This is a genomic window from Rhodoferax sp. P1_F3, from assembly GCF_056405715.1.
In genome coordinates this window covers 113036-166619 of sequence record NZ_JBFUBO010000009.1, presented here as the reverse complement: position 1 = coordinate 166619, position 53584 = coordinate 113036, and the positions used below count along the sequence as shown (strand labels likewise).

At 62.1% G+C, this 53584-nt stretch carries 59 protein-coding genes and 1 tRNA gene (2 of these 60 cut by a window edge); 19 read left to right on the top strand and 41 right to left on the bottom strand.

Annotation, left to right across the window (positions count from 1 at the left end; all coding sequences use genetic code 11):
• On the bottom strand, window positions 1-233 hold the 5' portion of the coding sequence (locus AC1DZ5_RS15960) for a hypothetical protein (RefSeq protein WP_477890769.1). It extends 97 nt beyond the left edge of the window; 233 of the gene's 330 nt are visible here — the first part of the coding sequence; it begins with the start codon at window positions 231-233; the stop codon falls past the left edge of the window.
• A 419-nt stretch (window positions 234-652) separates the two neighbouring features.
• Between AC1DZ5_RS15960 and fusA the strand changes: the two genes are divergently transcribed.
• Window positions 653-2659, top strand: coding sequence for an elongation factor G (gene fusA / locus AC1DZ5_RS15955; RefSeq protein WP_477890767.1), 2007 nt, complete (start codon window positions 653-655; stop codon window positions 2657-2659).
• A 50-nt stretch (window positions 2660-2709) separates the two neighbouring features.
• Here fusA and AC1DZ5_RS15950 read toward each other — a convergent pair whose 3' ends face one another.
• Window positions 2710-3609 carry a LysR family transcriptional regulator ArgP gene (locus AC1DZ5_RS15950; RefSeq protein WP_477890765.1) on the bottom strand — a complete coding sequence of 300 codons (900 nt, stop codon included), beginning with the start codon at window positions 3607-3609 and terminating at the stop codon, window positions 2710-2712.
• A 72-nt stretch (window positions 3610-3681) separates the two neighbouring features.
• Between AC1DZ5_RS15950 and AC1DZ5_RS15945 the strand changes: the two genes are divergently transcribed.
• The 3 genes from AC1DZ5_RS15945 to AC1DZ5_RS15935 all read left to right on the top strand — a co-directional run bounded on the left by AC1DZ5_RS15945 (window position 3682) and on the right by AC1DZ5_RS15935 (window position 6499).
• On the top strand, window positions 3682-4332 hold the full coding sequence (locus AC1DZ5_RS15945; protein WP_477890763.1) for a LysE/ArgO family amino acid transporter: 651 nt from the start codon (window positions 3682-3684) through the stop codon (window positions 4330-4332).
• Window positions 4333-4467: 135 nt separating this feature from the next.
• Window positions 4468-5409 (top strand): RNA polymerase sigma factor RpoH, encoded by a 942-nt coding sequence (rpoH, locus tag AC1DZ5_RS15940; RefSeq protein WP_477890761.1) that lies wholly within the window; start codon window positions 4468-4470, stop codon window positions 5407-5409.
• Window positions 5410-5506: 97 nt separating this feature from the next.
• Window positions 5507-6499 (top strand): Bug family tripartite tricarboxylate transporter substrate binding protein, encoded by a 993-nt coding sequence (locus AC1DZ5_RS15935; protein WP_477890759.1) that lies wholly within the window; start codon window positions 5507-5509, stop codon window positions 6497-6499.
• A gap of 32 nt (window positions 6500-6531) precedes the next feature.
• Here AC1DZ5_RS15935 and AC1DZ5_RS15930 read toward each other — a convergent pair whose 3' ends face one another.
• From AC1DZ5_RS15930 to AC1DZ5_RS15905, 6 genes are all read right to left on the bottom strand, one after another.
• The gene (locus tag AC1DZ5_RS15930) at window positions 6532-7263 is read right to left on the bottom strand and encodes a Crp/Fnr family transcriptional regulator (RefSeq protein ID WP_477890757.1); all 732 of its coding nucleotides are present in this window, start codon (window positions 7261-7263) and stop codon (window positions 6532-6534) included.
• Between the two features lie 111 nt (window positions 7264-7374).
• Window positions 7375-7986, bottom strand: coding sequence for an SCO family protein (locus AC1DZ5_RS15925; RefSeq protein WP_477890755.1), 612 nt, complete (start codon window positions 7984-7986; stop codon window positions 7375-7377).
• A gap of 7 nt (window positions 7987-7993) precedes the next feature.
• Window positions 7994-8890 (bottom strand): heme o synthase, encoded by an 897-nt coding sequence (gene cyoE / locus AC1DZ5_RS15920; RefSeq protein ID WP_477890753.1) that lies wholly within the window; start codon window positions 8888-8890, stop codon window positions 7994-7996.
• On the bottom strand, window positions 8887-10005 hold the full coding sequence (locus AC1DZ5_RS15915; protein ID WP_477890751.1) for a COX15/CtaA family protein: 1119 nt from the start codon (window positions 10003-10005) through the stop codon (window positions 8887-8889). The genes cyoE and AC1DZ5_RS15915 overlap by 4 nt, the downstream gene beginning before the upstream one ends.
• A 17-nt stretch (window positions 10006-10022) precedes the next feature.
• Window positions 10023-10712: a hypothetical protein gene (locus tag AC1DZ5_RS15910; RefSeq protein ID WP_477890749.1), complete on the bottom strand. Its 690-nt coding sequence runs from the start codon at window positions 10710-10712 to the stop codon at window positions 10023-10025.
• Entirely contained in the window at window positions 10705-11445 is a 741-nt protein-coding gene (locus AC1DZ5_RS15905) for an SURF1 family protein (protein WP_477890747.1), read from the bottom strand. Before AC1DZ5_RS15905 ends, AC1DZ5_RS15910 begins: the two co-directional genes overlap by 8 nt.
• Window positions 11446-11460: 15 nt before the next feature.
• Between AC1DZ5_RS15905 and AC1DZ5_RS15900 the strand changes: the two genes are divergently transcribed.
• Window positions 11461-11682 carry a twin transmembrane helix small protein gene (locus AC1DZ5_RS15900; RefSeq protein ID WP_477890745.1) on the top strand — a complete coding sequence of 74 codons (222 nt, stop codon included), beginning with the start codon at window positions 11461-11463 and terminating at the stop codon, window positions 11680-11682.
• A gap of 78 nt (window positions 11683-11760) precedes the next feature.
• On the opposite strand, the gene AC1DZ5_RS15895 is transcribed toward AC1DZ5_RS15900, so the two are convergent.
• From AC1DZ5_RS15895 to AC1DZ5_RS15860, 8 genes are all read right to left on the bottom strand, one after another.
• The gene (locus tag AC1DZ5_RS15895; RefSeq protein ID WP_310340152.1) at window positions 11761-12642 is read right to left on the bottom strand and encodes a cytochrome c oxidase subunit 3; all 882 of its coding nucleotides are present in this window, start codon (window positions 12640-12642) and stop codon (window positions 11761-11763) included.
• A 53-nt stretch (window positions 12643-12695) separates the two neighbouring features.
• Window positions 12696-12902 (bottom strand): DUF2970 domain-containing protein, encoded by a 207-nt coding sequence (locus AC1DZ5_RS15890; RefSeq protein ID WP_477890743.1) that lies wholly within the window; start codon window positions 12900-12902, stop codon window positions 12696-12698.
• On the bottom strand, window positions 12902-13498 hold the full coding sequence (locus AC1DZ5_RS15885; RefSeq protein WP_477890741.1) for a cytochrome c oxidase assembly protein: 597 nt from the start codon (window positions 13496-13498) through the stop codon (window positions 12902-12904). The genes AC1DZ5_RS15890 and AC1DZ5_RS15885 overlap by 1 nt, the downstream gene beginning before the upstream one ends.
• A 3-nt stretch (window positions 13499-13501) precedes the next feature.
• Window positions 13502-13615 (bottom strand): cytochrome oxidase small assembly protein, encoded by a 114-nt coding sequence (locus AC1DZ5_RS15880; RefSeq protein ID WP_477890739.1) that lies wholly within the window; start codon window positions 13613-13615, stop codon window positions 13502-13504.
• Window positions 13615-15231: a cytochrome c oxidase subunit I gene (gene ctaD, locus AC1DZ5_RS15875; protein WP_477890737.1), complete on the bottom strand. Its 1617-nt coding sequence runs from the start codon at window positions 15229-15231 to the stop codon at window positions 13615-13617. Before ctaD ends, AC1DZ5_RS15880 begins: the two co-directional genes overlap by 1 nt.
• Window positions 15232-15272: 41 nt before the next feature.
• Window positions 15273-16457 carry a cytochrome c oxidase subunit II gene (gene coxB, locus AC1DZ5_RS15870; protein ID WP_477890735.1) on the bottom strand — a complete coding sequence of 395 codons (1185 nt, stop codon included), beginning with the start codon at window positions 16455-16457 and terminating at the stop codon, window positions 15273-15275.
• A 56-nt stretch (window positions 16458-16513) separates the two neighbouring features.
• Window positions 16514-16990, bottom strand: a complete 477-nt coding sequence (locus AC1DZ5_RS15865; protein ID WP_477890733.1) for a DUF2244 domain-containing protein — start codon at window positions 16988-16990, stop codon at window positions 16514-16516.
• Window positions 16991-17133: 143 nt separating this feature from the next.
• Window positions 17134-18054, bottom strand: coding sequence for a class I SAM-dependent methyltransferase (locus AC1DZ5_RS15860; protein ID WP_477890731.1), 921 nt, complete (start codon window positions 18052-18054; stop codon window positions 17134-17136).
• A gap of 39 nt (window positions 18055-18093) precedes the next feature.
• Here AC1DZ5_RS15860 and AC1DZ5_RS15855 point away from each other — a divergent pair, with 39 nt between their 5' ends.
• Window positions 18094-18789 carry a ComF family protein gene (locus AC1DZ5_RS15855; protein WP_477890729.1) on the top strand — a complete coding sequence of 232 codons (696 nt, stop codon included), beginning with the start codon at window positions 18094-18096 and terminating at the stop codon, window positions 18787-18789.
• Between the two features lie 18 nt (window positions 18790-18807).
• Here AC1DZ5_RS15855 and AC1DZ5_RS15850 read toward each other — a convergent pair whose 3' ends face one another.
• Complete coding sequence (locus tag AC1DZ5_RS15850; RefSeq protein WP_477890727.1) at window positions 18808-19200, bottom strand: hypothetical protein; 393 nt, start codon at window positions 19198-19200, stop codon at window positions 18808-18810.
• Between the two features lie 80 nt (window positions 19201-19280).
• On the opposite strand from AC1DZ5_RS15850, the gene trmL reads away from it, so the two are divergent.
• Window positions 19281-19754 carry a tRNA (uridine(34)/cytosine(34)/5-carboxymethylaminomethyluridine(34)-2'-O)-methyltransferase TrmL gene (gene trmL, locus AC1DZ5_RS15845; protein WP_477890725.1) on the top strand — a complete coding sequence of 158 codons (474 nt, stop codon included), beginning with the start codon at window positions 19281-19283 and terminating at the stop codon, window positions 19752-19754.
• Here trmL and AC1DZ5_RS15840 read toward each other — a convergent pair.
• On the bottom strand, window positions 19751-20206 hold the full coding sequence (locus AC1DZ5_RS15840) for a MaoC family dehydratase (protein ID WP_477890723.1): 456 nt from the start codon (window positions 20204-20206) through the stop codon (window positions 19751-19753). The genes trmL and AC1DZ5_RS15840 overlap by 4 nt on opposite strands.
• Window positions 20207-20281: 75 nt before the next feature.
• Window positions 20282-20902 (bottom strand): nucleotide-binding protein, encoded by a 621-nt coding sequence (locus tag AC1DZ5_RS15835; protein WP_477890721.1) that lies wholly within the window; start codon window positions 20900-20902, stop codon window positions 20282-20284.
• A 41-nt stretch (window positions 20903-20943) separates the two neighbouring features.
• Here AC1DZ5_RS15835 and kefF point away from each other — a divergent pair, with 41 nt between their 5' ends.
• Window positions 20944-21606, top strand: a complete 663-nt coding sequence (kefF, locus tag AC1DZ5_RS15830) for a glutathione-regulated potassium-efflux system oxidoreductase KefF (RefSeq protein WP_477890719.1) — start codon at window positions 20944-20946, stop codon at window positions 21604-21606.
• Window positions 21606-23432, top strand: a complete 1827-nt coding sequence (kefC, locus tag AC1DZ5_RS15825; protein WP_477890717.1) for a glutathione-regulated potassium-efflux system protein KefC — start codon at window positions 21606-21608, stop codon at window positions 23430-23432. Before kefF ends, kefC begins: the two co-directional genes overlap by 1 nt.
• Before the next feature lie 23 nt (window positions 23433-23455).
• On the opposite strand, the gene AC1DZ5_RS15820 is transcribed toward kefC, so the two are convergent.
• Window positions 23456-24211, bottom strand: coding sequence for a sulfite exporter TauE/SafE family protein (locus AC1DZ5_RS15820; RefSeq protein ID WP_477890715.1), 756 nt, complete (start codon window positions 24209-24211; stop codon window positions 23456-23458).
• Window positions 24208-25410, bottom strand: coding sequence for a 3-oxoadipyl-CoA thiolase (gene pcaF, locus AC1DZ5_RS15815; RefSeq protein ID WP_477890713.1), 1203 nt, complete (start codon window positions 25408-25410; stop codon window positions 24208-24210). The genes AC1DZ5_RS15820 and pcaF overlap by 4 nt, the downstream gene beginning before the upstream one ends.
• A gap of 95 nt (window positions 25411-25505) precedes the next feature.
• Between pcaF and AC1DZ5_RS15810 the strand changes: the two genes are divergently transcribed.
• Window positions 25506-25940, top strand: a complete 435-nt coding sequence (locus AC1DZ5_RS15810; protein ID WP_477890711.1) for a DUF1841 family protein — start codon at window positions 25506-25508, stop codon at window positions 25938-25940.
• A gap of 4 nt (window positions 25941-25944) precedes the next feature.
• Here the strand turns inward: AC1DZ5_RS15810 and AC1DZ5_RS15805 are convergent, their stop codons facing one another.
• Both AC1DZ5_RS15805 and AC1DZ5_RS15800 read right to left on the bottom strand, forming a co-directional pair.
• Complete coding sequence (locus AC1DZ5_RS15805) at window positions 25945-26406, bottom strand: hypothetical protein (protein WP_477890709.1); 462 nt, start codon at window positions 26404-26406, stop codon at window positions 25945-25947.
• A 99-nt stretch (window positions 26407-26505) separates the two neighbouring features.
• Window positions 26506-27171: a c-type cytochrome gene (locus AC1DZ5_RS15800; protein ID WP_477890707.1), complete on the bottom strand. Its 666-nt coding sequence runs from the start codon at window positions 27169-27171 to the stop codon at window positions 26506-26508.
• Between the two features lie 128 nt (window positions 27172-27299).
• Here AC1DZ5_RS15800 and AC1DZ5_RS15795 point away from each other — a divergent pair, with 128 nt between their 5' ends.
• Genes AC1DZ5_RS15795 through AC1DZ5_RS15780 form a run of 4 tightly spaced genes read left to right on the top strand, consistent with a single transcriptional unit; the run spans window position 27300 to window position 30219 of the window.
• Window positions 27300-28154 carry an AAA family ATPase gene (locus tag AC1DZ5_RS15795; RefSeq protein WP_477890705.1) on the top strand — a complete coding sequence of 285 codons (855 nt, stop codon included), beginning with the start codon at window positions 27300-27302 and terminating at the stop codon, window positions 28152-28154.
• 6 nt (window positions 28155-28160) lie between these two features.
• Complete coding sequence (locus tag AC1DZ5_RS15790) at window positions 28161-28382, top strand: hypothetical protein (RefSeq protein WP_477890703.1); 222 nt, start codon at window positions 28161-28163, stop codon at window positions 28380-28382.
• A gap of 6 nt (window positions 28383-28388) precedes the next feature.
• Entirely contained in the window at window positions 28389-28985 is a 597-nt protein-coding gene (locus tag AC1DZ5_RS15785; RefSeq protein ID WP_477890701.1) for a GNAT family N-acetyltransferase, read from the top strand.
• 19 nt (window positions 28986-29004) lie between these two features.
• A complete protein-coding gene (locus tag AC1DZ5_RS15780) occupies window positions 29005-30219 on the top strand; it encodes a vWA domain-containing protein (RefSeq protein WP_477890699.1) in 1215 nt (404 codons plus the stop codon).
• A gap of 182 nt (window positions 30220-30401) precedes the next feature.
• On the opposite strand, the gene AC1DZ5_RS15775 is transcribed toward AC1DZ5_RS15780, so the two are convergent.
• Both AC1DZ5_RS15775 and AC1DZ5_RS15770 read right to left on the bottom strand, forming a co-directional pair.
• On the bottom strand, window positions 30402-31097 hold the full coding sequence (locus AC1DZ5_RS15775; RefSeq protein ID WP_477890697.1) for an adenylate/guanylate cyclase domain-containing protein: 696 nt from the start codon (window positions 31095-31097) through the stop codon (window positions 30402-30404).
• 7 nt (window positions 31098-31104) lie between these two features.
• Window positions 31105-31590 carry a Pycsar system effector family protein gene (locus tag AC1DZ5_RS15770; RefSeq protein WP_477890695.1) on the bottom strand — a complete coding sequence of 162 codons (486 nt, stop codon included), beginning with the start codon at window positions 31588-31590 and terminating at the stop codon, window positions 31105-31107.
• A gap of 109 nt (window positions 31591-31699) precedes the next feature.
• On the opposite strand from AC1DZ5_RS15770, the gene AC1DZ5_RS15765 reads away from it, so the two are divergent.
• A tRNA-Arg gene (locus AC1DZ5_RS15765) sits at window positions 31700-31774 on the top strand.
• Window positions 31775-31786: 12 nt separating this feature from the next.
• Here the strand turns inward: AC1DZ5_RS15765 and AC1DZ5_RS15760 are convergent.
• The gene (locus tag AC1DZ5_RS15760; protein WP_477890693.1) at window positions 31787-32668 is read right to left on the bottom strand and encodes a LysR family transcriptional regulator; all 882 of its coding nucleotides are present in this window, start codon (window positions 32666-32668) and stop codon (window positions 31787-31789) included.
• A gap of 77 nt (window positions 32669-32745) precedes the next feature.
• Between AC1DZ5_RS15760 and AC1DZ5_RS15755 the strand changes: the two genes are divergently transcribed.
• Window positions 32746-33423: a glutathione S-transferase family protein gene (locus tag AC1DZ5_RS15755; protein ID WP_477890691.1), complete on the top strand. Its 678-nt coding sequence runs from the start codon at window positions 32746-32748 to the stop codon at window positions 33421-33423.
• 85 nt (window positions 33424-33508) lie between these two features.
• Here the strand turns inward: AC1DZ5_RS15755 and AC1DZ5_RS15750 are convergent, their stop codons facing one another.
• Genes AC1DZ5_RS15750 through AC1DZ5_RS15725 form a run of 6 tightly spaced genes read right to left on the bottom strand, consistent with a single transcriptional unit; the run spans window position 33509 to window position 38049 of the window.
• Window positions 33509-34267 carry a lysophospholipid acyltransferase family protein gene (locus AC1DZ5_RS15750; RefSeq protein WP_477890689.1) on the bottom strand — a complete coding sequence of 253 codons (759 nt, stop codon included), beginning with the start codon at window positions 34265-34267 and terminating at the stop codon, window positions 33509-33511.
• Window position 34268: 1 nt separating this feature from the next.
• A complete protein-coding gene (locus tag AC1DZ5_RS15745) occupies window positions 34269-35552 on the bottom strand; it encodes a dihydroorotase (protein ID WP_477890687.1) in 1284 nt (427 codons plus the stop codon).
• Between the two features lie 27 nt (window positions 35553-35579).
• Window positions 35580-36542, bottom strand: a complete 963-nt coding sequence (locus tag AC1DZ5_RS15740; protein ID WP_477890685.1) for an aspartate carbamoyltransferase catalytic subunit — start codon at window positions 36540-36542, stop codon at window positions 35580-35582.
• A 3-nt stretch (window positions 36543-36545) separates the two neighbouring features.
• Entirely contained in the window at window positions 36546-37043 is a 498-nt protein-coding gene (pyrR, locus tag AC1DZ5_RS15735) for a bifunctional pyr operon transcriptional regulator/uracil phosphoribosyltransferase PyrR (protein ID WP_477890683.1), read from the bottom strand.
• A complete protein-coding gene (gene ruvX, locus AC1DZ5_RS15730) occupies window positions 37040-37453 on the bottom strand; it encodes a Holliday junction resolvase RuvX (RefSeq protein WP_477890681.1) in 414 nt (137 codons plus the stop codon). Before ruvX ends, pyrR begins: the two co-directional genes overlap by 4 nt.
• Complete coding sequence (locus AC1DZ5_RS15725; protein WP_477890679.1) at window positions 37450-38049, bottom strand: YqgE/AlgH family protein; 600 nt, start codon at window positions 38047-38049, stop codon at window positions 37450-37452. The genes ruvX and AC1DZ5_RS15725 overlap by 4 nt, the downstream gene beginning before the upstream one ends.
• A 21-nt stretch (window positions 38050-38070) precedes the next feature.
• Here AC1DZ5_RS15725 and AC1DZ5_RS15720 point away from each other — a divergent pair, with 21 nt between their 5' ends.
• Window positions 38071-39528 carry a cryptochrome/photolyase family protein gene (locus tag AC1DZ5_RS15720; protein WP_477890677.1) on the top strand — a complete coding sequence of 486 codons (1458 nt, stop codon included), beginning with the start codon at window positions 38071-38073 and terminating at the stop codon, window positions 39526-39528.
• Here the strand turns inward: AC1DZ5_RS15720 and AC1DZ5_RS15715 are convergent.
• The 6 genes from AC1DZ5_RS15715 to AC1DZ5_RS15690 are packed head-to-tail and all read right to left on the bottom strand — an operon-like array spanning window position 39517 to window position 49199.
• Window positions 39517-45339 carry a hybrid sensor histidine kinase/response regulator gene (locus AC1DZ5_RS15715; RefSeq protein WP_477890675.1) on the bottom strand — a complete coding sequence of 1941 codons (5823 nt, stop codon included), beginning with the start codon at window positions 45337-45339 and terminating at the stop codon, window positions 39517-39519. The genes AC1DZ5_RS15720 and AC1DZ5_RS15715 overlap by 12 nt on opposite strands.
• A gap of 54 nt (window positions 45340-45393) precedes the next feature.
• Window positions 45394-47673 carry a methyl-accepting chemotaxis protein gene (locus tag AC1DZ5_RS15710; RefSeq protein WP_477890673.1) on the bottom strand — a complete coding sequence of 760 codons (2280 nt, stop codon included), beginning with the start codon at window positions 47671-47673 and terminating at the stop codon, window positions 45394-45396.
• Window positions 47674-47693: 20 nt separating this feature from the next.
• A complete protein-coding gene (locus AC1DZ5_RS15705) occupies window positions 47694-48224 on the bottom strand; it encodes a chemotaxis protein CheW (RefSeq protein ID WP_477890671.1) in 531 nt (176 codons plus the stop codon).
• A gap of 12 nt (window positions 48225-48236) precedes the next feature.
• The gene (locus AC1DZ5_RS15700; RefSeq protein ID WP_310340219.1) at window positions 48237-48602 is read right to left on the bottom strand and encodes a response regulator; all 366 of its coding nucleotides are present in this window, start codon (window positions 48600-48602) and stop codon (window positions 48237-48239) included.
• Entirely contained in the window at window positions 48602-49000 is a 399-nt protein-coding gene (locus AC1DZ5_RS15695) for a response regulator (protein WP_310340220.1), read from the bottom strand. The genes AC1DZ5_RS15700 and AC1DZ5_RS15695 overlap by 1 nt, the downstream gene beginning before the upstream one ends.
• A gap of 25 nt (window positions 49001-49025) precedes the next feature.
• Window positions 49026-49199, bottom strand: a complete 174-nt coding sequence (locus AC1DZ5_RS15690; protein WP_310340221.1) for a rubredoxin — start codon at window positions 49197-49199, stop codon at window positions 49026-49028.
• Between the two features lie 120 nt (window positions 49200-49319).
• Between AC1DZ5_RS15690 and thiD the strand changes: the two genes are divergently transcribed.
• Window positions 49320-50231 carry a bifunctional hydroxymethylpyrimidine kinase/phosphomethylpyrimidine kinase gene (gene thiD, locus AC1DZ5_RS15685; protein WP_477890667.1) on the top strand — a complete coding sequence of 304 codons (912 nt, stop codon included), beginning with the start codon at window positions 49320-49322 and terminating at the stop codon, window positions 50229-50231.
• Entirely contained in the window at window positions 50215-51540 is a 1326-nt protein-coding gene (gene hemL, locus AC1DZ5_RS15680; RefSeq protein WP_477890665.1) for a glutamate-1-semialdehyde 2,1-aminomutase, read from the top strand. Before thiD ends, hemL begins: the two co-directional genes overlap by 17 nt.
• 88 nt (window positions 51541-51628) lie before the next feature.
• Here the strand turns inward: hemL and AC1DZ5_RS15675 are convergent, their stop codons facing one another.
• The 3 genes in view from AC1DZ5_RS15675 to purH are tightly spaced (at most 14 nt apart) and all read right to left on the bottom strand, a layout consistent with a single transcriptional unit that may run on beyond the window.
• Complete coding sequence (locus AC1DZ5_RS15675) at window positions 51629-52222, bottom strand: SIS domain-containing protein (protein WP_477890663.1); 594 nt, start codon at window positions 52220-52222, stop codon at window positions 51629-51631.
• Window positions 52223-52234: 12 nt separating this feature from the next.
• Window positions 52235-53206, bottom strand: coding sequence for a tripartite tricarboxylate transporter substrate binding protein (locus tag AC1DZ5_RS15670; protein ID WP_477890661.1), 972 nt, complete (start codon window positions 53204-53206; stop codon window positions 52235-52237).
• Window positions 53207-53220: 14 nt separating this feature from the next.
• Window positions 53221-53584 carry the final stretch of a bifunctional phosphoribosylaminoimidazolecarboxamide formyltransferase/IMP cyclohydrolase gene (purH, locus tag AC1DZ5_RS15665; RefSeq protein ID WP_477890659.1) on the bottom strand. Its footprint extends 1247 nt past the window's final position, so only the last 364 of its 1611 coding nucleotides appear in the window; the start codon falls outside the window, past its right edge — the gene reads right to left on this strand; the stop codon is at window positions 53221-53223.

The window sequence follows — 53584 nt, the reverse complement described above, 5'->3', positions numbered from 1 at the left end:
AACTTGTTTTCGCAGACTGTAAAAACCACGGCCGCAACCACGCCAAACAAGATGCCGAGTACCACCTGAATGGCCTTGAGCTCCCAGTACTGGGAGGGGTCTTCTTGCACCGGCTGAAACAAGCCTACGACAATGCCAAACACCAGCCAGCGCACGAGATAGCCCCACCAGCGGGTCCATAGCCCTGTGCCAACCTGTGGCCAGTTTTCCTTGCTTGCGTCTGCATTGTCCATAGGTAGAGTCTACAAAAGCATTCAGCGTCGCTAGGCCCCGCAAGCAAAAAATCCCGATCCTTCGTATAATTCATCCATGTTCTCTATCAAAGATTTGATCCTCACCTAGCCTTACCGCTCTGTCGGCAAGGCTATTTGTCTTGCCGGTCTTTGAACCTCAAACCCCGGCAGTTTTCTGTGCGGGGTTTTTTGTTTTTTGCGAGTATTTCCTATGCGTACCTTTGACAAGCTGATCGCCACAATTCATTCACACCAGTGGATGGTGGGCTTGCGCTCGTCCATTGGTGCCCCCGCCTCAGCGCAAGACTTGAGCCCCTAGTTTGGGGTTTTCTCAATGGGCAGATTGCCAGGCAATCGCCCCAGAAAACCCTGGTTCGCACACACAACGACCAGGGTTTTTGTCTTTTAGGAATACGACTATGAACAAGCGACAACTTCGCAACATCGGCATCATTGCGCACGTGGATGCCGGCAAAACCACCGTCAGCGAACGGATCCTCTACGTCACGGGTGCCATCCACCGCACCGGTGAAGTCCATCTGGGCAACACCACGATGGACTACGACCCGCAGGAACGTGCACGCGGCATCACCATCAACAGTGCGGCAACTACGGTGGCGTGGCGCGCGCACCAGATCAACCTGATCGACACACCGGGACACATCGACTTCAACATCGAAGTGAACCGCTCTTTGCGGGTGCTCGACGGTGCGGTTGTCGTGTTTGACGGCGTTGCTGGCGTGGAGCCGCAAACGGAAACCAACTGGCGCCTGGCAGACCAATACGGTGTGCCGCGCATCGCCTTGATCAATAAGCTGGACCGCACCGGTGCGGACTTTGCGCGGGTCGTGGCGATGATGGCGGAGCGGCTGGGCGCCAAGCCCTTGGTCATGCAACTGCCCTTGGGCCAGGAGGCCGAGTTTGAGGGTGTGATTGACCTGGTCAGCATGCAAGCGCTGCGTTGGCCGCGCAATGGACACGGCCAGCCCGAGCTGACGCGCGGGGCCATCCCCGAGCACATGGTGTTGGCCGCGCAGGCGGCGCACGACGCTTTGGTAGACACCGCGGTGGAGCAAGACGACACGGTATTGGCCGCCTATTTGAACGGTCAGGACGTGTCGGAGGCACAGCTGCGCGCGTGTATCCGCCTGGGTACCCTGAAGCAGGCATTTGTGCCGGTCTTTGCAGGCTCTGCGTTGAAGAACAAGGGCATTGAGACTTTGCTGGACGCCGTGGTGGACTACCTGCCTGCGCCAGAAGACCGCGCGCAGGCGATGGGTGACGGTGACGGCTTTGCTGCGCTGGTGTTCAAGGTGGTCCATGACGAGCATGGGGCGCTGAGTTACCTGCGTGTGTACCGCGGGCAGGCGCAGGCCGGCAGCATGCTGCTCAACAGCAGCACTGGCCAGAAGGAGCGCCTGTCGCGCGTGGTGCAAATGCACGCCAACCAGCGTGAGGAGCTGACGCACGCCATGGCCGGCGACATTGTGGCCGTGGCCGGGCTCAAAGGCAGCAAAACGGGCCACACCCTGTGTGATCCGGAACAGCCGCTGGTGCTGGAAGAGATTCACGCACCCGAGCCCGTCATCACGATGGCAGTGGAGCCCCTGGCCCGCGAGGACCAGGCCAGCTTTTCCAAGGGACTGCACACCTTGGTGGACGAAGACCCCAGCCTGCGTCTGAGCCAGGACAGCGAGTCTGGGCAAACCCTGCTTTCGGGCGTGGGCGAGCTGCAGCTGGAAGTCACGCTGGAGAAGCTGCGCAGCCGTTTTGGCGTATCGGTGCATACAGGGCAACCGCAAGTTGCCCTGCGTGAAACGGTGACCCGGGAAGCCCGCGTGCGCTATGTGCACAAGAAGCAGTCCGGTGGGCCTGGGCAGTTTGCCGAAGTGGCGCTGCGCATCGAACCGTTGCCACGGGGTGACGGTCTGCGCTTTGCGAACGAAGTGACCGGTGGAGCGATCCCCCGGGAGTTCATTCCCAGCGTGGAAGACGGCGTTCGACGTGCGGCGCGCGCAGGCGTGCTGGCGGGTTACCCGGTGATGGATGTGCTGGTGGTTCTGGAAGACGGCAGTTTCCATGACCGCGACTCGTCCACACTGGCTTTTGAGCTGGCGGGCAGTGCGGCCTTTGCACAAGCGCAAAGGGATGCGGAGTCCGTCATGCTGGAGCCGGTGATGGCGGTGCAGGTCACCACGCCACTGGACTACGTGGGCGACTGCATTGGTGACCTGAACCGCAGACGCGCCCTGGTGCGCCAGCAAGACCAGCTGGGCAATGCGGCGGTGATCCATGCGATGGTGCCGCTGCAGAACCTGTTTGGCTACATCGGCAGCTTGCGTGCCCTGACCTCGGGGCGCGCCAGCTATTCGATGCAGTTTGACCACTATGCAGAAGCGCCCAGGGCGCTAGCTGCCGCGGCCTAAGGCCGCGGATGAAGGGCGAATCCATTGGGTTCGCCCTTTTTTCTTGCCTCTCACCCCTGCTGCAATAGCGCCATATTCGCGGCTGCCAGAACTTTGCGCGTCAATCCGTCGAGCAACGACGACGTCGCGCGGGCCTGCTGCCAATACAAAGGAACATCCATGGCGTGGTTGGGCACCAGTTCGACCAGCGTCCCGTCCTTGAGGTGCTCCTGGATCAAGGCCTCGGGATGCAGGCCCCACCCCATACCGGCAACGGACGCTGCGACGAAGGCATGGGATGACGGCAAGGTGTGCCGCGGCAACTCTACGTGTTGGTGACACAGGCGTTGCACCCAACGCGACTGCAACTCATCCTTGGCGTTGAACAAGAGACTGGGGGCCACCGACAAACTTTGTGCACCCACTCCCGTGGCAAAGTACCTCTCGACGAAAGCCGGGCTTGCAGCGGCCAGATACCGCATAGAGCCCAACGACCGCACATTGCACCCCGAAGACGGGCGTGCAGTGCCCGTGACGGCGGCCAGTACCGCGCCCGTACGCATCCATTCAGCGGTGTGGTCCTGGTCATCGACTGCGACCTCCATGAGCACAGGCGCTTCGGCCGCAAAGGCGGTCAACACGGGGGCAAACCAGGTCGCGAGGCTGTCGGCGTTCACGGCAATGGGCAAAGGCACACGCGCTCCGCCCTCTTGCTCCAGTGCGGGCAGTTCACCTTGCAACTCGTGCTCCAGCAAACGTACGCGGTCCACATGCTGGCACAGCCGACGCCCCGTTTCTGTGGCGCGACAAGGTTGCTCACGCACCACCAGCGCGCAACCCACGCGCTCTTCCAGCAAGCGGATGCGCTGCGAAACCGCTGACGGCGTGACGTGCAGGGCATGGGCAGCACGTTCAAAGCTGCCTTCGCGCACCACGGCGGCCAGCGCCGCCAACGAGGCATAGTCGAGCATAAGTTAGAAATTCTTAATTAAATAAAGAAAAGATAGTTTGCCTTCATTGCAGGGTGACGGCAAGCTTGCAGCATGACAAATCTGCCCCACACCTTTACAAACGTGCTGCCTGTATTTATTCAAGGCCTGGGCCTGAGCCTGGGACTCATCGTGGCCATAGGCGCCCAAAACGCCTTTGTGCTCAGGCAAGGTCTGCGCCGTGAACATGTGGGAGCGGTCGTGCTGTTTTGTGCCTTGGCGGATGCCCTGCTCATCACCGTCGGGGTGATGGGCATGGCGCAGGCACTGGGCGAGCGCCCGGACGTTGCTCGTGCATTGGCACTGGCAGGAGCCCTTTTTTTGGCCACCTATGGATGGCAAGCCCTGCGACGTGCGCGGCAAGCCAACCAGTTGCGCGCAACGGAAACAGGGGCGGTACTGAGCCTGGCTAGCGCCATGGCACAGGCCGCGGCGTTCACGCTGCTCAATCCCCATGTGTACCTGGACACCGTATTGCTGGTCGGCAGCATTGGCGCGCAGCAGTCCGCAGCGTTGCGGCCTTGGTTTATCGCGGGCTCCAGCGTTGCCAGCCTGTTCTGGTTCGGTCTACTTGGGTTTGGGGCGCGTTGGCTAGCGCCCTGGTTTGCACGACCCAAAGCCTGGCAAATACTGGATGGGCTGATTGGGTTGACCATGTGGGCCATTGCCCTTTTGCTGGTGCGACAGGTGTGGGCCGGAATCTAGAACCGGCGCAAGCGCCTGCAACACCCAAACTTTACAAAAAAACATCCTTTTTCTATCCAGGACATTGAACCAAGCAATTAGCACTCGCTCATACAGAGTGCTAATATTTGAGTCATGAACACAAGGAGGTTCTGAATGTCCGCTTTGCTTGCTACCCCCCAAACCGCTCTGGCCACGGCCAATCCGTGGTCGCTGGTACCGCCGCTGGGGAACCTGGACGCTTATATTTCCGCCGCCAACCGCCTGCCCATGCTCACGCTGGAAGGAGAGCAGGAGTTCGCCCGCAAGTTCAAGAATGACAATGACCTTGAAGCTGCCGGTAAGTTAGTGCTCTCTCACTTGCGTTTGGTGGTCTCCGTATCCCGCCAATACCTGGGCTACGGTCTGCCTCACGGCGACCTGATCCAGGAAGGCAATGTGGGCCTGATGAAGGCGGTGAAGCGCTTTGACCCCGACCAAGGTGTGCGCCTGGTGAGCTACGCGCTGCACTGGATCAAGGCCGAAATCCACGAATACATTCTGAAGAACTGGCGCATGGTCAAGGTGGCCACCACCAAGGCCCAGCGCAAGCTGTTCTTCAACCTGCGCTCCATGAAGCAGCGTTTCAAGAGCGACGATGCGGCCGCCGATCTGGGCACGCACCGCGACACGATGAATCCTGAGCAAATCAACGCCATGGCGCGTGAGCTCAACGTCAAGCCCGAAGAAGTCATCGAGATGGAAACCCGGCTGTCGGGCGGTGATGTGCTGCTGGACCCCAGCCCTTCCGACGACGGTGAAGACGCGTTTGGCCCGATTGCTTACCTGACTGACACCAACCATGAGCCCGTGGCCATGATTGAGGCACGCCAGCGTGACGTACTGGCCACCGACGGCATTGCCACCGCGCTGAACAGCCTGGACGAGCGCAGCCGCCGCATTGTGGAAGAGCGCTGGCTCAAGGTGAATGACGACAATTCTGGTGGCATGACACTGCATGACCTGGCTGCCGAATACGGCGTGAGCGCCGAGCGCATCCGCCAGATCGAGGTGGCCGCCATGAAGAAAATGAAAACTGCCCTGGCTGAATACGCCTGAACACAACGCCGTGGCACCCCGTGTCACGCGCTTGGTAGACAATGCCCCCTGCCGGCTTCGGCCACAGGGGGCATTTTTCCGACTGGAGACTTTTTTCATGCGACGCAACGCCGCCAAGATTGCTACACTTTTAGTAGCTGCCTGCGCACTATCCACGGGGGCTATAGCCCAAAATAACACTGAACCCGACGCTCCATGGCCGAATCGGCCGCTGCGCATCATCGTGGGTTTTCCCGGCGGCTCCTCGCCCGACCTGACGGCACGTGCCTTTGCCGACCCGCTGTCCAAGGCACTGGGCCAGCCGGTGATTGTGGAAAACAAGGTGGGGGCCGCTGGCAACATCGCCGCCGACTACGTGGCCAAGGCCACGGACGACCACACCATCGGGCTGATGATCAACGGCAACATGACGATTGCCAAGCTGCTGAACCCCAAGCTGCCGTACGACCCGCTCAAGGACCTGCAACCTATCAGTCTGATTGGTGTCTCGCCCCTGGTGCTGGTGGCGCCCTTGAATGCACCGGGCAGCAACGCCGCAGAGTTTCTGGCCGCCGCGCGCAAGTCGGGCGACAAGTGGAACTACGGCACGCCCGGTGTAGGCACCGTGGGCCACCTGGGCATGGAGTTGCTGAAGGCCAAAGCGAAAATGGCCCCCCTACACGTGCCATACGCTGGCTACCCGCAGGTGGCTACAGCCCTGATCGCAGGCGACCTGCAGCTCAGCCTGCTGCCACCGGCGTTGGCCAATGCGCAAATCAAGGCCGGCAAGCTCAAGGCCATTGGTGTGACCGCCAGTGTGCGCAGCCCGTTGGCGCCCGAGATTCCCAGCCTGTCAGAGGCGGGGGTGAAAGACTTCAATCTGGAGATCTGGAACGCGGTGGCAGCGCCTAATCACCTGCCCAAGCGCGAGGCCGTGCGACTGGCCAGCCTGTTCAGCGAGATTGCCCGCTCACCCGAGATGCGGCAAAAGCTGTTTCAGCAGGGCTGGACTGTACTGGGCACATCGGCCGAAGGCCTGAACAACCGGGTGAAGGCCGACACGGCCTTGCTGGGCGGCATCATCACCAGCCAGAAAATCACTATCGACTAATGGCACGGCAGCGTGGGTATGCCCCTGCCGTTTTATGCCGCCAAGGCCATGGGCAAGAGGCGGCGGTATTCTTTCTTGGCGACCGCGTAGCACTCGCAAGTCTGTTTTTCCAGGCGCGGGCGGTCCAGCACCACGATGTGGCCGCGGTGGTAGCGGATCAGCCCGGCCTCTTGCAGCTTGTGCGCGGCGATGGTGATGCCCTCGCGGCGCACCCCCAGCAGATTGGCAGCCAGCTCGTGGGTCATTTCTATTTCATCTGAATACGAACGGTCCAAGCCCAGCAACAGACGCCGGCACAGTTGCTGCTCGATGGAGTGGTAGCGGTTGCACACCGCGGTTTGGGCCACCTGCCCCAGCACGGCTTGGGCGTAACGCAGCATGACCTTGGCGATGGCGCCAGAACGGTCCATCTCGCTTCTTAGGAAGGAAGCACTGAGTCGGAGGGCCAGACCCGGGCTCTGCACAACCGCTTCACTGGGTGCGGATCCGCCACCCAGCAACAGCGAAACACCGACCATGCCGTCATTGCCGACAACGGCCACTTCGGCGGAGGCCCCCTCTTGCGTGAGGTACACCAAAGACGCAATGCCGGTGATGGGGAAGTACACGTACTCCGGCACGCTGCCAGCGGCACAAAGCACCTGGCTGCGCGTCAGCTCCACCGGCTCCAGCTGACCGCGCCAACGGTCTGCATCAGCTTGGGGCAAGGCGGCGAGCAACTGGTTTTGCTTGATATCGCCGAAATAACGGTATGCGGTGTTCATGGGCTCTCCCTGTAAGGATGGATGGCCCTATGGTCCCGAATTCGGGTTACTACGGATATCAGCGTTGGCCGCTTGCTGGGGTCGGTCTAGTCCTACAAGCAGCCGTTGCGCTTAGGAGGTTTGCTTGAAGAGCTGGGCAATATCTGCCGCCAGCACCTTGGCGCCGCTGCCATAGCGTGTGAATAAGCGCAGACGGCCCTGCGTGTCATACACATAGCTACCCGCGGAGTGGTCCATGGTGTAGCTGGTGGGGGTCTTGCCGTCTACCTTCTTGTAGTAGACCTTGTAGTCCTTGGCCAGCTCGGCCAGCTTGTCGGGCGTGGTGGTCAGCGCCAAAAAGGTTGGGTCGAAGTTGCCCATATAGCCCTTGAGCACCTCAGGCGTGTCACGCGCCGGGTCCACCGTGACGAATAGGCCCTGCAGACGGTCGCCATCTTTGCCCAGTAGTTGCTTCACTTCGGCCAGCTCGGCCATGTAGGTGGGGCAGACGTCGGGGCATTGCGTATAGCCAAAGAACATGACCACCACCTTGCCCTTGAAGTCCGCCAGGTGGCGCAGCTGGCCGTTGTGGTCGGTCAGCGCAAAGTCCTGCGCGTAGGTGGCGCCGGTCACGTCAATAGACGCGAACGAAGGCTTTTGCTCCGAACAGGCAGAAAAAATGCCTGCAGCCCCCGCAATCATTGCGCCACCAGCTATGAATTTAATAGCATTTCGTTTGTTCATCACAGGCTCACAAGAGGTAATGGTCCAGCAGCAGCGCCGCAAACAGCACGCTGAGATGGATCAGGGAGAAGCGGAAGGTGGCGCGCGACAGTTCGTCGGAGTAGTTGCGCAGCAGGCGCAGCGCGTACCAGCAGAAACCCAGGCTCAGCACCACGGCCACCGCCAAGTACAGCCACGAGCTCATGCCGTACACAAACGGCAGCAAGCAGGCCGCCAGCAGCATGAAGGTGTAGAGCAGGATTTGCAGGCGGGTGAACTCGCTGCCATGGGTCACGGGCAGCATGGGCAGGCCGGACTTGCGGTAGTCCTCCACGCGGTACAAGGCCAGCGCCCAGAAGTGCGGCGGCGTCCACAGAAAGATGATGAGGAAGAGGATCAGTGCCTCGGGGCCCACATCGCCCGTCATCGCGGCCCAGCCCAACACGGGTGGCATGGCGCCCGAGGCACCACCGATGACAATGTTTTGCGGTGTCAGCGGCTTGAGGATCACCGTGTAGATGACGGCGTAGCCCACAAAGGTGGCAAAGGTCAGCCACATGGTCAGCGGGTTGACCCAGACGTACAGCAGCGCCGAGCCCGCAATGCACAGCGCGGCCGAGAAGATCAGGGTCTGCGTGTCGCTCAGCTCACCGCGCGCCGTGGGCCGCCAGGCGGTGCGCTTCATCTTCGCGTCGATGCCTTTTTCCACAATGCAGTTGAAGGCCGCGGCCGCACCGGCCACCAGGTAGATGCCCAGGCAGGCCACGGCTGCCAAGCCGATCTGCGGAAAGGTGGGCACACCTGGCACAGCCAGCACCATGCCAATCAGTGCGCAAAACACGATGAGCTGGATCACCCGGGGTTTGGTCAGCGCATGGAACTGGCGCAGCACCGAGGGAGGGGCAGGAGAAACATTCACAGTCATTCAGAAATTCCAGTTGAAGGGGCCGCGGCCGCCCGAGTGCGAATCCACACCAGCGTAACCAGCAGGGCGCCGGCGCCCCCGGTGTGCATCACGGCGGCCAACAGCGGCCACCCCAGCACCACATTGCTCAAACCCGTGGCCAGTTGCAACAGCAGCAAGCCACCCAGCCAGCGCGCCGGACGCTGCAACGCCGCTACGCCGCGCAGCCGCCACGCAAAACCACCCAGCACCAGCACCGTGGCCCCGGCCAGCAGGCGATGTGCCCAGTGGATGGCGGTCAGCGCCTGAAAGCTGATGGGCTCCCCGTCTGGCGACAGGCCCAGCGGGCGCCACAGCGAAAAACCGCCCGCAAAGTCCATATGTGGCCACCAGCTGTTCTGGCATTGGGGAAATTCGGTGCAGGCCAGCACCGCGTAGTTGGTACTGACCCAGGCGCCCGACGCGGCCTGCAGCACCAGCATGGCCAGCGCCACCCCGGCAGTTGGCGCGACCCAGGGTGGCACCCGCCCCGGCACGGCAGCACTGCCGCGCGCCACCTGCAAGGTCAGCAAGGCCAGCAGCACATAGGCACCCAGCAGGTGCAGGCTCACGATGGCGGGGAACAACTTCATGGTCACGGTCAGCGCGCCAAACGCACCCTGCACACACACCCACACCAGCGTAAGCGTGGGCAGCCAGGGGGCGGGCGTGGACCACGCGGGGCGTTTGCGGCCCAGCCACGCGGCCAGCGCCAGCACCAGAATCAAGCCACCCACACCCGTGGCCAGGTAGCGGTGCACCATCTCTATCCAGGCCTTGCTGTGCGTCACCGGGCCCGTAGGCATGGCTTGCTGGGCGCTGGCAATGTCGGCATGCGCACCCAGCGGGCTGGCGCTACCGTAGCAGCCCGGCCAGTCCGGGCAGCCCAGGCCGCTGTCGGTCAAGCGGGTGAACGCGCCAAACAGCACCAGGTCGACCGTAAGAAACAGCGTGATGATGGTGAGCGCCTGAAAGCGCCCGACCGGGCTGCTGCGGCCGTGGCGCAGCAGCACCCACAGCAGCGGGCCCGAGGCCAGCAAGGCCCCCACCAGCAGCACACGCAGCAGGGGTGAAAGGTCGTACAAAGAAGCTTGCATGCGGCGTCAGTGGGCGTTCAACGGCCAGCTTTGTCCCACGACGCGGCGGCGCGCAGCAGGCGGTCCATGTCGCGCTTGGCCTGGGGGGCAGTTTCCGGCGTCAGGTTGGGCGGGAAGCGCATCATCAGGTTGCCGATCGGGTCCACCAAATACAGGTGCTCCTGCAGTTGGGCGCCGTCTTGCGGGGGTAGCCATTGGGCCAGCGCGTCGGCTGGCAGGCGCACCACGGTGGCTCCTTGCAGGGCGGGCCGCAAGGCTTCGGGCACTTGGGCCGTGTCGTTGATCAGCCAGACCCAGTCCACGCGGTCTTTTTCCTTCCCCAGGGTTTCGCGCAGCTGCCGCTGCAGGTACAGGCGCTGGGCGCAGGCGTCATCGCAGGCGGCACCGGCCACGCTGATAAACAGCCACTGGCCCTTGAGGTCGCGCAGGTTCACGGACTTGGCATCCAGGGCCGTACCCACCACATCAGGCAAAGGGCGCTGAGGTTCGATCAGGGTGCCAAAGTTGCGGCGGCCTTCGGGACGCACCACGTAGTAGGTGAAGTACGAGGCCACCACGGGCGCTGCACACACCAACATCACCAGCATCATCTTCCAACGGCCCAGGCGGGTGCGTGCGACAGCCTGGGTCAGCCCCTGGTCAGCCATCGGCATGGAGTGCACAGTCATCCCCAGTGGGTGGTCGTCTTGGGGGTTGGCGCTAGACATGGGAATCCTTGATCACTTGAAAAAACGGTCGAATTTGAAACCAGGCAAACAGCACCACGATCAGCACGGCCAGCGCAAACCATTGCGCCGCATAGCCGTAGTGCTTGTCCACACCCAGGTTGATGGCAGGCCAGTCGCGCAGCAGCCCTTCGCTGGCCGCGCCGGTTTGCTGCAGCGTGATATCGGTGCGCAGCGGCAGGCCGGTCTCGGTGCGGAACTGGTCCAGGTCGAGATTTTGCCGGATTGCGCCTAGCGCGGGCACGCCGGGCTCGTAAAGCTTGGAAGGTGGGGGGGCAATACGCCCTTGGACCTCCACCGTCCCGCCCGGCGTCAGCAGATCGGGCAACTTGGTGCGGTCTTCAAAATTGCGCGGCAACCAGCCACGCTGCACCATCACCACGGTGTCAGTGCCTGTCAGCCGCAACGGCGTGAGCGCAAAGAAACCCACGCGGGCCTGCATTTGCCGGTTGTCCAGAAACACCGTGCGCTCCGCCAGCCAGGTGCCAGTCAGCACGACAGACCGGTGCAGCAACGCCTGTACCTGCGGCCCCGCAGTGGCCGCCAGCAACTGGGCGGTCGGCAGTGGCGCCAGCGCACCCTGCTGCTGGATAGAGGCCGCCAGCACTTCCTTTTGCGCGGCCCGGTCCAGCTGCCAACGCCCCAAGGACACGGTGACGCCCACCCCGAGCAAGGCCGCCATACCCACCAGCAGCAAACGGCTGCGTGCACTCATCCGATAATCCTGTTCATGACCTACCTCGTAATCTTGGCGTTCGTCGCCATTCTGGGCAGCCTGGCCGCAGCGCTGTACTTCATGCTGCGCGGTGGAAAAACCGCCGCCTCAAAATCCCGCGGCATGGCGCGCGCACTGGCATTCCGTGTGGGGTTTTCCATTTTGCTGTTTGTCTGCATTCTGGTGGCATGGCAGCTGGGCTACATCCACCCCACCGGCATTCCACCCGGCCGGTGAACCGCAAGCCCCCTCCCCTGCAGACCTCCATTAAAAAAGGCACCGCATGCGGTGCCTTTTTGTTGTGCCGTTGGCAGCTTAGAACCAGTACACCAGGATGTACAAGCCCAACCACACCACGTCCACAAAGTGCCAGTACCAGGCAGCGCCTTCAAAACCGAAATGCTTTTCGGGGGTGAAGTGACCCTTTTGCAGGCGCAGGGTGATGAACAACAGCATCAGCATGCCCACGAAAACGTGGAAACCGTGGAAGCCGGTCAGCATGAAGAACGTGGAGCCGAACACACCGGAGCTCAACTTCAGGTTCATCTCGGTATAGGCTTCGTGGTACTCATAGCCCTGCAGGCACAGGAAGAGAACACCCAACAGCACGGTGACCCACATGAAGCGAATCGTCTTGCTACGGTTGCCGTCGATCAGCGCATGGTGGGCAATCGTCAGCGTCACGCCAGATGACAGCAGCAACGCCGTATTGATGGTGGGAATGGGCCAGGGACCCATGGTCGTGAACGACTCCACAATGCCGCCAGGCGATGCCGTGGCACCGGCAGCCAAGCTGGGCCACACGGCCTTGAAGTCAGGCCACAGCAACGCGTTGTCTAGGCTACCCAGTGCTGGCACCGAGTGCGAACGGGCCCACCACAGCGCGGTGAAGAAGGCACCGAAGAACATCACTTCAGAGAAGATGAACCAGCTCATGCTCCAGCGGAAGGAGATGTCGATCTTGCGACCGTACTGACCGCCTTCGCTTTCACTGATGGCGTCACCAAACCATTGGTACAACACGGCCAGCCACCAGACCAAGCCCAGCGCCAGGGAGTACTTGCCCCAATCGGCACCGTTCACCCATTGGCCTGCGCCCAGAATCACAAAGAACAGTCCGGCAGCCGCCATGACCGGGTGACGCGAAGGCCCCGGTACAAAGTAGTACGGCGTGCCACCATGTGTTGTTGAACTCATTTTTGCTCCATTCCTTCTCTAATCCAAATCTCTGAAATCGGGCGGGTACTCGCTCAGGAGGCCACAGCCCATTTCGCCAAACTGATCAAAATTACCACTAGCAACAACGCGCCCATGATGCCCACCACCACCACGTGCATAGGGTTGACCTTGGCCAAGTCATCGCGGTAGCCCTTGTTGCTACGAATACCTAAAAACGACCACGCCACCAGCTTCACACTGTGAAGGAAAGAGGCCTTGGCGGGCACCTTCGGCTCCATCACGAACCTGCGCTTTCCGCGGTCGGCACTTTCACGCTGGCCACCGGAGCCGCCGGCGTTTTACCACCCACCTCAAAAAAGGTGTAGGACAAGGTGATGGTGCTCACGTCCTTGGACAACTTCGGGTCGATCACAAACACCACGGGCCAGGCCTTCTTCTCACCCGGTTCCAGCGTGTACTGGTTGAAGCAGAAGCACTCCAGCTTGTTGAAATGCGCTGATGCCTGCAGCGGCGCGTAGCTGGGAATAGCCTGGGCCGACATGCGGCGGTTCTGAATATTCTGAAACTCGTACATCACCGTGGTGATTTCACCGGGGTGCACCTGCACCGAGCGTTGCGCGGGCTTGAAATCCCAAGGGCCGCGTGAGTTCGCATCGAACTCTACCGTGATGGTGCGCGAGGTATCCACCTGCGTATTCACCACATTGGCCTTTTGCCCCGACACCACCTGCTCGCCCAGGGCCAGGATGTTGATGCCGGTCATTTCGCAAATGCTTTTGTAAATCGGCACCAGCGCGTAGCCGAAGGCGAACATGCCAACGGTGATCACCGCCAGCTTGCCCACCATCCGGGAATTTTCGCGCTTCAAGCCCATGCTTTACTTTCCGAGCATCACCATCTTGGCCATGAAGCCGATGAAGAACACCGCCGCCACCGAGGCCAGAATCAGGCCCAGGCGCACATTGGCTTTCTTTTGCTCTGGCGTAGACATCAGCCGATCACCTTGGTGGCGGTTGCGTCCAGCTTGGGCGGGTTCTCAAAGGTGTGGAACGGTGCGGGCGATGGCACTTCCCATTCCAGACCTTCAGCCGCTTCCCAAGGCTTCTGGGGGGCTTTTTCGCCCTTGCCCAACATGATGGGCAACACCACGAACAGGAAGAAGTAGACCTGTGCCAGACCGAAAGCGAAAGCGCCTACCGATGCCACCGCATTGAAGTCGGCAAACTGCATGGGGTAATCGGCGTAGCGACGGGGCATGCCGGCCAGACCCAAAAAGTGCATGGGGAAGAAGGTCACGTTGAACGCAATCAGGGACCACCAGAAGTGGATCTTGCCGCGGGTTTCGTTGTACATCACACCAGTCCACTTGGGCGACCAGTAGTAGAAGCCTGCGAACATGGCGTACAAGGAGCCGGCCACCAGCACGTAGTGGAAGTGGGCCACCACGTAGTAGGTGTCTTGCAGCTGGATGTCGATAGGTGCCATGGCCAGAATCAGGCCGGTGAAGCCACCCATGGTGAACACGAAGATGAAGCCCACGGCAAACAGCATGGGGGTTTCAAACGTCATGGAACCTTGCCACATGGTGGCGATCCAGTTGAAGATCTTCACGGCAGTCGGCACCGCGATCAACATCGTGGCGTACATGAAAAACAGCTGGCCTGTCACCGGCATACCAGTGGTGAACATGTGGTGCGCCCACACGATGAAGGACAGGATGGCAATGGAGGATGTGGCGTACACCATGGAGGCGTAGCCGAACAGCTTCTTGCGCGCGAATGCGGGAACAATCTGGCTGACGATGCCGAAGGCCGGCAAGATCATGATGTAGACCTCAGGGTGGCCGAAGAACCAGAAGATGTGCTGGTACATCACCGGGTCACCGCCACCGGCGGGGTTGAAGAAGCTGGTGCCAAAGTGGCGGTCGGTCAGCGTCATGGTGATCGCGCCTGCCAACACGGGCATCACGGCGATCAGCAGATAGGCGGTGATCAGCCAGGTCCAGGCGAACATGGGCATCTTCATCAGCGTCATGCCGGGCGCGCGCATATTCAGGACGGTCACGATGATGTTGATCGAGCCCATGATGGAAGAAGCCCCCAGGATGTGCATGGCAAAAATGCCGGCGTCCATGGAAGGGCCCATTTGCAGGGTCAGCGGTGCATACAAAGTCCAGCCGGCAGCAGGTGCGCCACCGGGCATGAAGAACGAGCCCACCAGCATCAACGCCGCAGGAATCATCAGCCAGAAGCTGAAGTTGTTCATACGGGCGAAGGCCATGTCGGATGCGCCGATTTGCAGCGGGATCATCCAGTTTGCGAAGCCCACGAAGCCCGGCATGATGGCGCCGAACACCATGATCAGACCGTGCATGGTGGTGAGCGAGTTGAACAACTCGGGGTTCACCAGTTGCAGACCGGGCTGGAACAGCTCGGCGCGGATCAGCAGGGCCAAAATGCCGCCGATGATCAGCATGGTGAAGCTGAACAACAGGTACAGGGTACCGATGTCTTTGTGGTTGGTCGCAAACACCCAGCGCTGCCAGCCCGTGGGGGCGTGGTGGTGGTCGTCATGGGCGTGGTCGTGATGGTCTAGTACGGCGCTCATCTGCTGTCCTTCTCAATTCTCTTCGTTCAGTCTGGGGAACATTACTTGCGCAATGCCAACACGTCGGCTGGCTGCACCAGTTGACCCGTCTTGTTAGACCAGTTGTTCTTGGTATAGCTGATAACCGCCGCGATGTCGGTGTCGCTCAAGGCCTTCCAGGAAGGCATGGCACCGTTGTTCTGGCCATTCAGCAGAACCGCGATTTGTTTGTTCTTGTCAGCATCGAGCACCACGGCAGCGCCGTCCAGGGGCTTGACCGGGCCAGCACCCTTGCCGTTGGCCTGGTGGCAGGCCGCGCAGTTTTGTGCGTAGACTTTTTCGCCGCGCTTGGTGATGTCGTCCAGCGCCCAGACCTTGGTGGGGTCATCGGCCTTGGCAGCCAGTTTCTTCTGCTCCACAGCCACCCACTTAGAGTAGTCCTCAGCGGACAGCACCTTCACGTGGATGGGCATGTAGGCGTGTTCCTTGCCGCAAAGCTCGGCGCACTGGCCGTAGTAGTCGCCCACTTTTTCAGCACGAAACCAGGTGTCACGCACGAAGCCGGGAATCGCATCCTGCTTGATACCGAAAGCGGGCACCATGAAAGCGTGGATCACGTCATTGGCGGTGGTGATGATGCGGATTTTCTTGTCCACGGGCACCACCAGCGGAAAATCAACCTTCAGCAGGTAGTTGTCGACCGACTCGCCCTTCTTGGGGCCGCCGGCGTCGGACATGGCGCGCTGGTCACTGTCCAGGGTGGAGACAAAGCCAATGCCTTCGCCTTCACCCTTGAGGTAGTCATAACCCCATTTCCACTGCATGCCGGTGGCCTTGATGGTCAGGTCGGCGTTGGTGGTGTCTTTCATGGCCACCACCACCTTGGTGGCAGGCAGTGCCATCAGGATCACGATGACGAAGGGGACGATGGTCCAGATGATTTCTACAGTCACCGACTCATGGAAAGTGGCGGCCTTGTAGCCTTGCGACTTGCGGTGCTTCCAGATGGAATAGAACATCACCGAGAACACGGCCAAGAAGATGACCGAGCACACAATGAGCATGAACCAGTGCAGCCATTGCTGCTCGCGGGCAATGTTGGTCACCGCGGGCGCCAGGTTCAGCTGGTTCACCGCTGGCCCGCCGGGCAAGTCATTGACGGCATGCGCCAGGGTGAATGCTGCAGTGCCAGCCCATGCACCTGCTGCCAGCAGCAGTGAAGCCAATTTGTTCAATATGCTCTTCATCGTGTTCACTTTTCTAAGCCCCAAAATTACCAAATGCGTAAAGCGTGCAGGCCCGTTCAGGCAGCACGCAGGGCAAGCCGGATTTCACGGGCCAGCAGCGGTCGCAGCTCTGGCCGGATAAAACGCCCTACCCGGATGGTTCGCCCTCGCCCGGACAACTCGATCAACGATCCGCCCCCCGCACGCGGCTCCACCCTGACCCAATCTCTCTGAAATTCGGCACGTTCGAGTTTGCCCGCACTCTCCCACTCGACCACAAGCTGCCCCTCCTGCAAGGAGATGTGCTCGCCGTCGGTGGCATGCCGGGCATACACCACAAACGCCAACCCCACTGCCATCAGTTCGAGTGATGCAAAGGGCATCACCAGTGTTGCGCCCTGGACCCAGAAAAAGATTCCGATACCCAGAGAAACTACACACAGTGACACATACAGCCAGACCAGTTGAACCGGCGTGACTGAACAGTTACGCCTAAGAAACCACTGAACGTGCCGCCCTTGTACCGTCGCAAAGCGAAAAACCAGATTCGTCATGCGTCTTGCCCGAAATGGCCCAGCCAATCACTGGCCGAGTCGAGACTGCAGGGGAAATGCCGTTACCTCTAATCCACGCATTGTAGTCGAGCCGACCTCTGAATCCGCCCCAAAAAGGCAAAACTGCGCCCCGGGATCGTCGCTCAGGCGCCGGTTTTGGCGCCCGTTGGGCCGTGCTTGAGAACGGATCGCATCTGTTCCAGCGACACCGTGGTCTCGGGCTGCACCTTCAGCCGAGGCCGGGGTTTGAAGGCATGGCCGTAGACGATTTCAAAGGTCACCTGCAGCCGTCCATCACCCACGGACGTGGCCAGCCCCTGCGACAGCGCCGCATGCAAACGCCCCAGCCAGGCGCGCGAACGCAGGCCGGCAAAACGCTGCGGATGCAGATTGCGCCCCAGGCCACGCAGCTCGGCCAGCAGGCTCTGCGGTGTGGAGTAGGTCAGCGTGATGCGCTCCATGTCCATCACCGGTTCGGCAAAGCCTGCATGGACCAGCATGTCGCCCCAGTCATGCATGTCGGTGAACTCGTGGCCGGGCACGGGCCAGCCTATGCGCGCGTACACCGCATGCAACTCGCGCAGCGTGTCGGGCCCCAGACAAGAAAACATCGCAAAGCCTTCAACCGACAGCAAACGGTGCCACTCACCGATCAGGGCCTCGGGGTCGGCGGCGGTGTGCAGCGCCATATTCGCCCACAGCATCTGCACCGGCTGCGCGGGCGCGGCAAAGTGCAACTTGGGGCCACGCCAGCGGGCCGGTTGCCACCAGGGCTTTGCTATCAAATCATGAGCTGCTCGCGCACGTTCCACGGGGGCTTCGAGCACAAAACACTCGGAATCAGGGTAGCGCTGGCTCAGCAGCGCCTGGGCCTGCACGCCACCCTGCAACGGGCCCCAGTGCACCCATTGTTTGGGCTTTTGCACGATCCACTGCAGGCGGTCTTCCATGCGGCGGGCCACTTCCTCATGCAGCCAGGGCGACGTCTCACCGGGCACCGGGCGCCGTTGGGCCCAACGCGTAGCGGCAACGGGGTCGATGGTGGGGGGGCGCTGGGTGCTCATGAGGAGGGTGCAAAAGGCGGTCGCGAGTATATTGCCTGCATGTTCCGCCAGCTGCTTCAGGGGGTATCGCGGCGGCTGCCCAGCCGGTGCGCCGTGTGCCATGCCTGGCCCGCCCAGGCGGTCTGTGAAGACTGCGTGGCGCAGTTTGCGCAACCCGTGCACCGCTGCGCGCACTGTGCCCTGCCGCTGCCTGCGGGCATGCCGCGCTGCGGCGCCTGCATCACCACGCCACCCCCATGGGATGCGGCCTTGGCGGCCGTGGCGTATGCCTACCCCTGGTCCGGCCTGGTGGTGGACTTCAAATTTCAACAGCACCCGGCCTGGGCCGGCACCCTCGCTACGCTGATGCACAGTGCGCCTTGGGTAGAGCCCGCGCTGGACGCGGCCGACCTCGTGTTGCCCCTGCCCTTGTCACGGCAGCGCCTGCAAAGCCGCGGCTTCAACCAATCGCTGGAACTGGCGTGTCGCCTGGCGCCGCACAAGCTGCGCACCGACCTGCTGCTGCGCGTGAAAGACACACCACCCCAAAGCAGCCTGCCGCGCAAGGAGCGGCTGCACAGCGTGCAAGGTGCATTTGCGGTGGAGCCGCTGCGCGTGGGCGAGCTGCGCGACCGGCGCGTGGTGCTGGTGGACGATGTGATGACCAGCGGCGCCTCACTGCACGCGGCCAGCACCGCTTTGCGCGGCGCCGGCGTGGCCCACATCACCGTGCTGGTGTTCGCGCGGACCGAGTAGCCGGTCCGTGGGGGACGCTCAGTGCAGGGTCTCGATGGCCAGGCGGTGGTAGCGTTCGGCCAACACGAAGGACACGTGGTGGATGGCCTCTTTGACGCGCTCGGCGCTGGCGTCGTCCGGCGTGGCCAGGATCAAGAAGGTGGCACCTTCGTGGGCCGCGTCCAGAAACGCCTGCAGGGTCGAGAGGCTGGTGCCTAGGCTGGCCAGAAAGCCCGCCTCGTGAATGTTTCTTTCCGCAAACTCGGCCATCTGTTCTGGGAGTAGCTCCATGGAGTCGCTCGCCGCCAGCCCCTGTGCGCGTAGCTCTTGCAGCACCTGGTGCGCGTCCTCCAGGTCTTGAAACGCGACCACCGTATGGCCAGTGGGATAAAACGCACCAAAGTCTTTGTGCAGCTGGTCCAAGGTTTTCATGGCACACCCCGAAGTGATGACATATCCATAGTAGGCAAATCCTGGAAATTCTCCAGTGCGGCCGCGCGACAATACCGCCCATGTTTCATATTGTTCTGGTCGAGCCCGAAATCCCTCCCAACACGGGCAACGTCATCCGCCTGGCGGCCAACACGGGCTGCACGCTGCACCTGGTGGAGCCGCTGGGGTTTTCCATGGATGACAAGCACATGCGCCGGGCCGGCCTGGACTACCACGAGTACGCGGCGCTCAAGCGCCATGCCAACTGGCAAACCTTTCTGGACACCGAGCAACCCGCCATTGACCGCATGTTCACGCTGACCACACGTGGCACGCGTAGCCCCTACGCGGTGGCGTTCCAGCCGGGCGATTGGCTGGTGTTTGGGTCAGAGACCAAGGGGATTTCAGACACGGTGCGCGCCGCGTTTGACGCTCCGCGCAGCCTGCGCCTGCCGATGTTGGCCGGACAACGCAGTCTGAACCTGTCGAACGCGGTGGCGGTAACCGTATTCGAAGCTTGGCGACAGCAGGGCTTCGCCACTCCCGACGTTTAAGGGTACTGGCGCGCCAGCGATTCGGCCACGCAGACCGGTTTGGGCGCGCCCTCGCGCTCCACGGTCACTTCCCAGGTTTGTTGGCGGCCGCCGTTGTCGATGGGGTCACTGGCCAGCAGCGTCATCTGCGCGCGCAGGCGGCTGTTCACCGGCACCGGGGCAATGAAGCGGACTTTGTTGAGCCCGTAGTTCACGCCCATGCGCGCCTCGGTCACGGTGAGCGCGCTTTCAAAAAAATGCGGGATCAGCGACAGGGTCAGAAAGCCATGGGCGATTGGGGCACCAAACGGGCCCGCCTTGGCGCGCTCCACGTCCACATGGATCCACTGGTGGTCGCCTGTGGCCTGGGCAAACAGGTTGATGTGCTCCTGGGTGACGGTGACCCACTCGCTGGTGGCGACGTGTTGGCCCACCAGGGCGGAGAGTTCGGCAAGGGTGGCAAAGGTTTTCATGCCGCCCACTGTAGCCAGCCGCGGCACACCGGTGTGTCCGCCGGGTGACAAAGCAGGCCTGGCGCTTACGTCGGCTTACTTGGCGTCCAGCCAGTGGCAGATGGGCAGCCACTGCGCCAGGTCGCGCTCTACGCGGCCCGGCGTGACGTCAAACACCGTGAGCCCGCGGGCGGCGAGCTGGATGTAGTTTTGCGTGTCGCGCACAAAGCCCAGCACCGGCAGGCCCAGGCTCTGTACAAAGGTATGCAGCTGGTCGGCCGCGCGGGTGCGCTCGTCCACACGCATGCCCACGATGCCGATCTGCGTTTTGGCGGCCTGGGCGCTGTCGGCCAGTTCGTCCAAGAAAGCGCGGGTGGCGAAGATGTCGAACACGCTGGGCTGCAGCGGCACCACCACCTTGTCGGCCAGCTTCAGCACCTCCTTCAGGCGCTTGCCATGCAGGCCGGCCGGGGTGTCCAGCACCACGTGGGTGGTGCCCTTGGGGGGTTTGGCAATCTGGTCGTCGCCCACATCCCAGCTGGCAATGGGCCGGGCCGCGGTGGGCCGCAGCGTGAGCCAGAGCCTGGAGGACTGTTGCCGGTCGGCATCACCCAGCATGACGGCATGCCCCTGGGAGGCAAAGTAGCCCGCGATCTGGGTGGACAGGGTGGACTTTCCCACCCCGCCTTTGGGATTGGCGACAACAACCACGGGCATACACGACTCCTTGGAGGGTGGAACTGCGCTATGTTATCGGGATGGACACCGAACACCAAGCACCGCCCGCCACGGCCCCCGCCCCTGCCCGCCCCATCTACGTGGTGGCGGCCCACCCCAACTGGCGTGAATCCCGGGTCAACCGGCGCCTGCTGCAGGCCGCGCGCGCCGCCGACACGGCCACCGTGTGCGACCTGTACGCGCGCTACCCGGACTACCACATTGCCGTGCCAACCGAACAGGCCCGACTGCAGGACGCCCAACTGGTCGTGCTGCTGCACCCGGTGCAGTGGTACTCCATGCCCGCGTTGCTCAAGCTCTGGCTGGACGATGTGCTGGCCCACGGCTGGGCCTATGGCGGCGGCCACGCGCTGCAGGGCAAGGACCTGTGGCTGGTGGCCACCACCGGCGGGCCGGAGGACTCGTACCACCCGCAGGGCTACAACCGCTACTTCTTCGACGCCTTCATGCCGCCCTATGAGCAGACCGCCGCCCTCTGCGGCATGCGCTTTTTGCCGCCCATGGTGCTGCATGGCGCGCACAGCGTGAGCGCGGCCGAGGTGGACGCCCATGTGGCCATGTTCACCGAGCGCCTGGCCAACTACCCGCAGTGGCCCGAGCTGGACGAGATGGAAGGTTGCCCCGCCTGCGTGGTACCCGACACCGACCGGCCCGCGCACGAAACCGTGGGAGCCCAACACTGATGGAACACGCACCCACCTGGCTGATTAACAGCTTTATCTATTTGAGTGCGGCTGTGATTGCCGTGCCGCTCTCCAAGGCCGTGGGCCTGGGCTCCATCATTGGCTACCTGGCCGCTGGCATTGCCATCGGCCCCTGGGGCCTGGGCTTGGTGACCAATGTGGAGGACATCCTGCACTTTGCCGAATTTGGCGTGGTGCTGATGCTGTTTCTGGTGGGTTTGGAGCTGGAGCCCCGGCGGCTGTGGAACCTGCGCCGCTCGATCTTTGGCTGGGGCAGCATGCAGGTGCTGGGCTGCGCCCTATTGCTCACCGTAGTGGCCATGGCCTGCGGCGTGGGCTGGCGCCTGGCGCTGGTGGCTGCGCTGGGCCTGGCCCTCTCCAGCACCGCCATTGCGCTGCAGGTGATGGGCGAGCGCAACCTGCTGCCCACGGGCAGCGGGCAGGCCGCGTTTTCCATCCTGCTGTTCCAGGATGTGGCGGCCATTCCCATCCTGGCCCTGCTGCCGCTGCTGGGCGTGGTTTCTGTAACGAATGAGGCCTCAGCCCCCGTCGAATATGCGCAGGCAGCTATCAAAATCATAGTAGTCATTGCCGGCATCGTGCTCGGCGGGCGGCTGCTGATGCGCCCGCTGTTCCGCTGGATTGCACGCTCCAAGACACCCGAAATCTTCACCGCCACGGCGTTGTTGCTGGTGGTGGGCATTGCCGGGCTGATGCAGTTTGTGGGACTGTCCATGGCGCTGGGCGCCTTTCTGGCCGGTGTGCTGCTGGCCGAGAGCGAGTACCGGCGCGAGCTGGAGACTGACATCGAGCCCTTCAAGGGCCTGCTGCTGGGCCTGTTCTTCATCGCCGTGGGCATGAGCATCGACTTTGGCGTGCTGCTCGCATCGCCAGGCCTGATGGCGTTGGTGGTGGTGGGCTTTCTGGCCATCAAGGGGGTGGTCATCTACGCGCTGGCGCGCCACATCCAACTGCCCTTCCAGGAGCGGCCGGTGTTCACGCTGCTGCTGGCGCAGGGCGGTGAGTTTGCATTTGTGGTGTTCCAGGCTGCGGCCGGGGCGAATGTGTTTCCGGTGCAAACGGCCTCGCTGCTGATTGGCGCGGTGGCCGTGTCCATGCTGCTGAGCCCGCTAATACTGGTGGTGGTGGACCGGTTGGTGCTGCCGCGCTACGCCAACTGTGGCGTGCCCGCCATGGAAGAAATCTCCGAGCAGCAAGAGGCGCCCATCGTGATCGCTGGCTTCGGCCGCTACGGGCAAATCATTGCGCGCGTGATGCTGGCCGAGGGCATTCCGGCCACCGTGCTGGACCATGACGCCGAAATGATCGAGGTGGCGCGCAACATCGGCTACCGCGTGTTCTATGGCGATGCCACACGGCTGGACCTGCTGCGCACCGCGGGGGCTGCCAGTGCCAAGGTGCTGGTGGTGGCGGTGGACGATGTGGAGCAGTCCCTGGAGATCGTGGACTTGGCGCAAGTCCACTTTCCGCAGCTGCAGATCGTGGCGCGCGCGCGCGACGTGATCCACTGGAACAAACTGCGCGACCGCGGGGTGATGCTGGTGGAGCGCGAGCTGTTTGAGTCCAGCCTGCGCAGCGCCCGCAGCGTGCTGGAGCTGCTCGGCCACGAGCCCCATGCGGCGCGCCAGACCACCATGCGCTTTCGCCAACACAACCTGGACCTGTTTGAGAAAATGCACCCGCATTACAAAGACAGCTCCAAGCTGATTGCGGTGATCAAACAAGGGCGCCAACAGCTGGAGGAGCAGATGGCGCAGGAGCGCGCAGAAAATGAAAAGCGGCGCCCCCACGGCTGGGACAACTAGGAGCGGCTCAACGGCTTATCGGCTCAGACCAGCCCGTCCCACAGCAGCTTCACGCCGGTCAACAACATGCCGGCATAAAGGAATCGGTAAAACAGCTGCTGGCTGATGCGCCGCGCCAGGCGCACGCCGATCCACACGCCCACGGGGGCAATGGGCAGCAGCACCAGGCTGGTGGCCATGTTGCGCATGTCCAGCAAGCCCAGCAGGCCATAGGGAATCCACTTGCTCAGGTTCACCACAAAGAAGAAAAACGCCATGGTGGCGGTGAACTTGACGGGGCTGAGCTTGAGCGGAATCACATAGGCGTTGATAGGCGGACCGCCCGCGTGGGCGATGAAGCTGGTGAAGCCCGAGGTGGTGGTGAGAATGGCGCCCAGCCAGCGTGGCGGCGGTGCACTGTCGGGCTTGGGCGGAAACAGCAGGCGCTGCGCCAGAAACAGCAGCGTGAAGCCGCCCACCATAGCCGCTACCGTGTGCGCGTTCAGCACCTTGAACAGCAACGCCCCAATAGCGATGCCCAGCATGCCGAAGGGAATCAGGAACTTCAGCAGCTTGAGGTCAAAGTCTTTGCGAAACGCCGCCATGCCCAGCACGTCCATCACAAACAAAATCGGCATCAGGATGGCGGCCGCGTCAGGCACGGTCACGGCCAGCGCCATCATGGGCACCGCCAACGAGCCAAAGCCCGCGCCAAAGCCGCTTTTGCTGATGCCCAGCAGCAGCACGGCAGGAATGGTGACGGCGTAGAAAAACGGATCGGTGATTAGCGGAAAGCTCATGCGCGCTCCAACACCACCGCAATGCCTTGCCCCACCCCTATGCACATGGTGCACAAGGCGTAGCGCCCGCCCAGCGTGTGCAGCTGGTTCACCGCCGTGGTAGCCAGGCGCGCGCCGCTGGCACCCAGCGGGTGGCCCAGCGCAATGGCGCCGCCCCAGCGGTTCACGCGCGCATCGTCGTCGGCCAGCCCCAAGAGGCGTAGCACTGCCAGGCCCTGGGCCGCAAAGGCTTCGTTCAGCTCAATCACGTCCATTTGTGCCAGCGTGAGCCCGGTCTGCGCCAGCACCTTCTGCACCGCAGGCGCCGGGCCTATGCCCATGACGCGCGGCGCCACCCCGGCCGTGGCCATACCCACTATGCGGGCACGCGGCGTGAGGCCGTGGCGGGCGGCCGCCTCTTCACTGGCCAGCAGCAGTGCGCAGGCGCCGTCGTTCACGCCGCTGGCATTGCCGGCCGTTACCGTGCCGCCAGGGTGGACGATGGGCTTGAGTTTGGCCAGCGCCTCCAGCGAGGTGGCGCGCGGGTGCTCGTCCTGGCGCACCGCCACGGCGTCGCCCTTTTTGGCCTTGAGCGTGACCGGGGTGATTTCGGCGTCCAGGTAGCCCGCCTGCTGCGCGGCCAGTGCCTTTTGCTGGCTGGCCAGCGCAAAGCGGTCCTGTGCGTCGCGGGCAATGCCGTGCTCCGCGGCCACGTTCTCCGCGGTCTCGGGCATGCTGTCGGTGCCGTACAGCGCCTGCATCTGGGGGTTGATAAAACGCCAGCCGATCGTGGTGTCGTAAACCGCGTTGCTGCGGCCAAAGGCGGTGTCCATCTTGGGCATCACGAACGGGGCGCGGCTCATGCTTTCCACTCCGCCCGCTATCAAAAAGCTAGCTTCTGTCGCTTTGATGGCGCGGGCTGCCGTGCCAATGGCATCCAAACCCGAGCCACATAGGCGGTTCACCGTGGCGCCCGGCACATCCAGCGGCAGACCGGCCAGCAGCGCGGCCATGCGCGCCACGTTGCGGTTGTCTTCGCCGGCCTGGTTGGCACAGCCCAGCAGCACCTCGTCCAACTGGGTCCAATCCACTCCGGGGTGGCGCGCCATCAGCGCCTGCAGGGGCACGGCCGCCAGGTCGTCGGCGCGCACGCTGCTCAGCGCGCCACCGTAGCGGCCGATGGGGGTGCGGATGGCGTCACAAATAAAAGCGTGGGGCATGGCAGGCGTCCGGCAAACAAGGATGCCCGGACTGTACCCAAGGACAGGCCCACGGGCTGACGCAGAAGCGGCAGACGCGTGCTAACCTTGGCCCCATGTTCAGCCCCTCCCAAGAAGACGTACGTCGATTTTTTTGCTCAACCTATGCCAAAGCCCGCACGGGTGTTGCGCTGGAAGCTATTGAAACCATAGCAGCCCAGTGGATGGACGAGCACCCCGAGTACGCTGCCGACTTTGCCGATGTGGACCTGGCGCTGGCCACCATGTACGAGGCGACCGAGGGGCGCACCAACCCGTTTTTGCACCTGAGCATGCACCTCTCGATCAGCGAGCAGAGCAGCATTGACCAGCCACGCGGCATCCGCCAGGCGGTGGAGTTGCTCACGCACAAGCGCAACTCGCTGCACCAGGCCCACCACGAGGCCATGGAGTGTCTGGGCAGCATGCTGTGGGAAAGCCAGCGCGCCGGCCGCCCGCCCGACGGCGATGCCTACATCGCCTGCGTGCAACGGCACGCCACCAAGGACTAAGGCCTCAGGGCGCTGCCAACAGGCCCAGCAGCCAGGTGTGGGCCGCCTCAACCGTCTCAAACACCTGAAACGCGGGCCAGCCCGCATCGGCATAGCTTTGGGCTAGGAGCGCAGGCATCACATGGCTGCCCTCTACCGCGGGCGCAATGACAAAGGCCGTGCCCCGCGGCGCCAAGCCAGCCTGCACCAGTTGCCGCAGCCCCTGGGCCAGCGCAGCCAGCACTTCAGGCCCCGCCATGGCGCTCCCTCGCACCACCACGACCTCTGCACACGGGCCCTGCGCCGTGAGCTGGGTAAACGCCCTGTGCAGAATCGGGCCCACCAACTGGGCCAGTTCCTTGTTGAAGGGCCCCTCCACCTCGCTGCGCAGCAACTGGCCATCGATGTGCCACTGCACCCGGCCATGCGGCGGAAACAGGGGCGAGCCCAGGCCCTGGATAGAGAAAGTAGGCAAGTCGTCGTGCATGGTCCGTGCAGTGTAGGAGCGATGCCCCGCGCCTACAAGTCGGCTTACGCGCATGAAAAAAGCCGCTCGAAAGCGGCTTTTTTAGGCGTGCTGCGCGGCTTAGCGGAAGCGGCTTTGTGGCACGGTCTTCAGCTCGGTGGGCAGGCTGCCCATGTAGTTGGCCAGTTCCTTCAGCTCGGCATTGGAGAACTGCTTGGCCACGCCGCCCATCACCGCATTGCCGCGGCCGATATTGGCATTGCCTTCGGTCTTGTAGGCCTTCAGGGCGACAAACAGGTAGTCGCTGTGCTGACCGGCGATCTTGGGGTAGGTGGGGTCGATGGGCTTGCTGAACGAGTCACCGTGGCAAGAAGCGCAGTTGCCCTTGGTCAGCAGCGCGTTCACTTTGTCGTTGCCTGCAGCGGCCTTTTCCAGGGCGGGCGCGCCTTGCACGGCACCACTGGCTTCGTAATACGCAGCCAGGTCAGCGATGTCCTGGTCAGACAGCGAATCGGCGATGCCGCGCATGGTGGGGTGCTTGCGTTCGCCTTTTTTGTAGGCATTCAGGGCGGAGGCAATGTACTTGCCGCCTTGGCCCGAGATCTTGGGAACCTTGTGGATTTCAGGGAAGCTGGCTTGGTAACCCACAATGCCGTGGCAGCCAATGCACATGGCGTTCTTCTTTTCGCCAGCCTTGATATCTCCTTGGACGCCCTCGGCGTGGGCAGCGAAAACGGTCACAGAGGCGACAAGCGCAGCGGACAGGGACAAGAGGAATTTGTTCATTTTGCGGGGACAATCAAGACGGTGATTGGTATAAATCAGCTAGCCGATTATATCGACCGCCACCTGCGCCCTTTGCAGCCTTTCTGCATTGTTTGGTCCGACCACCCATTGCCCTGTCCGCCCACGCCATGAAATTCCACGGAACCAAGAACTACGTCGCCACCCAGGACCTGATGCTGTCGGTCAACGCAGCCATCACGCTGCAGCGCCCGCTGCTGGTGAAGGGTGAGCCCGGCACCGGCAAAACCATGCTGGCCGAGGAAGTGGCCCAGGCGCTGGACATGCCCCTGCTGCAATGGCACATCAAATCGACCACCAAGGCACAGCAGGGCCTGTACGAGTACGACGCCGTGAGTCGTCTGCGCGACTCGCAACTGTCCGACGTCGACGGTGGCGAGCGCGTCAAGGACATCCACAACTACATCATCAAGGGCGTGCTGTGGCAGGCGTTTACCGCCGACAAACCGGTGGCGCTGCTGATCGACGAGATCGACAAGGCCGACATCGAATTCCCCAACGACCTGCTGCGTGAAATCGACCGTATGGAGTTTTATTGCTACGAGACGCGCGAGCTGATCAAAGCCAAGCACCGCCCACTGGTGTTCATCACCTCCAATAATGAGAAAGAGCTACCCGACGCATTTTTGCGCCGCTGCTTCTTCCACTACATCAAGTTCCCCGATGCGACCACCATGCAAAGCATTGTGGAGGTGCACTTCCCCGGTCTGAAGAAAGAGCTGCTGTCAGCCGCCATGAAGACCTTCTTTGAGGTGCGCAGCCTGCCGGGCCTGAAGAAAAAGCCCTCCACCAGCGAGCTGCTGGACTGGCTGAAGCTGCTGCTGGCGGAAGACATTCCGCTGGAAGCGCTGCAAAGCAAGGACGACAAGATGGCAGTGCCCCCACTGGTGGGCGCACTGCTGAAGAACGAGCAAGACACCACGCTGTTCGAGAAGCTGATGTTCATGCAACGCAACAACCGCTAAGGCCCCATGAATAACAAACTGTTGCTGGAAGGCGTGTCCGACGCGGTGGGCTTTGTCGGCGGTGCGCTGCTGGGCTTCTGGATAGGTCGCCTGATCGGCTGGGACATCTTTGCGGCGGGCTACAGCAATGCCAGCATCGGTGGCATCGTGCTGGTGGGCTTCGGTGGTGGTTTGGGCCTGCAGCTGGCCCGCCGCTGGCGCAATCGCCAGAAAAGCGACAAGGAGTAAGGCCCCATGGCATTTGTAGAACCCGTCACCCTGACCGCCCGCGGCGTGAAGCTGGTTCCCCTGGGCCTGGAGCATGAAGCCGGCCTGCGCGCCGCCGCCGCTGATGGCGAGCTGTGGACCCTGCGCATCACCTCGGTGCCCGAGCCTGAGCAGACCCGAAAATACATCGAAGACGCGCTGGCCATGCGCGAGGCCGGCAACCGCTTTGCCTTTGCCGTGACCGACGAAGCCACCGGCCGCGTGCTGGGCAGCAGCAGCTACCACGACATCCTACCCGCCGTGAAGCGCGTGGAGATTGGGTACACCTGGTACGGCAAAAGCAGCCAGCGCAGCCACGTCAACACCACCTGCAAACTGCTGCTGCTGACGCATGCGTTCGAGACCCTGGGCAGCCACGTGGTGGGCTGGCGCACCGATAACTTCAACTTCGCCAGCCAGGCCGCCATCGAGCGCCTGGGCGCCAAGAAAGACGGCGTGATTCGCGGCCACGCGCTGCGCCGCGACGGCACCATCCGCGACACCGTGATGTACAGCATGCGCAGCGGCGAATGGCCCGAGGCCAAGGCGCAGCTGCTGTATCTGCTGGACAAGCCGCGCGCCTGACGCGCACAAGGAGCCTGCCATGCTGCTGGACTTTTTCTACACCCTGCGCTCCGCCAAGCTGCCGGTCTCGGTCAAGGAATACCTGACCCTGCTGGAAGCCTTGCAAAAAGGCGTGGTGGGGCCGATGACGCCACAGCCCGAGGATCCGTCCGAGCCCAGCGGCTACACGATAGACGACTTCTACTACCTGAGCCGCACCACGCTGGTGAAGGACGAGAAGCACTACGACAAGTTTGACCGCGCCTTTGCCGCTTACTTCAAGGGCGTGGAGATGATTGCGGACTTCACCAAGGACATTCCGCTGGAATGGCTGCGCAAGAATCTGGAGCTCAACCTCAGCCCCGAAGACAAGGCCAAGATCGAGAAGATGGGCTGGGACGAGCTGATGGAAACGCTGAAGAAGCGTTTTGAAGAGCAGAAGGAACGCCACGAGGGCGGCAGCAAATGGATTGGCACCGGCGGCACCAGCCCGTTTGGCGCCAACGGCTACAACCCGCAAGGCGTGCGCATTGGACAAGACAAAGGCCGCAACAAGAGCGCGGTGAAAGTGTGGGACCAGCGCGCCTACAAAGACTACGACGACACCCAGGAGCTGGGCACACGCAACATCAAGGTGGCGCTGCGCCGCCTGCGCAAGTTTGCACGCGAAGGGCATGAGGACGAGCTGGACCTGGACGAAACCATCAGCAAGACGGCGGCCAATGCGGGCTACCTGGACATCAAGATGCGGCCCGAGCGCCACAACAATGTGAAGGTGCTGCTGCTGATGGATGTGGGCGGCACCATGGACGAGCACATTGCGCGCGTGGAAGAGCTGTTCAGCGCCACCAAGACCGAGTTCAAGCACCTGGAGTTTTATTACTTCCACAACTGCGTGTACGACTACATGTGGAAGAACAACCGACGCCGCTTTGCCGAGAAGTTCGCCACCTGGGACATCCTGCGCAAGTACAACAAAGACTACAAGCTGATCTTTGTGGGCGACGCGACCATGTCACCGTACGAGATCCTGCAGCCCGGCGGCAGCGTGGAGTACAACAACGAAGAGCCTGGCGCCGAGTGGCTGCAGCGCCTGACCAGCACCTTCCCCAAGTTCGCCTGGATCAACCCCGAACCCCAGGGCGTGTGGCAGTACCGCCAGAGCATCAGCGTGATCCAGCAGCTGATGCACAACAAGATGTACCCGCTGACCCTCAAGGGCCTGGAAGAGGCCATGCGGCAGCTGACAAAGTAACGCAAACCGCGGCCCTTACAATCGCCGCTCGCTGGTCTTCGTAGTTCAATGGATAGAACGGCCCCCAAGGGGCAAATACAGGTTCTATTGCTAGGCTCCGTGGCAAGCCCCTGTTTATGCGAGTTTGTATAAAAAAACTGCAACGAACTTGGCGACGCGTCCCGATTGGCCTTTTTGCAGCTTCAGGGCACAGTCCACCAGTACGTAGAGCCGTAAATGTCACGGTTGTCAAATGTGTTCCATTGGTATTTCACCCACATGTCCGTGCCATTTGAGACTCTGGTTTCAACATTCATCGTTTGGTAGACCTCGCTGGTGATGTATGTTGGGCGCGAATGAGGTAACGCACACAGTTTTGCAGCGTAGTTTGCTGCTCTTCCTACCCACACGAGATCGTTGCTTCCGCGTATGCCCGTCCGAGCAGCCATCGCCTTACTTGTGTCGATTCCGCACACGTGATTTACTTCGAAGGTCGAAGTTGGATACTGAGCGCGCATCTTCACGCGCACTATGTTTTTCACTGCCCAATTGATCTGAAGTGCAGCTTTCACCGCGTTCGTGCACTTGGATTCTCCGATAAAAACTGCCATCACACGGTCTCCATCGTATGAGGTAATTTCGCCGTTTAGAGACTCAATAATTTTTGCCGCACAGTGCAGAAACGTTTTGTATATCTCGGCAGCAAATGGAGCAGCATATGTGTCTACCATGACAGTTGAATCAGCCAAGTCCGCGTACAACACCGCAACGTCCAGGTCCCTTCCGTGGTTGCCAAGTGTTATGTCCGCTGCACTCGGAACGATCCTTCCGTCAGTCCTCTGCCACGCGCTAGCAAAAGTACTCGCGCATGCAGCTTCAAGGTCAGTTCTGAGAGTCATCTTGGCTTCAGTTTTTAACAAGCAATGCGATGGATGGAACCCAAAACGCACCAGCCAAAAATGACCACATCACTGCCTTGCGAACCCACTCGTGCTTCTCGCAAGCAATCTCGGCGTTCCGATGCACCTGATCTGTGAGGTCACGAAGGAACAGTGATTCAGATGCTTTTGCAAAGTCGTCTGAAAAGACTACGCTGTCCTTCTGCACAACCTTACCGAAGTAAACGAATGAGCTTGTTGGACCTCCGATCCTTGGCTTAACAACCATGAACGAACTGACGAAGGCGCCCAGAAAGACCAGTCCGCACAAGACTGTCAGGACAACTGATTCAACTGTTCTAGAGCTGGCACTTGTGTAAGCAGCGGCAAGTGCAGTCACCATTGCAGCGTCAAGTGAAATGACGACCGCCACCTTCACTTCTGCTTGAGCGATCCAGCCAATGTTCCGCTCCAGAATCCACCTTGCATGTTCAATACGTTCTTTGTCGTCCATGCTCTCCCCTCTCTTATATAGTCAGCACTACTTTAGCCGATGCCCTCAAAAAACAGAGGCACTGCGCCGCGAAGCCATAAGGTCAGCGGGTAAACTCCCGCGTTGCGCCGTCTTCGTAGTTCAATGGATAGAACGGCCCCCTCCTAAGGGGCAGATACAGGTTCGATTCCTGTCGAGGGCACCAGCCCTCTCACTTTCACAGCACCAGCGTCTCCGCCAAATGCCGAAACACCGCAGACACCCGCCGCAGGTGCCGTGACTCGGGATGCGTAAGCAGCCAGAGTTCGGTCTGGCATTCATCGAGCGGTTCGGTCAGCTGCACCAGATCGGACCGCGTCTGTGCCAAGAACAACGGCAGCACACCCACCCCCAAGCCCGCGGCCACCAGCTCCATCACGGTCAGGATGCTGCCCACGCGGTAGCGCGGCACCACCTTGGGAAAGTGCCGTTTGCGCCAGACCACGGAGGGGTGTTCGGGCAAGCCATCGTCGGGCCCGATCCATGACGCTTTACCCACTTCCACATCGCCATAGTTGCGCGCCGGGCCCTTCTTGGCGCCGTACAGCGCCACCCGGATGGGGCCCACGTGCTTGCCCACGAGGTGCTGGGGCGGGCGCTTGGTGGCGCGCACTGCAATGTCGGCGTCGCGCCGCGTCAGGCTGGTGAGTTCATTGCCCGCGTGCAGTTCGTAGGTCAACAGGGGGTGGAGAGTGGCCAGCGTTTTGAGCGCGGGCGCGATCAGGCCGTGCAGCAGCGTGTCCGTGGTGGTGATGCGGACCATGCCCGACACCAGCTCCGGCGTGGCCTGCGCCGCGGACCGTGCGCGCTCCAACTGGGCCTCCACCTGCTCCGCATGCTCGGCCAGCGATTGCGCCAGCTCCGACGGCGCGTAGCCCGCGCGGGAACGCTCAAACAGGCGCTGGCCCAGGCCGCGCTCGATGCGGCGGATGGAGCGGAACACCGTGGAGGCATCCACACCCAGCCGCTCCCCCGCGCCGGCCAGGTTGGCCGCGCGCAGCATGGCCAGGATGACCTCCAGGTCCGCCGCGCTGATGGTGTATTGCGTTTTTGCAATCATTGAATGCGCTCCCGCCTATTTTCATTGCACTTTTACAATACTACAGTCACGGTCTCTCAACCGCATTTGGAGACGCCATGCACCCGCCCTTCGTCCTGATATCGCACACGCTGTGCCCCTACGTGCAGCGCGCGGCCATCGTGCTGACCGAGAAGAGCCTGGCGTTTGAGCGCCGCGACATCGACCTGGCCAACAAGCCCGACTGGTTCTTGCGCATCTCGCCCCTGGGCAAGACGCCAGTGCTGCTGGTCGATGGAGAGGCCATCTTTGAATCGGCCGTGATCTGCGAGTTTCTGGACGAGACCACAGCTCCACGCCTGCACCCGGAAGCGGCTCTGGAGCGCGCCCAGCACCGGGCCTGGATGGAGTTTGGCTCTTCGCTGCTCAACACCGTTGGCGCGTTCTACAACGCCAAAGATGCGGAGGGCTTGACGGCGCAGGCGCAGCAGATTCGCCTGCGCATGCAACAGCTGGAAGACGCGCTGGGCGCCGGCCCCTACTTCGGGGGTAGTCGCTTCAGCCTGGTGGATGCCGTGTTTGGCCCGGTGTTCCGCTACTTCGAGGTATTTGACGCCATCCAGGACTTTGGCTTCTTCGATGGCCTGCCCAAGGTGCAAGCCTGGCGCAGCCGGCTGGCGGAGCGCCCCTCGGTACGTCAAGCCGCGCATGCCGAGTACCCGGCGCTGCTGCGGAAGTTCCTGCGGGCCAGGCAGTCGGCCCTGTCCCGACTGATGGACAACACGGTAGCGGCTTGACGACCCGTCTGCGGCACAGGCAGATTGCTACGAAAACAGGAGCTGTAAGCGCAATGGATACTAGGGCTAGAGGCCTATTTACCTCTTAAACCTTGTCGTTCAACGTAATGTCGCCGCGCAAATCCACCACCGCTTGGCGCAGGTCAGTGGACCAAGCTCGGCGATCGCGTCCGTCCGCCGTCTGCGCGGTGCCAAAGCTCACCACGGCCTGCAGGTTCTGGGTCTTCAGCGTGCGCCACAGCGAATCGAGCAGGGTGTCGTCGCCGATGTAGCACGGCGCAAAGCTGACGTGGCCTGTAGCCGCATCCGAGAAATGCAGAGCCACGGGCTGCACTGGGGCGTGGGCCGAAATGGCGGCTTGCAACATGTTGGCATGGAAGGGCTGTACGGTGCTGCCGTCGCCCGTGGTGCCTTCGGGGAACACGGCCAGCACATCGCCCGCAGTCAGGCGCTCGGCCATGTGGTGCACCACGCGCATGGCGTCGCGGCGGGATTCGCGTTCGATGTAGAGCGTGCCCGCGCCATTGGCCAGCGTGCCCACGATGGGCCAGTGCTGCACGGATGCCTTGGAGATAAAGCGGCAATGGCGCGCGGCGTGCATGACCACGATGTCCAGCCAGGAGATATGGTTGGCCACCAGCAGCATGGGGCCGGCGCTGGGCGGGGTGCCATTCACTACCAATTTGATAGCTAGTCGCGCAAGCATGGCGCGGGCCCAGGCCTGAACTTCTGCATCACGCTCCGGCTGCGTCAGCTTGGGGAATAGCCAATGGATGCGCCAGGCCCCCACCAGCACGTGGACCAATACGCGCAAGAAGCGCCAGCAGGCAAGGACGCGGTACATGCTAGGCCGCAAACGCGATGCGGCCGGCCACCAGCGTGGCGCGCACGCGGCCCAGCAGCTCGTAGCCGCTGAACGGGGTGTGGCGGCCCTGGCTGCGCAGCGCAGCGGGCTCTACCACCCAGGGGGCTTGGGGGTCGAACACGCAGATGTCGGCAACACCACCCACCGCCAGGCGGCCCAATTGGCTGCCCTGCTCTCCACCCAAAACCTGCGCGGCCTGGCTGGTCACCACGGCCAGCGCATGGGACAGGCCCAGCTTGTGGTCCCCCGCCCATTTGAGCGACAGGCTCAGCAGCAGCTCCAGCCCCGTGGCGCCGGGTTCGCTCTCGGCAAACGGCAAAGCCTTGGCGTCTTCGTCCACCGGCGTGTGGTCCGACACCAGCGCGTCGATGGTGCCGTCGGCCAGGGCGGCGCGCAGGGCATCGCGGTCGCGCTGCTGGCGCAGCGGCGGGTTCACGCGCATGCGGCTATCAAAGTAGCCCATGTCCACGTCGGTCAGGTGCAGGGAGTTGATGCTGACATCACACGTGATGGGCAGGCCTTCGGCCTTGGCCTGGCGCACCAGTTCCACGCCCGCAGCGCTGCTGATGCGGCACAGGTGCACGCGCGCCCGGGTGGAGCGCACCAGTTCAAAGATGGTATGCAGCGCAATGGTCTCGGCCGCCACGGGCACGCCGGACAGGCCCATGCGCGTGGCCAGCGGGCCACTGGCGGCCACGCCCTTGCCCAGGTGGTATTCCTGCGGGCGCAGCCACACGCTGTAGCCAAAGGTGCTGGCGTACTGCAGCGCGCGCTGGGTCACCTGGGTATTGACCAGCGGCACCTCAGCCTGGCCAAAAGCCACACAGCCGGCTTCGGTCAGCGCCACCATTTCGGTCAGCACTTCGCCCTTCAGACCACGGGTCAGCGCCCCCATGGGGAACACGCGTGCCTGGTTCAGGCGCTCGGCGCGGTAACGCAACATTTCCACCAGACCCGCTTCGTCCAACACGGGGTCCGTGTCGGGCGGGCAGACCACACTGGTCACGCCACCGGCCACGGCGGCGGCCAATTCCGAGGCCAACATGCCTTCGTGCTCCAGGCCGGGTTCGCGCAGGCGAACCGACAAATCCACCAGCCCAGGGGCGACCACGCAGCCCGTGGCGTCCACGGTCTGCTGGGGCACAAATCCGGCGGGTGCAGCACCGATAGCCAACACCTTGCCGTCGGCAATCGCCACATCGGCCTGCGTGTCCAGCGACGAGGCCGGGTCAATCACGCGGCCACCTTTGATCAGAATATTCATGGTGTCAGGTCTTTCTGTCTGCGGCCATCAGGCGTCATTGCCGGCAACGATGCTCATCACCGCCATGCGCACGGCGATGCCAAAGGTCACCTGCGGCAGGATCACGCTCTGCTTGCCATCCACCACCGCAGAGTCAATCTCCACGCCGCGGTTGATGGGGCCTGGGTGCATGACGATGGCGTCGGGCTTGGCCAGCTGCAGTTTCTCGGGCGTGAGGCCAAAGCTCTTGAAGAACTCGTGCATGGAGGGCAGCAGCGCGCCGCTCATGCGCTCGTTCTGCAGGCGCAGCATGATGATCACGTCGCAGTCCTTGATGCCTTCCTCCAGCGTGTGGCAGACGCGCACACCCATCTGCGCCATATCAGACGGCACCAGGGTCTTGGGGCCCACCACGCGCACCTCGGCACAGCCCAGTGTGGTCAGCGCATGGATGTCGGAGCGCGCCACGCGCGAGTGCAGCACGTCGCCCACGATGGCGACCGTGAGGTTGGAAAAATCTTTCTTGTAGTGCCGGATGGTGTACATGTCCAGCAGGCCCTGCGTGGGGTGGGCATGGCGGCCGTCACCGGCGTTGATCACATGCACATGGGGCGCCACGTGCTGCGCGATCAGGTAGGGCGCGCCGGATTCGCTGTGGCGCACCACAAACATGTCGGCGGCCATGGCACTCAGGTTGGCAATCGTGTCCAGCAGCGATTCGCCCTTGGAGGCACTGGAGCGCGCGATGTCCAGGTTGATGACGTCTGCACTGAGGCGTGTGGCCGCAATCTCGAAGGTGGTGCGGGTGCGCGTGCTGTTTTCGAAGAACAGGTTGAACACGCTCTTGCCGCGCAGCAGCGGCACCTTCTTCACTTCGCGGTCGTTGATGGAGACGAAGTTGGAGGCGGTGTCCAGAATGTGGGTCAGGATGCTTTTGGGCAGGCCTTCGACCGAGAGCAGGTGCACCAGCTCGCCGTGCTTGTTGAGTTGGGGGTTGCGTTTGTACAGCATGCGTCAGGCCTCCTGCACGTCGAAAGAGAACACGCCAGACTCGCTACGGGCCAGCGCCAGCGACTGGGTGGGCGCCACGCTCACGCGCGCCGCGGCGAAGTCGGGTTGGATGGGCAATTGGCGGCCGCCACGGTCCACCAGCACGGCCAGCTGCACCGAGGCGGGGCGGCCGAAGTCAAACAGCTCATTGATCACTGCGCGCAGTGTGCGGCCGGTGTAGAGCACATCGTCCAGCAGCAGAATCTGCGCCCCGTTCACATCGAACGGCAGCTGCGTTTGCCCGCCCGACGACAGGCCACGCTGGGCGAAGTCGTCGCGGTGCATGGCCGACGAAATGGTGCCGGCCTTGCCCGGCAGCTTCAGGTCCGCCTGCAGGCGCTCGGCCAACCAAGCACCGCCCGAGGTAATGCCCACCAAGCGGGTATCGGCATTGCACAACTGCTGCACGCCGCGCAGCAGTTCGCGGTAAAGCGCCTCCGCATCCAGAGCCAATGTACTCACGTCAAACTCCTCAAAAACTGTTCCAGGATGATGCAGGCCGAGGCTGCATCGGCATCCTTCGCGCCCGAGCTGATGGCTTCGGTGGTGCTGTAGCGTTCGTCCACCTCAAACACCGGCAGGCCAAAGCGGCCATTGAGCTGGCGGCCGAATTTTTTGGCCCGCGTGGTGTTCTCATGCGGCGCCCCGTCGGGGTGGTAGGGCACGCCAATCACAATCGCGTCGGGTTGCCATTCCTTGAGCCTGGCGGCCACGCCGTCAAACCTGGCGTTGCCTTCGGCATGGATGGAGCCTTGCGGCTGCGCAGTCTTCAGCAGCCGGTTGCCCACCGCAACACCCGTGCGCTTCAGCCCAAAATCAAAAGCAATAAACGTCGTCAGGTGGGCCGGCACAACCGCAGCCGGTGCGCTCATGCGTGCCCCGCTTGGGTGGAGATCATCCAGGCCTGCAGACCCAGCAAGGCCAATGCCTTGTCGTAGCGCTGCTCCACCGGCGTGTCAAAAATAATGGCTTGGTCAGCGTCTACGGTCAGCCAGCTGTTCTCGCCCAGTTCGGTTTCCAGCTGGCCCTCGCCCCAGGCCGAATAGCCCAGCGACACCAGCACCTTGCGCGGGCCAGACCCGCTGGAGATGGCTTCCAGCACATCCTTGGAGGTGGTCATTTCGAGACCGCCGGGAATCGTCATGGTGGAGGCGTACAGCGCCTGCTCAGGCTTGGTGTCCAGCGCCCAAATGGCTTCGTGCAACACAAAACCGCGTTCGGTTTGCACTGGACCGCCCTGGAACACGGGGTTGCCATTGAGGTCGGCACGCGTCAGAGGCAGGTCGATCTTGTCAAACAGCGCGTCGAGGTTGATGTCGGAGGGCTTGTTGATGACCAGCCCCAAGGCCCCGCGCGTGGTGTGTTCACACACGTAGACCACGCTTTTGGAGAACATGGCGTCCTCCAAGCCGGGCATTGCAATCAAAAAGTGGTTGGTCAGATTGATGGGTGCAGAATCGCCGGGCATATATTGATTTTAACGGGTGCCATGCCAACTCAATTCACGACCGGACTGGTCTGGTTCCGCCGCGACCTGCGCCTGCACGACAACACCGCCCTGCACACCGCTTTGCAGCAGTGCGAGCGCGTGGTTTGTGCCTTTGTTTTTGACGAGGACATCCTGGCACCCCTGCCGCGCGCCGACCGCCGGATAGAGTTCATCCGCGAATCCTTAGTAGAACTGGACAAAAACCTCGCGGGCAAGCTGGTAGTGCTGCAAGGCCGCCCCCAGGCCTGCATTCCGGCGCTGGCGCAGGAAGTGGGAGCGCAGGCAGTATTTGCCGCCCGAGACTATGAGCCCCTTGCCATCGCACGGGACGCTGAGGTGCGAGAAAGCCTGCGTGCCCTGCATGCGACGCTGGTACTGGTCAAAGACCATGTGATTTTTGAAGAGCGCGAAGTGCTCACGCAAATGGCCAAGCCCTACGGCGTGTTCACCCCCTACAAGCGTGCCTGGCTAGCCCGGCTGGAGCAGGCCCCGGTGGTGCGGCAAGACAGCACGGCGCGGCTGCACAAGCTGGTGTCCAAGCCACCGGGCCATGCCAAAGCAGTGCCCACACTGGCAGAACTGGGTTTCGAGGCCACCAACCTCCAGCAGCTCAGCATCCCCACCGGAGAGTCAGGTGCCCAGCAGCTGCTCACCAATTTTGTGGATCGCATGGGCCGCTATGACCAGACCCGCGACTTCCCCGCGGTCAAAGGCCCCAGCTACCTGAGCGTGCACCTGCGCTTTGGCACGGTGTCGATACGCCAGCTGGTGGCGCTGGCCCAAGAGCAGTGTGCGCAGGGCAGCCCCGGCGCAGCCACCTGGCTGGGCGAGCTGGTGTGGCGCGACTTTTACTTCCAGATCCTGGCGAATTTTCCGCAGGTGGCTACGCAGGCCTTCAAGCCCGAGTACGACCACGTCGCCTGGGAACAGGGCGAACACGCCCAGCAGCTCTACGCCGCCTGGTGCCAGGGTAAAACCGGCTACCCGCTGGTGGACGCGGCCATGGCGCAGCTGAACCAGACCGGGTACATGCACAACCGCCTGCGCATGGTGACCGGCAGCTTTTTGGTGAAGCATCTGGGCTTGGACTGGCGCTGGGGTGAGCGCTACTTTGCCGAGCAGCTCAATGACTTTGACCTGTCGGCCAACAACGGCGGCTGGCAGTGGGTGAGCTCCAGCGGTTGCGATGCGCAACCTTACTTCCGCATCTTCAACCCCATCACGCAGAGTGAGAAGTTTGATGCCGAGGGCAAATTCATCCGTCGTTATCTGCCAGTCTTGGCAGGGCTGGGGCCCAAGAGCATCCACGCCCCCTGGCTGGCCAAACCCCTGGAGCTTGGCGCCGCAGGCATCACGCTTGGGACTGACTATCCGCGTCCCATCGTCGACCATGCCACCGCACGTGCACGCACGCTGCAGCGCTACGGCATCGTCAAGAAAGCCGACTCAGGCAGTTAGCGCAGTGCTGCAGTAGCTGCGCACCAGGCCCAGCAACTCGTCTTCGTTGTAGGGCTTGCCCAGGTAGTGGTCCACACCCAGATCACGTGCGTGCTCACGGTGTTTTTCCGCAATGCGCGAGGTAATCATGATGATGGGAAGGTGTTTGAGCTTGTCATCGCCACGGATGTTGCGCGCCAAGTCAAAGCCGTCCATGCGCGGCATTTCGATGTCGGACAGCACCACCGCAGGAATTTCTTCCTGCAGACGCTCCAGCGCTTGCAAGCCATCGTTGGCCAGCGCCACACGGTAGCCTTCGCGCTTGAGCAGGCGCTGCGTCACGCGGCGTACCGTGATGGAATCGTCCACCACCAGCACCAGCGGCAGCTGGTCTGTGGCCTCCATCATGGAAGAGTTGCTGGCTTCCGCAACCGATGTGCCTTCGCCAGCCGTAGCTTCATCGGCTACCGCAGCGCCCAAGGCGCGGGCCTGCTCGCCATACACCGCGGCCAAGGCCACGGGGTTGTAGATCAGTACCACGGCGCCAGACGCCAGCACGGACATGCCAGCCAAGCCAGGCAAACGTGCCAGTTGGGGGCCCAAATTCTTCACCACCACTTCGCGGTTGCCCAACACTTCGTCCACGTGGACGGCCAGGCGCTGGCCCGCGCTGCGGAACACCGCCACCGGCATGGTCTTGCTCTTGGGCTCCCTGCTGCGGGCAGACACTTGCAGCAAGGCACCCGCCCAGAAGAATGGCAGGGCCTGGCCCGCCATGTCAAAGGCCTGGTCGGTATAGGACTGTTCCAGCTTGTCAGCGGGAACGCGCAGCACCGTTTCCATGATGTTGGCGGGCACGCCCACCGAGAACTCGCCCATGCGCAGAATCACCACCTGCGTCACGGCAGTAGTCAGCGGTAGCACCAGCTTGAAGGTGGTGCCCTTGTCAGGCTCGGTCTGGGTTTCAATGCGGCCGCCCAAGGCATTCACCTCGGAGCGCACCACGTCCATCCCGATACCGCGACCGGCCAATTCGGTCACCTGGTCGGCGGTAGAGAAGCCTGGCATGAAGATCAGGTTGGCGGCATCGCTATCGCTCAGTTCAGCATCATCCGCCACCACGCCGTTTGCAATGGCTTTGGCGCGAATGCGGTCCAGGTGCAGGCCGCCACCGTCGTCACTGAAGGACACGGACACGTCATTGCTTTCCTGGTGCACCAGAATATTGATGGTGCCTACCGCAGGCTTGCCAGCAGTGGCGCGGGCCTCTGCCGTCTCAATGCCGTGGGCGACCGCATTGCGCAGCAAGTGCTCAAACGCGGGGGCCATACGGTCCAGCACACCCCGGTCCATCTCAATAGAGCCGCCGGTAATGTCCAGCTTGACCTGTTTGCCTGCGTCCTTCGAGGCCTGGCGCACCACGCCATACAGGCGGTCTGAGATACCTTCAAACTCCACCATGCGGGTACGCAGCAAATCGCGCTGTAACTCACGGGCCTGACGGCCCTGGGCGATCAAATCGTCTTCGGTGCCTTCCACCGAGCGCTGCAAATTGCGCTGCACGGTCGCCACGTCGTTCACCGACTCAGCCATCATGCGGGTCAGCTCTTGCACGCGGGTAAAGCGGTCAAACTCCAACGGGTCGAAGGACTGCGCGGAATCTTTGGTTTGTGCCAAGCGCGATTGCATCTGCGACTCGGCCTGCAATTCCACGTCGCGCAGCTGTTGGCGCAAACGGTCCAGGTTTCCACCAAGCTCGCCCAGCGATGAGCGCAACTGGTTCAGGCGCGCATCCATGCGCGAGCGCGTGATCATGACCTCACCCGCCTGGTTGACCAAGCGGTCCAACAGGTGCGAGCGCACGCGCACCGACTGGTTGCTGCTGGCCTTGGGCAGAGCGGTCAGTGGGGTGTGCACCACGGGTTTGATCTTCAAGGGCGCGGGCGCTGCGGTCACTGCATCGCCACTCGCCTCCGAATCGGCGTCTTCTGCTTCCAGCACGGGTGCTGGAACTTCTTCAACCTCTGGCTTGCCCAGTGCAGCGAACACAGCTTGCAGCGTGTCAAAGCGTGTCAACAACGGCTCCAACTGCACGGCTTGCAAAGCCTCGGTGCCAACCTGCTCAATGGACGATTCCATACGGTGAGCCATTTCACCCAGACGCATGGCGCCGGCCAAACGGGCACTGCCCTTGAGCGTATGCAGCAGCCGCAAAATTTCGTTGCGGGCGCCCATGTTGTCGGGGCGCGCCACCCACTGTCGCAGTGCAGTACCCAGCTGGGGCATCAGTTCTGTGGCCTCTTCGTCGAAGATGGGCAGCAAATCGTCGTCCAAGTGATCCTCGGCGTCGATATCCTCGTCTTCGGCGTCCACGATGGTCAGCGGTGCGGCACCCAGCGATGGCACATAAACGGGCTCCTGCACGGGTGTAGGGGCGGGGACAGGAGCAGGCGCCTCTTCTTCCATCAGCGAATCCAGATCGTCCAACACCGAATCGTCCAGCGATTGGTTCGATGCACTTTCCAGAGCCGGCGCGGGGAATTCGGTTTCCGTGATCGCGTGCAGGGCAGACAGCACCGTAGCATCCGCGTCCTTGAGGAAGCCGGCCGCAAATTGGTGCAACAAACGGCGAATGTCTTCTGCCGCGTCATTGAACACGGCGGCCTGTTCGGCAGAACCCTGGCGGTGCAATTGCACATGCTGCAGGGCTTGTTCCAGCGCACGGGCCATGTCAGACAAGGCCACAAAGCCGACCGTCGCGGAACTGCCCAACAAGGAATGCGACAGCGCAATCACAGAGTCTGGCACCGTCTTGGGCAACTCCAACGCCCATTCGCTAAGCTCAGTCTGCAAGCGGCGCGACCACTCGTCCGCCTCATTCAGATAAACGTTGTACAGCGGGATGCTCAGGCGCAAGGGCCCAATAATCTTCAAACCATCGTCGGGCTCCATGAGCGGCGACTCGATCAGGGGCTCTTCTTCTGCCTGCTCTGCAGGCAGCTCAACCAAATCAGAAATCACGGTGTCCGGGCCAGAATCCGATTCGAGTTCTTCCTCGGCAGGGACTTCTACCACCTCGGCGGCAGGCTGTGCCGGTGCGGCCACTGGCGCATCGAAACTACCAAAGTCGAAGTCGCCCAAATCCACTTCACTGACTTCGGTACCACCATGCGCGTCCATCGCATCCGCCTTCGCGGGGGGTACTTCAAATGCCTGCGTGGTGTCAAAACTGAAGATCTGCGTCGACACAAAATCTGGTGGCGGCGTAGCAGCAACGGGCTCCTGCACATCCAGCCCCGAGAACAACTGGGTCGATGCAAAGTCAGCTTGTCGTGGTTCGGGCTTGGCATCCAGCGACAGACCGTTGGACAACTGGGTGGAATCAAAGTCTGGCCATGCAGCTTCTGGCTCTGCTTCGGGTGGCAATCCAGCACTTGCGGGTAATGCAGGCGAGTCCACCCCTGGCTCAGCGCCGGGCGTTTGCAAGGGCTGCAGCGTATTGTGCAAACGCAGTGCTTCCGCAGTTTTGCGGAACTCGGAGGCACTCCAGGGAACGTCTGCCCCAGAGGCAATGTCTTCTACCCAGCGGCCAAACGCCTGCATGGCGTCACCGGATACGGACACCAAGTCATCGCTAGCCGGGCGCTGCTCGGCTAGCGAAGTATTGAGCAATTGCTCAAACGACCAAGCGGCTTCGCCAAACTCATTCAGCCCGACCATGCGCGAGCTGCCCTTGAGTGTGTGGAAAGCACGGCGCAACGTCGTTTGCTCGGAGAGGTTGGTGGGGTCCGCACGCAGCGACTCCACTGCCGCCAAACCGTTCTGCACCACTTCGCGCGCTTCTTCCAAGAAGATGTCGCGCAACTCAGCGTCGTCGTCAGCGTCTTCTGCAGGTGCGGGGCTTGGGGTGGCAACTGCCACCGGAGCCACCACCGGCACAGCGATGGCGACGGTGGGAGGTGCAACCACTTCAGGCACCGCAGGCGGGGCCGCCGTCAACATTTCGAGCGCAGCCACATCAGAGGCCACATCGGGTTGTGGCACAGGGGCGGCATCTTGCACAACTGCGCGCTCACGGCCCATCAGAGGCTTGAACTCACCGAGCTCTTCGTCGTATACAAACAAAGTCTTGGCAAGCGCGCGCTGGTAGCTCAGCATGTCGATAAGGAAGCCCATCGCCCCCAAGCTGCTACCAATCTTCTCAAAAATTCCGGTACGGGCGGTCGCTTCGTCGATGTCATCCACCAGAAACTGCTCCACACTGGCACGCATGCGAATGGCGGCAATAGAAGGCTGGTCCAGCCCCAATACCGAGAACACGCCACGCATTTGCGCCAACTGGCTGGGCACTTCACGCAGAGGAGATTTGTCGCGGGGGTCGCGGAAGAACTGGTCCAGCGATTTTTCCACTTCGGCCAGATTGGTCCGCAATTCGTCCACCACACTGCCCATGGTTTGGCGGTCGCTGACGCGGCGGTACAGCTCCTCCATCCAGGACTCCAGTGGCTCAGGATCGCCACCGGCGCCAACGTGCTCAAGGCGCTGCGCAAGCCGGGCACTGCGGTCCGCCATCTGGCTGTCCGTGGGGTCCAGATCCTCGTACGCTGCTTCCAGGTACAACACCGAAGTAGCCACTTCCATGGCCACAGCGGGTACAGGAGCCGCACCGGAACGCACCGTAGCCTCAATGGCACGGGACAGCGCCTTGGCCAGATCACCACTTTCCGCGTGCAGCTTCACCACCGCATCGGCCACGGCTGCAAATTGCTCACCCGCCGCCTTCAAACGGTTGGTGTCGCCACCTGCCAAGGCAGACCAAGTCTCCGCCGCGGAGGCAATGCGCTTGCGCGCCAAAACCAACAGCGCAGGATCAAACCGGCCAAACTGCTCGGTGTCGTAATCCACCGGCTTGGTACGCGTCAGGCCGTAGGCATTGCGCACAGCCAACAAACTTGGCGAAGAGGCTGCGTCCTTGGGCGTTGCCCGCGAGCAGAAAAACACCAAGTCTTGGGCAAGGCGTTCAGAGACCGACGCACCCCCCTTGGCCAGGGCCACATACTGCTGCAGGATGCGCGACGCGGCACGCTTGGTGTAAACATCACCAGAGAACAGGCCTTGGGCCATGGCCTCAAAGTAGCCTGCGCACACCATCCAGAAAGTTTTGGTTTCAAGTTCGGTCGCTGCCGCGGCAAAACCGTGACTGATATCGCGCAGTCGCTGCGCGGCCTTGACGTCGCCGCTTTTGACCAAACGCAACACAGCCTGGTCCATGTCGCGGCGCACATCGGCGCCATAGGCCAGTGGAGCTACTCCGACAGGCGCAGCAATCGCCACCCAGCGCCACTCGGGCGGCCACAGGTCTGCAGGATGAATGCGGTCCGCGCCAGCCAGCTCTTGCAAAGCCCGGTACTGCGGGAATAGCGCCACCGAGGATGCGGTTTTGCCTTTGAGTACGCCTTCGAGGTATTCGGTCAGGGCAAAACTGGCGCGCTCCATGCGGTTGGCGGCGTCATCGCTGCACAACTCCGGACGCTGCACAAATTTTTGCGCGAGCGACTCCATGGAGCGTAAGAACTTCGCAGGTGCCACCAGCCCGACCATCTCCAATGCGCCCACCGCTTGGTGCAACTGCTGACGGGCAATACGCAGGTGGCTGGCATCCAGCTCCGTCAGGTCGGAGCCCCGAGCCAATTCGGCATCACGCACGAACCGGCGCATCGCCTTCGTCGCCCCGTCTAGTGACTTGCGCAGCTCGTCAAGCACCCAGGCCAAAGGCCCAAGATCATTGACCGCTAGTTCGTTGTCGCCGGGAGCGGCTGTGTTCGATGACATGGGTTCAAGCTCTCCTGGATCTCACGGGGCGGGGTGAATGCGAAGCATGGCCTATCAGGCGATCTTGAATCGGGACACCGATTGGCGCAGTTCTTCCGCCATGCGGGACAGTTCACGCACCTGGTTGGCTGTGGCGCGAGTACCTTCACCGGTTTGCTCAGTCACCGCAAAAATGTGTTGGATGTTGTCGGCCACCACGTTGGCCAGACCGGCCTCGCGGGATGCGGAGTTGGAAATCTGCTCAATCAAGTCAGCCACACGGCGGGACACGCGGTCAATTTCGGTCAGAGCAGTACCTGCGTTGTCGGACAGTTTGGCCCCTTCCACCACACCCTGGGTGGAGCGTTCCATAGCGCCGATAGCATCCTGGGTGTCGGTCTGAATGGCCTTCACCAGCGCCGCAATCTGGCGCGTCGCGTCCGCAGAACGTTCGGCCAGACGCTGCACTTCTTCCGCCACCACCGAGAAGCCGCGACCGGCTTCACCGGCGGACGCGGCCTGAATGGCAGCGTTCAAGGCCAGCACGTTGGTTTGTTCGGTAATGTCCGAGATCAGCTCGGTAATTTCACCAATTTCTTGGGAAGACTCACCCAGGCGTTTGATGCGCTTGGAGGTTTCCTGGATCTGGTCGCGGATGGAGTTCATACCGCCGATGGCGTTTTGCACGGCTTGCAGACCAGACTCGGCAGCTTGCAGCGATTGGCGCGCCACCGCGGCAGACTCTTGCGCCTGGGCGGATACCTCGTTGATTCGACCCGCCATGTCCACTACAGATTTACCGGTTTCACGAATCTCGTGCAGTTGCTCGTTAGAGGCTGCCAGCAGCTCGGTGGACGTGGCATCCACATCGGCCGTCGTCTGGGCAACCCGTGCCGCCGTGTTTTGCACGTTGGATACCAGCGAACGCAATTCTTCCACCGTGTAGTTCACCGAGTCGGCAATAGCGCCGGTAATGTCTTCGGTCACCGTGGCTTCTTGCGTCAAGTCGCCTTCGGCCACTGTCTGCAGTTCGTTCATCAGACGCAAAATGGCAGCCTGGTTGGCATCGTTCACGCGCTTGGCTTCCTGCTCTTGGTGCTCAGCTTCCACACGCTGGCCTTCGGCCACCACTTGGCGTTTGCGGCTGTCCAGCAACTGCACACGGGCCAGACCACCTGCACACAACAGCGCAAAGGCCGCGGCTGCCACCATGATGGCAAAAGAGGCGCCACCGATACCGGCTTGACCGGACAGCTTGGCCTGCAATTCTTCCAAGTTGCGGCGCAGAGGTTCGCTGTCCGCAATGATGGCGCCTTGCGCTTCACGCGCAGACACCAGACCCTGCAAGTTGCCCAAAATAGCGCCGGCTTGCACACGGGTCTCTTCGTACATCTTGATCAGGGCTTCCAGCTGCTCGCGGGTGGCCGGATCCTTGGTGGCCGTCAGACGCAATTCGGTGCTGCCGGACAACAGGGCCTCGGAAATTTCCTTGAAGGTATTCAAGTCCTTACCCAGCAGGAACACAGCTTCAGGGCTCACGCCTTCGGCGGTCAGGAATTCGTTGGACGACTTGCCGATACGTTGGGTCAACATCACCAACTGGCCCACAGCGGAGATTTCCACGGCCGGTGCATTTTGCTGCAGCTTCAGAGAGGCCACGGTTTCCGCGATTTCCAGCAAATCGGAAGACTGGCGATTGATCAGGCGCAGCGCAGACCCGATCTGGGTCAGCATTTTTTGCTGCCCCATCACGGCCTTGGCGTTCTTTTCTGCACGCTCCACCAGCGGTGCAACCTTGTTAAGTTCGGACGCGTAGTTTTCGTCCAGCGCGTTGATGCGCATTTCGTCGTCACCCGCCTGCAAGCCTTTGACCGATTTGCCCAAAATGCCCGCGCTTTCCGACACGTCAGGAAACGCCTGCGCACTCCCCACCACGGCCTGGGAAACCGACTTCGCCAGGCGTTGCGACTGCATCAGCGATTGACCAGTCGCTCCTAGCTGTTGGGCCACGCGCTCAGATTGCCCCAGCACAATGAACACCACCACCCCGAGCACAACCAGCGCGACACCCAGCAAGATGGACAAAGTGCGCTGGTGTTGCCCCACAGTGCGCCGGCCCAATACAGGAATGGATACCAAGTCAGCCTCATCCACCTGCGGTTCTGCAAGCACGTCTTTCCCAGGCTCAGCCGGTGTAGCTTGCAGCGGCGAGTTTTGCGATGGCGACTCTTGCAAGGTTTCGTTGCCCCCGCTGTCCACTGTGGCGTCCGGCATAGCCAAACTCAGCCGCGAATCCAGTTCGGACTCTGGCGACTTTTTGGAAAACAGGTTTTTTAATTGATCGACAACAGACATGATGGGACCTTACGGGTGAACTAAGCGCTGATGCTCAAAAACTGGGGACTGAGGGACAGAGTACGCAAATTGATTTCTTGCCAATGCTCGCCGGCCGAATCGACAAACTGGTTGCCAAAAAACGGTGGGGCATCGGTTTCGGGCGGCTTGGAAGCCGTGAATGCATCCGGGCCACGCAGCCCCGCCAACACATCGACCTGCAAGGCGCAATTTACTTCCAGTGCGGCGTTCATGGTGACCACGCTGGGCTCGGCCACCGCTGGCTCCAGGCGCTTGGCAGCACCACAGGCCGTCACAAACGCTGCCAAGTCCACCACACCGAACAGGCCACCGCGGATGTTGAGTACCCCGCGAAACCAGTCCAGCGCATAGGGCACAGGCTGCAAATGGCTTACCGGGACGATTTCACCCGATTGGCCCAATGGAAATAGGTAGTTGTTGCCCCCCGCCCGCACCGCGAGCCAGGCCACAGACATGCCCTCGGACCGGGCCGCTTGCAAGCGGCTCGCCAAACGGGCTTGGAGTTCTCGAAGTGCTTCTCTGTTGGCCATGGAGCGAGCGAATCAGTCCAGAGCCTTGATTTTGGCGAACAGCTCAGCGGCATCCACCGGCTTGGTGATGTAGTCCTTGGCGCCCTGGCGCATGCCCCATACCCGATCGGTCTCCAGGCTCTTGCTGGTGCAGATGATGATGGGGATCTCGGAATATTCGGGTGTACGGTTGATGGCACGGGTGAGCTGGAAGCCGTTTTGGCCCGGCATCACCACGTCCATGAGAATCAGGTGGGGCTTGTCTTCGGCCAGGCGCTTGAAGGCCTCGTCGGCGTTCTCGGCTGAGCGCACGGTGAAACCGTTTTTCTGCAGCAGTTCAGTCAAAAACATCAACTCGGTTTTCGAGTCGTCCACGATCAGTACTTTAGTTATTGCCATCAAATAGCTCCTTGCAATACGGCCCCAAACTGCTGCACGGCCTGCAGCAATTGGTCTTTGGTAAAGGGTTTTGTCAAATAGTCCTGCGCGCCGACCATGCGACCACGCGCCTTGTCAAACACCCCGTCCTTGGAGGAGAGCATCACCACCGGAACCCCAGAAAACTTGGCGTTGCGTTTGATGATGGCGCAGGTCTGGTAACCGTCCAGACGCGGCATCAAGATGTCGCAAAAAATCAAGTGCGGCTGGTAGTCATTGACTTTGGCCAGCGCGTCAAAACCGTCTTCAGCCAGCATTACTTCGTGACCACCTTGCTTGAGAAAAATCTCTGCACTGCGCCGAATGGTGTTGCTGTCGTCAATAACCAGAACTTTGAAAGTGGGTGCTGTCGTGCTCAAGGGGCGTTGCTCCAGTACTAGTGCATCAAATCTGCACCATTTCAAAATCTTCCTTGCGTGCGCCGCACTCGGGGCAAGTCCAGTTCATGGGCACATCGGCCCACAGGGTTCCTGCTGCAATTCCGTGGTCGGGCGCGCCGGCGGCCTCGTCATAGATCCAACCGCAAATCAAGCACATCCAAGTTTTAGTATCGGTCACAGCTTATAGGGCCTTCAAATAGAATGCAACGATTGTATAGAGCCGCTATTGCCAAAAAGCACGCCGCCCGCTGAAAGATCGCCATTCTGCATGAAGACAAACCCCAACACAGGCCTCTAGATGTCGGCAACCCCCGCCCCCGCTCCTGAAGAAGAAATCGACGACGACGGCCCGTCCGCCTGCGTCATGGCGTTCAACGCCAACGACCCCAGCGGGGGCAGTGGCACCGCCGCCGACCTGAGCGCGATCGCCTCGGTCGGTGCCCACGGATTGCCGGTGGTGACCGGGGCCTATGCCCGCGATACCTCGGAGATCGTGGACCATTTCCCCTTTGACGACGAGGCCGTGAGCGAGCAGGCGCGCGTCATCCTGGAAGATGTTCCGGCCCAGACGTTCAAGGTCGGTTTTGTCGGTACGCCGGAGAATCTGAGCGCGATCGCCGAGCTGGCATCAGACTACGCCGACGTGCCCCTGGTGGCCTATATGCCCGACCTGTCGTGGTGGCAGGAAGACCAGATTGACCTGTACCAAGACGCCTGTACCGAGCTGCTGCTGCCACAAACCACGGTGTTGGTTGGAAACCACAGCACCCTGTCCCGCTGGCTGCTGCCGGACTGGAGTTCGGACAAGAGCCCGACCGCGCGCGACATCGCGAAAGCCGCCAACGCCTTTGGCGTGCCCTACACCCTGGTGACCGGCATTCCCTTGCCCGACCAGTTCATCGACAACGTGCTGTGCTCGCCCACCGCAGTCTTGTGCAGCGAAAAATTTGAGCGCTTCGAGGCCACCTTCACGGGCGCTGGCGACACCTTGTCTGCTGCGCTGGCCGCCCTGATTGCCAGCGGTACCGAACTGACGGAGGCCGTGACCGAAGCGCTGAGCTACCTGGACCGTTGCCTGGAAAGCGGCTTTCGCCCCGGCATGGGCCAGGTCATCCCCGACCGCCTGTTCTGGGCCCACCCCGACGCCGAGGGCGAAGACGCCCCCGAAGAAACCGACTTTGAAGTTCCTCCCCATGCCACCCGCCACTAATACCGACACCACCGACCGCAACCAGCAACTCTTTGACCGCGCCAAGCGCGTCATTCCCGGCGGCGTGAACTCGCCGGTACGCGCCTTCAAGGCCGTGGGCGGCACGCCACGCTTTGTGCAGCGGGCCCAGGGCGCCTATTTCTGGGATGCCAATGGCAAGCGGCACATTGATTACATCGGCTCCTGGGGACCCATGATCCTGGGCCACGGCCACCCCGCCGTGCTGGAAGCCGTGCAAAAGGCAGCGCTGGAAGGCTTCTCGTTTGGGGCGCCCACCGAGCGAGAGGTGGAACTGGCCGAGGCGATTCTGGAACGCGTGCCCAGCATGGATATGGTGCGCCTGGTCAGCAGTGGCACAGAAGCCGGCATGAGCGCCATCCGCCTGGCACGCGGCGCCACCGGCCGCACCAAAATCCTGAAGTTCGAAGGTTGCTACCACGGCCATGCCGACGCCCTCCTGGTGAAAGCCGGCTCGGGTCTGGCCACCTTTGGCAACCCCACCAGCGCCGGTGTACCGCCCGAAGTGGTGCAGCACACGCTGGTGCTGGAGTACAACAACATCCAGCAGCTCGAAGAAGCCTTTGCGCTGCATGGCAAGGACCTGGCATGCCTGATCATCGAGCCCATTGCCGGCAACATGAACTTCGTGCGTGCCTCTGTGCCATTTATGACGCGCTGCCGCGAGTTGTGCACCCAGTACGGCGCGCTGTTTGTGTTTGATGAAGTGATGACCGGCCTGCGCGTGGCTTTTGGCAGCGCCCAAAGCGTGTACGCCCGCAGCATTCCCGGTTTCGAGCCCGACATGACGGTGCTGGGCAAGGTAATTGGCGGCGGCATGCCACTGGCGGCCTTTGGCGGCAAGCGCGCCGTGATGGAGCAACTGGCCCCGCTGGGCCCTGTCTACCAGGCCGGCACCCTGTCGGGCAATCCCGTGGCCACGGCCTGCGGCTTGGCCACTTTGAAGGAAATCGGCAAACCCGGCTTCTACGAAGACCTGGGCCGCAAGTCCCAGCTGTTGATCAGCGGCCTGCAAGCCGAGGCTGACAAGGCAGGCGTGGATTTCTGTGGTGACAGCGAAGGCGGCATGTTCGGCTTCTTCCTGTTCAAGGAGTTGCCGCAAAACTACGCCAAGGTGATGACCACCGACAACGCCCGCTTCAACACCCTGTTCCACGGCCTGCTGGACCGCGGCGTCTACATCGCCCCGGCGCTGTACGAAGCCGGCTTCATGAGTGCCGCGCATACCGATGCGGACATTGCGGAGACCGTGGCGGCCGCTGCTGAAGTGTTTAAATTGCTATCAAAATAGAAGCTGCTTGCGCATATTCCACGGGGGCTAGAGGCCAATTTGGCATCTAGCCCCCGTTTGTTTGAGCGCGCTTGATCGCTCGCGGACGTCACTCGCCCACGTAGTTCTCAGGAAAGAAGTGACGTTCGATCAGCTCGATCAGGATGTGCAGCACCTTGATGTGCAGCTCCTGCACGCGGTCTGCGTATTTGCCGCCGGGCGTGCACACATACACATCGCTCAAGGGCTCCAGCTTCTCACTGGGCTTGCCGCTAAGGATGATGACCGTCATGCCCAGCGCCTTGGCGGCCTCGGCGGCCTTGATCACGTTCTTGCTGGTACCGCTGGTGCTCAGTGCCACCAGGCAATCACCCGGCCTGCCATGGCCTTCGATGTAACGGGCAAACACGTTGTCATAGCCATGATCGTTGCCCACACAGGTCAGGTGCCCGGCGTCACTGATGGCGGTAGCGCCCAAGGCCTTGCGGTCCTTGCGGTAGCGGCCGGTCAGCTCTTCGGCAAAGTGCATGGCATCGCACATGGAGCCGCCGTTGCCGCAGGAATACACACGGCCGTGCTTCTCAAAGGTGGCAATCAGCAGCTGCGCGGCTCGCTCCACCGACGCCAGCGCGGTCGGGTTGGCCAGCAAGGATGTCAGTGCGGAATGCGCCTCTTGCAGGCTAGATTCGATATGGTGCTTCATGGGCGGAACCTTTCAATCGACCTTGGCGCCGGTGGCCTCGACCACCTTCTCGTACTTGGCGCGCTCGGCCTTCATCAGCGCGTCAAATGCTGCCGGGGTGGTGGGCGTGGGCTCGGCCAGCAGGGTGGCAAAGCGGGCCTTGGTTTCGGGCGCCTGCAGGGCCGCCACAAAGGCCTGGTTGAGTTGCGCGATGCGCTCCTTGGGCGTGGCGGCCGGGGCCACCAGCCCCCACCAGGTGTCGATGCCAAAGCCCTTGAGCGCTTCCGACATGGCGGGCACATCGGGCAAGACGCTGCTGCGCGCCAACGACGTGACGGCCAGGGCCTTGAGCTTGCCGGAACGGATATTGGGTGCAGCATTGGCCAAGTTGTCGAGGTTGAAGTCGACCTGCCCGCTCAGCAGAGCCATTTGCGCCGGGTTGCCGCCGTTGTAGGGAATGTGCAGAGCAAAGATGCCAGCTTCCTTTTTGAACATTTCGCCCGCCAGATGGCCAGCACTGCCATTGCCGCCACTGCCGTAGTTCAGCTTGGCGGGGTTGGCCTTGGCATAGGCAATGAGGTCGGCCAGCGTATGGATGCGCAGACGCTGCGCCGCCTCGGCGTTCATCACCAGCACATTGGGCACGCGCACCATCTGCGTGATGGCGGCAAAGTCGGTGGCGGCGTTGTAGGGCATCTTGGCAAACAGCCAAGGGTTCACCGCATGGGTGGCCGTGGCCGCAATGCCAATGGTGTAGCCATCGGGTGCGGCCTTGGCAATCGCATCCGCACCAATATTGCCACCCGCGCCGGGGCGGTTGTCCACCACCACCGTGCCCAGGCTGTCTTTCACGCGCTCGGCCAGCACACGCGCCGTGATGTCCAGCGGACCGCCGGGCGCGTAGGGCACGATCAGGCGGATGGGTTTGTCGGAGGCTTGCGCCCAAACTGTGGACACGGCCAGCAACAGCGACGCACTGGCCGCGAGAGATCGGAAAGACAGCATGGGCGGCTTTCTGTTTAGTGGCGGAAGTGGCGCACGCCGCTGAACACCATGGAGACGCCACGCTCGTTGGCCGCGTCAATGACTTCCTGGTCGCGCATGGAGCCACCGGGCTGGATCACGCAGGTGGCGCCCTGGTCGACCACCACGTCGAGGCCATCGCGGAAGGGAAAGAAGGCATCGCTGGCGACGACCGTACCTGCCAGGGACAGGTTGGCGTGGCCGGCCTTGATGCTGGCGATGCGCGCAGAGTCCAGGCGGCTCATCTGACCCGCGCCCACGCCCATGGTCATGCCGCCCTTGCAGAAGACGATGGCATTGGACTTGACGTACTTGGCCACGGTCCAGGCGAACAACAGGTCGTTGAGTTCTTCGGCCGTG

Bases quoted from the DNA above. Each gene is read 5' to 3' on its own strand.
- AC1DZ5_RS15880 (WP_477890739.1), bottom strand. From the start codon at position 13,615: ATGTCTACGCCAGAGCAAAAGAAAGCCAATGTGCGCCTGGGCCTGATT.
- AC1DZ5_RS15930 (WP_477890757.1), bottom strand. From the start codon at position 7,263: ATGAACACCGCATACCGTTATTTCGGCGATATCAAGCAAAACCAGTTG.
- AC1DZ5_RS15710 (WP_477890673.1), bottom strand. From the start codon at position 47,673: ATGTCTGTTGTCGATCAATTAAAAAACCTGTTTTCCAAAAAGTCGCCA.
- AC1DZ5_RS15890 (WP_477890743.1), bottom strand. From the start codon at position 12,902: ATGGAGCCGAAGGTGCCCGCCAAGGCCTCTTTCCTTCACAGTGTGAAG.
- ctaD (WP_477890737.1), bottom strand. From the start codon at position 15,231: ATGAGCGCCGTACTAGACCATCACGACCACGCCCATGACGACCACCAC.
- AC1DZ5_RS15675 (WP_477890663.1), bottom strand. From the start codon at position 52,222: ATGAAGCACCATATCGAATCTAGCCTGCAAGAGGCGCATTCCGCACTG.
- AC1DZ5_RS15895 (WP_310340152.1), bottom strand. From the start codon at position 12,642: ATGAGTTCAACAACACATGGTGGCACGCCGTACTACTTTGTACCGGGG.
- AC1DZ5_RS15725 (WP_477890679.1), bottom strand. From the start codon at position 38,049: ATGCCCGGCGATTCTGCACCCATCAATCTGACCAACCACTTTTTGATT.
- AC1DZ5_RS15805 (WP_477890709.1), bottom strand. From the start codon at position 26,406: ATGCACGACGACTTGCCTACTTTCTCTATCCAGGGCCTGGGCTCGCCC.
- AC1DZ5_RS15820 (WP_477890715.1), bottom strand. From the start codon at position 24,211: ATGAGCTTTCCGCTAATCACCGATCCGTTTTTCTACGCCGTCACCATT.
- AC1DZ5_RS15925 (WP_477890755.1), bottom strand. From the start codon at position 7,986: ATGAACAAACGAAATGCTATTAAATTCATAGCTGGTGGCGCAATGATT.
- AC1DZ5_RS15760 (WP_477890693.1), bottom strand. From the start codon at position 32,668: ATGATTGCAAAAACGCAATACACCATCAGCGCGGCGGACCTGGAGGTC.
- AC1DZ5_RS15810 (WP_477890711.1), top strand. From the start codon at position 25,506: ATGTTCAGCCCCTCCCAAGAAGACGTACGTCGATTTTTTTGCTCAACC.
- hemL (WP_477890665.1), top strand. From the start codon at position 50,215: ATGCCACCCGCCACTAATACCGACACCACCGACCGCAACCAGCAACTC.
- AC1DZ5_RS15670 (WP_477890661.1), bottom strand. From the start codon at position 53,206: ATGCTGTCTTTCCGATCTCTCGCGGCCAGTGCGTCGCTGTTGCTGGCC.
- AC1DZ5_RS15900 (WP_477890745.1), top strand. From the start codon at position 11,461: ATGACCTACCTCGTAATCTTGGCGTTCGTCGCCATTCTGGGCAGCCTG.
- AC1DZ5_RS15745 (WP_477890687.1), bottom strand. From the start codon at position 35,552: ATGAATATTCTGATCAAAGGTGGCCGCGTGATTGACCCGGCCTCGTCG.
- cyoE (WP_477890753.1), bottom strand. From the start codon at position 8,890: ATGACTGTGAATGTTTCTCCTGCCCCTCCCTCGGTGCTGCGCCAGTTC.
- AC1DZ5_RS15910 (WP_477890749.1), bottom strand. From the start codon at position 10,712: ATGTCTAGCGCCAACCCCCAAGACGACCACCCACTGGGGATGACTGTG.
- AC1DZ5_RS15700 (WP_310340219.1), bottom strand. From the start codon at position 48,602: ATGGCAATAACTAAAGTACTGATCGTGGACGACTCGAAAACCGAGTTG.
- kefC (WP_477890717.1), top strand. From the start codon at position 21,606: ATGGAACACGCACCCACCTGGCTGATTAACAGCTTTATCTATTTGAGT.
- AC1DZ5_RS15740 (WP_477890685.1), bottom strand. From the start codon at position 36,542: ATGCTGTACAAACGCAACCCCCAACTCAACAAGCACGGCGAGCTGGTG.
- AC1DZ5_RS15785 (WP_477890701.1), top strand. From the start codon at position 28,389: ATGGCATTTGTAGAACCCGTCACCCTGACCGCCCGCGGCGTGAAGCTG.
- AC1DZ5_RS15720 (WP_477890677.1), top strand. From the start codon at position 38,071: ATGCCAACTCAATTCACGACCGGACTGGTCTGGTTCCGCCGCGACCTG.
- AC1DZ5_RS15840 (WP_477890723.1), bottom strand. From the start codon at position 20,206: ATGAAAACCTTTGCCACCCTTGCCGAACTCTCCGCCCTGGTGGGCCAA.
- AC1DZ5_RS15905 (WP_477890747.1), bottom strand. From the start codon at position 11,445: ATGAGTGCACGCAGCCGTTTGCTGCTGGTGGGTATGGCGGCCTTGCTC.
- fusA (WP_477890767.1), top strand. From the start codon at position 653: ATGAACAAGCGACAACTTCGCAACATCGGCATCATTGCGCACGTGGAT.
- AC1DZ5_RS15885 (WP_477890741.1), bottom strand. From the start codon at position 13,498: ATGGGCTTGAAGCGCGAAAATTCCCGGATGGTGGGCAAGCTGGCGGTG.
- AC1DZ5_RS15935 (WP_477890759.1), top strand. From the start codon at position 5,507: ATGCGACGCAACGCCGCCAAGATTGCTACACTTTTAGTAGCTGCCTGC.
- AC1DZ5_RS15835 (WP_477890721.1), bottom strand. From the start codon at position 20,902: ATGCCCGTGGTTGTTGTCGCCAATCCCAAAGGCGGGGTGGGAAAGTCC.
- AC1DZ5_RS15860 (WP_477890731.1), bottom strand. From the start codon at position 18,054: ATGAGCACCCAGCGCCCCCCCACCATCGACCCCGTTGCCGCTACGCGT.
- AC1DZ5_RS15950 (WP_477890765.1), bottom strand. From the start codon at position 3,609: ATGCTCGACTATGCCTCGTTGGCGGCGCTGGCCGCCGTGGTGCGCGAA.
- AC1DZ5_RS15755 (WP_477890691.1), top strand. From the start codon at position 32,746: ATGCACCCGCCCTTCGTCCTGATATCGCACACGCTGTGCCCCTACGTG.
- rpoH (WP_477890761.1), top strand. From the start codon at position 4,468: ATGTCCGCTTTGCTTGCTACCCCCCAAACCGCTCTGGCCACGGCCAAT.
- AC1DZ5_RS15705 (WP_477890671.1), bottom strand. From the start codon at position 48,224: ATGGCCAACAGAGAAGCACTTCGAGAACTCCAAGCCCGTTTGGCGAGC.
- AC1DZ5_RS15850 (WP_477890727.1), bottom strand. From the start codon at position 19,200: ATGAAAACCTTGGACCAGCTGCACAAAGACTTTGGTGCGTTTTATCCC.
- AC1DZ5_RS15790 (WP_477890703.1), top strand. From the start codon at position 28,161: ATGAATAACAAACTGTTGCTGGAAGGCGTGTCCGACGCGGTGGGCTTT.
- AC1DZ5_RS15945 (WP_477890763.1), top strand. From the start codon at position 3,682: ATGACAAATCTGCCCCACACCTTTACAAACGTGCTGCCTGTATTTATT.
- kefF (WP_477890719.1), top strand. From the start codon at position 20,944: ATGGACACCGAACACCAAGCACCGCCCGCCACGGCCCCCGCCCCTGCC.
- coxB (WP_477890735.1), bottom strand. From the start codon at position 16,457: ATGAAGAGCATATTGAACAAATTGGCTTCACTGCTGCTGGCAGCAGGT.
- pcaF (WP_477890713.1), bottom strand. From the start codon at position 25,410: ATGCCCCACGCTTTTATTTGTGACGCCATCCGCACCCCCATCGGCCGC.
- trmL (WP_477890725.1), top strand. From the start codon at position 19,281: ATGTTTCATATTGTTCTGGTCGAGCCCGAAATCCCTCCCAACACGGGC.
- AC1DZ5_RS15775 (WP_477890697.1), bottom strand. From the start codon at position 31,097: ATGACTCTCAGAACTGACCTTGAAGCTGCATGCGCGAGTACTTTTGCT.
- ruvX (WP_477890681.1), bottom strand. From the start codon at position 37,453: ATGAGCGCACCGGCTGCGGTTGTGCCGGCCCACCTGACGACGTTTATT.
- AC1DZ5_RS15855 (WP_477890729.1), top strand. From the start codon at position 18,094: ATGTTCCGCCAGCTGCTTCAGGGGGTATCGCGGCGGCTGCCCAGCCGG.
- AC1DZ5_RS15780 (WP_477890699.1), top strand. From the start codon at position 29,005: ATGCTGCTGGACTTTTTCTACACCCTGCGCTCCGCCAAGCTGCCGGTC.
- AC1DZ5_RS15865 (WP_477890733.1), bottom strand. From the start codon at position 16,990: ATGACGAATCTGGTTTTTCGCTTTGCGACGGTACAAGGGCGGCACGTT.
- AC1DZ5_RS15770 (WP_477890695.1), bottom strand. From the start codon at position 31,590: ATGGACGACAAAGAACGTATTGAACATGCAAGGTGGATTCTGGAGCGG.
- thiD (WP_477890667.1), top strand. From the start codon at position 49,320: ATGTCGGCAACCCCCGCCCCCGCTCCTGAAGAAGAAATCGACGACGAC.
- AC1DZ5_RS15795 (WP_477890705.1), top strand. From the start codon at position 27,300: ATGAAATTCCACGGAACCAAGAACTACGTCGCCACCCAGGACCTGATG.
- AC1DZ5_RS15800 (WP_477890707.1), bottom strand. From the start codon at position 27,171: ATGAACAAATTCCTCTTGTCCCTGTCCGCTGCGCTTGTCGCCTCTGTG.
- AC1DZ5_RS15915 (WP_477890751.1), bottom strand. From the start codon at position 10,005: ATGCAAGCTTCTTTGTACGACCTTTCACCCCTGCTGCGTGTGCTGCTG.
- AC1DZ5_RS15750 (WP_477890689.1), bottom strand. From the start codon at position 34,267: ATGTACCGCGTCCTTGCCTGCTGGCGCTTCTTGCGCGTATTGGTCCAC.
- AC1DZ5_RS15715 (WP_477890675.1), bottom strand. From the start codon at position 45,339: ATGTCATCGAACACAGCCGCTCCCGGCGACAACGAACTAGCGGTCAAT.